Source organism: Neomegalonema sp., from assembly GCF_028688855.1.
Classification (GTDB): domain Bacteria; phylum Pseudomonadota; class Alphaproteobacteria; order Rhodobacterales; family Rhodobacteraceae; genus Neomegalonema.
Map to the genome: position 1 here is coordinate 55973 of NZ_JAQTXI010000008.1, position 56403 is coordinate 112375.

At 69.5% G+C, this 56403-nt stretch carries 46 protein-coding genes, 1 pseudogene and 1 riboswitch (2 of these 48 only partly in view); of the genes and pseudogenes, 24 read left to right on the top strand and 23 right to left on the bottom strand.

The annotated features are described in order from the left end of the window. The 4 genes from dnaA to plsY form a co-directional block, all read right to left on the bottom strand. Window positions 1–617 carry the 5' portion of a chromosomal replication initiator protein DnaA gene (gene dnaA, locus PHN62_RS07925; protein ID WP_300148744.1) on the bottom strand. The gene continues 928 nt to the left of window position 1, outside the view, so the window shows 617 of its 1545 coding nt (coding positions 1–617); it begins with the start codon at window positions 615–617; the stop codon falls past the left edge of the window. 352 nt (window positions 618–969) lie between these two features. Further along, window positions 970–1248, bottom strand: coding sequence for a 30S ribosomal protein S20 (rpsT, locus tag PHN62_RS07930; RefSeq protein WP_300148747.1), 279 nt, complete (start codon window positions 1246–1248; stop codon window positions 970–972). 106 nt (window positions 1249–1354) lie between these two features. Further along, complete coding sequence (dprA, locus tag PHN62_RS07935) at window positions 1355–2488, bottom strand: DNA-processing protein DprA (protein WP_300148750.1); 1134 nt, start codon at window positions 2486–2488, stop codon at window positions 1355–1357. A gap of 10 nt (window positions 2489–2498) precedes the next feature. Next, window positions 2499–3131 carry a glycerol-3-phosphate 1-O-acyltransferase PlsY gene (plsY, locus tag PHN62_RS07940; protein WP_300148980.1) on the bottom strand — a complete coding sequence of 211 codons (633 nt, stop codon included), beginning with the start codon at window positions 3129–3131 and terminating at the stop codon, window positions 2499–2501. Window positions 3132–3318: 187 nt separating this feature from the next. Between plsY and PHN62_RS07945 the strand changes: the two genes are divergently transcribed. From PHN62_RS07945 to pyrC, 3 genes are read left to right on the top strand one after another with little or no spacing between them, the layout of a single operon-like run. Beyond that, window positions 3319–4272 carry an aspartate carbamoyltransferase catalytic subunit gene (locus tag PHN62_RS07945; RefSeq protein ID WP_300148982.1) on the top strand — a complete coding sequence of 318 codons (954 nt, stop codon included), beginning with the start codon at window positions 3319–3321 and terminating at the stop codon, window positions 4270–4272. Continuing rightward, window positions 4269–4829, top strand: coding sequence for a hypothetical protein (locus PHN62_RS07950; protein WP_300148753.1), 561 nt, complete (start codon window positions 4269–4271; stop codon window positions 4827–4829). The genes PHN62_RS07945 and PHN62_RS07950 overlap by 4 nt, the downstream gene beginning before the upstream one ends. 16 nt (window positions 4830–4845) lie before the next feature. Continuing rightward, on the top strand, window positions 4846–6138 hold the full coding sequence (pyrC, locus tag PHN62_RS07955; protein ID WP_300148757.1) for a dihydroorotase: 1293 nt from the start codon (window positions 4846–4848) through the stop codon (window positions 6136–6138). 9 nt (window positions 6139–6147) lie between these two features. On the opposite strand, the gene PHN62_RS07960 is transcribed toward pyrC, so the two are convergent. After that, window positions 6148–7113, bottom strand: coding sequence for a sugar-binding transcriptional regulator (locus tag PHN62_RS07960; protein WP_300148760.1), 966 nt, complete (start codon window positions 7111–7113; stop codon window positions 6148–6150). 385 nt (window positions 7114–7498) lie between these two features. On the opposite strand from PHN62_RS07960, the gene PHN62_RS07965 reads away from it, so the two are divergent. The 9 genes and pseudogenes from PHN62_RS07965 to wecB all read left to right on the top strand — a co-directional run bounded on the left by PHN62_RS07965 (window position 7499) and on the right by wecB (window position 17099). Continuing rightward, the gene (locus PHN62_RS07965; RefSeq protein ID WP_300148984.1) at window positions 7499–8776 is read left to right on the top strand and encodes a sugar ABC transporter substrate-binding protein; all 1278 of its coding nucleotides are present in this window, start codon (window positions 7499–7501) and stop codon (window positions 8774–8776) included. Between the two features lie 74 nt (window positions 8777–8850). Further along, a complete protein-coding gene (locus PHN62_RS07970; protein WP_300148763.1) occupies window positions 8851–9723 on the top strand; it encodes a carbohydrate ABC transporter permease in 873 nt (290 codons plus the stop codon). Window positions 9724–9725: 2 nt separating this feature from the next. Next, window positions 9726–10556 carry a carbohydrate ABC transporter permease gene (locus PHN62_RS07975; RefSeq protein WP_300148766.1) on the top strand — a complete coding sequence of 277 codons (831 nt, stop codon included), beginning with the start codon at window positions 9726–9728 and terminating at the stop codon, window positions 10554–10556. Between the two features lie 17 nt (window positions 10557–10573). After that, window positions 10574–11581: an ABC transporter ATP-binding protein gene (locus PHN62_RS07980; RefSeq protein ID WP_300148769.1), complete on the top strand. Its 1008-nt coding sequence runs from the start codon at window positions 10574–10576 to the stop codon at window positions 11579–11581. Window positions 11582–11731: 150 nt separating this feature from the next. Further along, window positions 11732–13169 (top strand): annotated as a pseudogene (locus PHN62_RS07985) (mannitol dehydrogenase family protein). Next, entirely contained in the window at window positions 13166–13849 is a 684-nt protein-coding gene (locus PHN62_RS07990) for an HAD-IA family hydrolase (protein WP_300148772.1), read from the top strand. Before PHN62_RS07985 ends, PHN62_RS07990 begins: the two are co-directional and overlap by 4 nt. 70 nt (window positions 13850–13919) lie before the next feature. Further along, complete coding sequence (gene rarD, locus PHN62_RS07995; RefSeq protein ID WP_300148774.1) at window positions 13920–14864, top strand: EamA family transporter RarD; 945 nt, start codon at window positions 13920–13922, stop codon at window positions 14862–14864. A gap of 73 nt (window positions 14865–14937) precedes the next feature. Beyond that, the gene (locus tag PHN62_RS08000; protein WP_300148777.1) at window positions 14938–15612 is read left to right on the top strand and encodes a TetR/AcrR family transcriptional regulator; all 675 of its coding nucleotides are present in this window, start codon (window positions 14938–14940) and stop codon (window positions 15610–15612) included. A 185-nt stretch (window positions 15613–15797) separates the two neighbouring features. Beyond that, entirely contained in the window at window positions 15798–17099 is a 1302-nt protein-coding gene (gene wecB / locus PHN62_RS08005; RefSeq protein ID WP_367187009.1) for a non-hydrolyzing UDP-N-acetylglucosamine 2-epimerase, read from the top strand. Window positions 17100–17167: 68 nt separating this feature from the next. Here wecB and mnhG read toward each other — a convergent pair whose 3' ends face one another. The 9 genes from mnhG to mazG all read right to left on the bottom strand — a co-directional run bounded on the left by mnhG (window position 17168) and on the right by mazG (window position 25807). Further along, window positions 17168–17536, bottom strand: coding sequence for a monovalent cation/H(+) antiporter subunit G (gene mnhG / locus PHN62_RS08010; RefSeq protein ID WP_300148780.1), 369 nt, complete (start codon window positions 17534–17536; stop codon window positions 17168–17170). Further along, a complete protein-coding gene (locus tag PHN62_RS08015; protein ID WP_300148783.1) occupies window positions 17533–17814 on the bottom strand; it encodes a K+/H+ antiporter subunit F in 282 nt (93 codons plus the stop codon). Before PHN62_RS08015 ends, mnhG begins: the two co-directional genes overlap by 4 nt. Next, the gene (locus tag PHN62_RS08020) at window positions 17811–18299 is read right to left on the bottom strand and encodes a Na+/H+ antiporter subunit E (RefSeq protein WP_300148786.1); all 489 of its coding nucleotides are present in this window, start codon (window positions 18297–18299) and stop codon (window positions 17811–17813) included. The genes PHN62_RS08015 and PHN62_RS08020 overlap by 4 nt, the downstream gene beginning before the upstream one ends. After that, on the bottom strand, window positions 18296–20053 hold the full coding sequence (locus tag PHN62_RS08025) for a monovalent cation/H+ antiporter subunit D (protein WP_300148789.1): 1758 nt from the start codon (window positions 20051–20053) through the stop codon (window positions 18296–18298). The genes PHN62_RS08020 and PHN62_RS08025 overlap by 4 nt, the downstream gene beginning before the upstream one ends. Before the next feature lie 3 nt (window positions 20054–20056). Next, a complete protein-coding gene (locus PHN62_RS08030; protein WP_300148791.1) occupies window positions 20057–20395 on the bottom strand; it encodes a Na+/H+ antiporter subunit C in 339 nt (112 codons plus the stop codon). Further along, window positions 20395–23325, bottom strand: a complete 2931-nt coding sequence (locus PHN62_RS08035) for a monovalent cation/H+ antiporter subunit A (RefSeq protein ID WP_300148793.1) — start codon at window positions 23323–23325, stop codon at window positions 20395–20397. Before PHN62_RS08035 ends, PHN62_RS08030 begins: the two co-directional genes overlap by 1 nt. 398 nt (window positions 23326–23723) lie before the next feature. Then, window positions 23724–24197 carry a cytochrome c-550 PedF gene (gene pedF, locus PHN62_RS08040; RefSeq protein WP_367187010.1) on the bottom strand — a complete coding sequence of 158 codons (474 nt, stop codon included), beginning with the start codon at window positions 24195–24197 and terminating at the stop codon, window positions 23724–23726. Window positions 24198–24323: 126 nt separating this feature from the next. Continuing rightward, entirely contained in the window at window positions 24324–24857 is a 534-nt protein-coding gene (locus PHN62_RS08045) for a thermonuclease family protein (protein ID WP_300148796.1), read from the bottom strand. 113 nt (window positions 24858–24970) lie between these two features. Further along, window positions 24971–25807 carry a nucleoside triphosphate pyrophosphohydrolase gene (gene mazG, locus PHN62_RS08050; protein WP_300148800.1) on the bottom strand — a complete coding sequence of 279 codons (837 nt, stop codon included), beginning with the start codon at window positions 25805–25807 and terminating at the stop codon, window positions 24971–24973. Between the two features lie 207 nt (window positions 25808–26014). Beyond that, a riboswitch (cobalamin riboswitch) is annotated at window positions 26015–26153 on the top strand. Window positions 26154–26313: 160 nt separating this feature from the next. Here mazG and PHN62_RS08055 point away from each other — a divergent pair. From PHN62_RS08055 to PHN62_RS08065, 3 genes are read left to right on the top strand one after another with little or no spacing between them, the layout of a single operon-like run. Then, on the top strand, window positions 26314–28194 hold the full coding sequence (locus PHN62_RS08055; protein ID WP_300148803.1) for a TonB-dependent receptor: 1881 nt from the start codon (window positions 26314–26316) through the stop codon (window positions 28192–28194). A gap of 10 nt (window positions 28195–28204) precedes the next feature. Beyond that, entirely contained in the window at window positions 28205–29119 is a 915-nt protein-coding gene (locus PHN62_RS08060; RefSeq protein WP_300148806.1) for an ABC transporter substrate-binding protein, read from the top strand. Continuing rightward, window positions 29116–30105, top strand: coding sequence for an iron ABC transporter permease (locus PHN62_RS08065; protein WP_300148809.1), 990 nt, complete (start codon window positions 29116–29118; stop codon window positions 30103–30105). The genes PHN62_RS08060 and PHN62_RS08065 overlap by 4 nt, the downstream gene beginning before the upstream one ends. A 23-nt stretch (window positions 30106–30128) precedes the next feature. Here PHN62_RS08065 and PHN62_RS08070 read toward each other — a convergent pair whose 3' ends face one another. Further along, window positions 30129–31130, bottom strand: coding sequence for an NAD(P)H-dependent glycerol-3-phosphate dehydrogenase (locus PHN62_RS08070; RefSeq protein WP_300148812.1), 1002 nt, complete (start codon window positions 31128–31130; stop codon window positions 30129–30131). A 271-nt stretch (window positions 31131–31401) separates the two neighbouring features. Between PHN62_RS08070 and PHN62_RS08075 the strand changes: the two genes are divergently transcribed. From PHN62_RS08075 to PHN62_RS08085, 3 genes are all read left to right on the top strand, one after another. Further along, the gene (locus tag PHN62_RS08075; RefSeq protein ID WP_300148814.1) at window positions 31402–32520 is read left to right on the top strand and encodes a kynureninase; all 1119 of its coding nucleotides are present in this window, start codon (window positions 31402–31404) and stop codon (window positions 32518–32520) included. Next, window positions 32517–33335, top strand: a complete 819-nt coding sequence (locus PHN62_RS08080) for an alpha/beta hydrolase (protein WP_300148817.1) — start codon at window positions 32517–32519, stop codon at window positions 33333–33335. Before PHN62_RS08075 ends, PHN62_RS08080 begins: the two co-directional genes overlap by 4 nt. A 245-nt stretch (window positions 33336–33580) precedes the next feature. Further along, window positions 33581–37789, top strand: coding sequence for a two-component regulator propeller domain-containing protein (locus tag PHN62_RS08085; RefSeq protein ID WP_300148820.1), 4209 nt, complete (start codon window positions 33581–33583; stop codon window positions 37787–37789). A 635-nt stretch (window positions 37790–38424) separates the two neighbouring features. Here the strand turns inward: PHN62_RS08085 and PHN62_RS08090 are convergent. From PHN62_RS08090 to PHN62_RS08100, 3 genes are read right to left on the bottom strand one after another with little or no spacing between them, the layout of a single operon-like run. After that, the gene (locus PHN62_RS08090) at window positions 38425–38850 is read right to left on the bottom strand and encodes an OsmC family protein (protein WP_300148823.1); all 426 of its coding nucleotides are present in this window, start codon (window positions 38848–38850) and stop codon (window positions 38425–38427) included. A gap of 50 nt (window positions 38851–38900) precedes the next feature. Then, on the bottom strand, window positions 38901–41327 hold the full coding sequence (locus PHN62_RS08095) for a circularly permuted type 2 ATP-grasp protein (protein WP_300148826.1): 2427 nt from the start codon (window positions 41325–41327) through the stop codon (window positions 38901–38903). A gap of 3 nt (window positions 41328–41330) precedes the next feature. Next, entirely contained in the window at window positions 41331–44708 is a 3378-nt protein-coding gene (locus PHN62_RS08100; protein ID WP_300148829.1) for a DUF2126 domain-containing protein, read from the bottom strand. A gap of 259 nt (window positions 44709–44967) precedes the next feature. Here PHN62_RS08100 and PHN62_RS08105 point away from each other — a divergent pair, with 259 nt between their 5' ends. From PHN62_RS08105 to PHN62_RS08130, 6 genes are read left to right on the top strand one after another with little or no spacing between them, the layout of a single operon-like run. Further along, window positions 44968–46581 (top strand): ABC transporter substrate-binding protein, encoded by a 1614-nt coding sequence (locus tag PHN62_RS08105; RefSeq protein WP_300148831.1) that lies wholly within the window; start codon window positions 44968–44970, stop codon window positions 46579–46581. A 6-nt stretch (window positions 46582–46587) separates the two neighbouring features. Further along, window positions 46588–47691: an ABC transporter permease gene (locus tag PHN62_RS08110; RefSeq protein ID WP_300148834.1), complete on the top strand. Its 1104-nt coding sequence runs from the start codon at window positions 46588–46590 to the stop codon at window positions 47689–47691. Continuing rightward, window positions 47688–48626, top strand: coding sequence for an ABC transporter permease (locus PHN62_RS08115; RefSeq protein ID WP_300148837.1), 939 nt, complete (start codon window positions 47688–47690; stop codon window positions 48624–48626). Before PHN62_RS08110 ends, PHN62_RS08115 begins: the two co-directional genes overlap by 4 nt. Further along, window positions 48623–49456, top strand: coding sequence for an ABC transporter ATP-binding protein (locus PHN62_RS08120; RefSeq protein WP_300148840.1), 834 nt, complete (start codon window positions 48623–48625; stop codon window positions 49454–49456). The genes PHN62_RS08115 and PHN62_RS08120 overlap by 4 nt, the downstream gene beginning before the upstream one ends. Next, entirely contained in the window at window positions 49453–50202 is a 750-nt protein-coding gene (locus PHN62_RS08125) for an ABC transporter ATP-binding protein (protein WP_300148842.1), read from the top strand. The genes PHN62_RS08120 and PHN62_RS08125 overlap by 4 nt, the downstream gene beginning before the upstream one ends. Further along, entirely contained in the window at window positions 50199–51263 is a 1065-nt protein-coding gene (locus PHN62_RS08130; RefSeq protein WP_300148845.1) for a dipeptidase, read from the top strand. The genes PHN62_RS08125 and PHN62_RS08130 overlap by 4 nt, the downstream gene beginning before the upstream one ends. A gap of 65 nt (window positions 51264–51328) precedes the next feature. Here PHN62_RS08130 and PHN62_RS08135 read toward each other — a convergent pair whose 3' ends face one another. The 5 genes in view from PHN62_RS08135 to PHN62_RS08155 are tightly spaced (at most 2 nt apart) and all read right to left on the bottom strand, a layout consistent with a single transcriptional unit that may run on beyond the window. Next, window positions 51329–53296, bottom strand: coding sequence for a 3-hydroxyacyl-CoA dehydrogenase NAD-binding domain-containing protein (locus tag PHN62_RS08135; protein ID WP_300148848.1), 1968 nt, complete (start codon window positions 53294–53296; stop codon window positions 51329–51331). Window positions 53297–53298: 2 nt separating this feature from the next. Beyond that, window positions 53299–54000, bottom strand: a complete 702-nt coding sequence (locus tag PHN62_RS08140; RefSeq protein WP_300148850.1) for an ABC transporter ATP-binding protein — start codon at window positions 53998–54000, stop codon at window positions 53299–53301. Next, window positions 53993–54799, bottom strand: a complete 807-nt coding sequence (locus tag PHN62_RS08145; protein ID WP_300148852.1) for an ABC transporter ATP-binding protein — start codon at window positions 54797–54799, stop codon at window positions 53993–53995. Before PHN62_RS08145 ends, PHN62_RS08140 begins: the two co-directional genes overlap by 8 nt. Next, window positions 54796–55752 carry a branched-chain amino acid ABC transporter permease gene (locus tag PHN62_RS08150; protein ID WP_300148855.1) on the bottom strand — a complete coding sequence of 319 codons (957 nt, stop codon included), beginning with the start codon at window positions 55750–55752 and terminating at the stop codon, window positions 54796–54798. Before PHN62_RS08150 ends, PHN62_RS08145 begins: the two co-directional genes overlap by 4 nt. A 2-nt stretch (window positions 55753–55754) precedes the next feature. Then, on the bottom strand, window positions 55755–56403 hold the 3' portion of the coding sequence (locus tag PHN62_RS08155) for a branched-chain amino acid ABC transporter permease (RefSeq protein WP_300148858.1). The gene runs 224 nt beyond the window's last position; 649 of the gene's 873 nt are visible here — the last part of the coding sequence; the start codon falls outside the window, past its right edge; the stop codon is at window positions 55755–55757.

The following is a 56403-nucleotide window of genomic DNA, read 5'->3' on the forward strand; positions in this document are numbered from 1 at the left end:
GGCGCAGCGCCTTCGGCCTCCGCCACGCGGCGCGCGGCGGCGTGGGCCAGCTCGTTGGACTTGCCGACCACGAAATTGTCGAAGGTGAAGCGCCCGTCCAGCTTGGGCGAGAGGAAGCTCGGATCCTCCTCGCCCGCCGCCGCCGAGGCCGTCGCCGCCTCGAAGAGCGGGCCCACGTCGTCGGAGTTCGCCGGAACCACCCGGCGCTTGCCGCCCGCGGCCGCGGCCTTCGCGCCGAGGGCGCCGGATTTCGGAGGAGCCGCCGCAGCTCGGGCGGAGGGCGCAGGCTCCTCGGCGGGCGGTCGACGCAGGGCGGCGGCGGGCTGAGGGGAAAGCGACCACTCGACCCGGGCGGCGCCATGGCCGCGCCAGATCTCGCGCAGCAGATCGCCGTAGCGGGCTTCGGCGCCGTCGCGCAGGAACCGCGAGGGCGCGCCCAGACGAATCCAGCCTTCGCCCGACTCGGCGAGAATCAGGGGGTCGATCCAGCTCTTGAAGACGGCCTCGCCCAGATCCTCGCGCAGCGCGCGGCGGATCGAAGCCCAGACCTCATGAGCGGAGTCGCGGGCGGGCTCCCCGGAGCCTTCGTCGCCGGAATCGAATTTTCGCGCCGTCACGCTTCGCTCCCGCCTTCAAGACGCCAGGACCCTGCCCGACGCAGGGCCCGCATTCATGGGGACGGCGCGACCGCCCGGGGCGTGAAACGCCTTCGCGCGACCCCGAAGCCTCGGGAATCGCACGCGATCTCGCGTCTTCAGGGAAAACGCCGATCCGCGACGGCTGCGAAGCGATCCGGGCGCCGGACATGAAGGACGGGCGCGCGTCGCCTCCTCGCTGAAACGAGGGCCGAAGCATAGACGAACCCCACCCGGGAGGCAACAGGCTCACGCCCGCGCCAGGACCCGGCTCCCGGTCTGGATTCGCGATGTCAGGGGAGAAGAGGGGAGCGCTCTGGCGCTCCCGGAGCCGTCAGACCGCGGCGGGCGCGGAAAGGGCCTTCACGCGGCCGGCGAGGCGCGAAACCTTGCGGTTGGCGGTGTTCTTGTGCAGCACGCCCTTGGTCACGCCGCGCTGGATCTCGGGCTGGGCGGCGCGGAAGGCCTCCTGGGCGGCGGCGGCGTCGCCGGAGGCGAGCGCGGACTCGACCTTGCGCAGGAAGGTGCGGATGCGGCTCTTGCGGGCCGCGTTGACGGCGGTGCGGCGCTGGGTCTGACGGATGCGTTTGCGCGCGGAGGGCGTATTGGCCATGTTTCTTGAAACCGTTCGGCAAGGGCGTTGAAGAGTGAAGGCGCGATATACTCCACCGACTCCCCCCCGTCAACATGGGGAGGCGCAGGAGGGCGAGCCCGGGGACTCAGGGCGCGAGGGCCACCCGGTCGCCCGCCGAGCGCAGCAGCCGGCCCGCAAGCTCCAGCTCCAGAGCCGCCAGAGCCAGAACCCCCGGAGGAAGACCCGTGCGGCGGCGGATCTCGTCCATCTCCACGGGAACCGGCCCCAGAAGCCGCAGCACCGCCGAACGGGCGTCCTCGCCTTCGGGAGCGTCCTCGGGGGGCTGCTCCTCTCCGGGCTCCTCCATGAAGGAGGGGGACGCGGGGAGGGGGGAGGGGGCCTGAGGCCCGCCGATCCCCTCCAGGGCCTCCAGCACGTCGGCGGCGTGGCGGATGAGCGTCGCGCCTTCGCGAATCAGATGGTTGCAGCCCGCCGCCCGACCATCCAGAGGCGCCCCCGGCGCCGCCATGACCTCGCGGCCCTGCTCGGCGGCCAGACGCGCCGTGATCAGGGAGCCCGAACGCTCCGCCGCCTCGGTCACGATGGTCCCGAGGCAGATCCCCGAAACGATCCGGTTGCGGCGCGGGAAATCCTGAGCCCGGGCCCTGAAGCCGGGCGGCGCCTCGGAGAGCACCGCGCCCTGGTCGATCAGCTTCGCGTAGACGTCGGCGTTGCGGCGGGGATAGACGTCGTCCGGGCCGCCGCCGAGCACCGCCAGAGTCCCGCCTTCGAGGCCTCCGGCGTGGGCGGCGCGGTCGATTCCCTCGGCCATGCCCGAGACGATCACGAAGCCCGCCTCCGACAGCGCCCGCGCGAGCCCCTGCGTGAAGCGCATCCCCAGAGCCGAGGCGTTGCGCGTGCCCACCACCGCCAGAGCCCGGCGGCCCGGAAGCTCCGGACGGCCCCTCAGCCAGAGGAAGGGCGGCGGATCGGGGATATGGGCCAGAAGCGGCGGATAATCCGGCCCGCCCAGAGCCAGAGGCCGCGCGCCGAGCTTCGCGCCCGCTTCAAGCTCGGCCTCGGCGGCGCCGCGCGGCGCCAGGGAGATGCGTCTTCCGCCCCGCGCCGCCAGATGAGGCGCCGCCTCCAGAGCCGCCGCCGCCGAGCCGTAGCGCGCCAGAAGCCGCTGAAAGGCGACCGGCCCCACGTTCTGCGAGCGCGCCAGACGCAGCCAGTCGCGCCATTCCTCTTGCGTCTGCGGAGGCCGGGGAGCGCTCAAGAGGCCGCCCTCAGGACTTGCGCGCGCCGATGCGCGGCTCTTCGCCCTTCAGCAGGCGGCGGATGTTCTCGTGATGCCGGGCGATGACGATGACCGCCATGGCGGTCGTCGCCCAGAGCGCCGCCCGCGGCGCCTCCAGCAGCAGCGCCGCAAGGGGCGTCGCGCCCACCGCCGCCAGAGCCGACAGCGAGGAGATCCGCGTCAGCCCCGCCACGACCAGCCAGAGCCCGCAGGCCGCCAGACCCGCCCAGGGGACCAGCGCCAGCAGCCCTCCGAGGAAGGTGGCCACGCCCTTTCCGCCCCGGAACTTCAGCCAGACCGGCCAGCAATGCCCGACCAGGGCGCCGAAGGCGCCCAGAGCCGCCGCCTGAGGCCCCCAGAGGGCTCCGCAGATCCAGACCGCCGCCGCGCCCTTCAGGGCGTCGAGCAGCAGCGTCGCGGCGGCGGCGCCTCTGTGGCCGGTGCGCAGGACGTTGGTGGCGCCGATGTTGCCCGAGCCGATCTTGCGCAGATCCCCCAGCTTCAGCGCCCGCGTCAGCAGAACCCCGAAGGGAATCGAGCCGAGCAGACAGGCGAGCAGGAAAGCCGCTCCCGCCTGCGCCGCGCCGAGGGCCTCAGGGCCCGGATTCGCCGCCATCTCCATCGACACGCCCCTTTTCGCGCTTGCCGCTCCGGTCTAAGGGCGCGCGCCGCCGCCCGCCAGAGAAATTTCGGCGGGGCTCGCCCTGGGGGAGTCCGGCGGAGCTCGCCCCAGGGGCGGGGCGCTTGCCCTGGGGGGCGGGGCCCCCTATACAGGCGCGATTCTCCGCAAAGGCCGCCTCATGACCGACATTCCCTTTCCGCAGCGACATCTGCTCGGCGTCGAGGATCTCGCGCCCGAGGCGATCCTCCAGCTGCTCGACCGCGCCGACGGCTATGTCGAGATGAACCGCGAGGCCCGCAAGAAACGCGACATCCTCAAGGGGCTGACCCAGATCAACCTCTTCTTCGAAAGCTCCACCCGCACCCAGATGAGCTTCGAGCTCGCCGGAAAGCGGCTCGGGGCCGACGTCATGAACATGCCGGTGAAAAGCTCCTCGCTTTCCAAGGGCGAGACGCTCATCGACACCGCCATGACGCTCAACGCCATGCGGCCCGATCTGCTCGTGGTGCGCCACGCCGATTCCGGCGCGGTCAACCTGCTGGCGCAGAAGGTCAACTGCGCCGTGGTCAACGCCGGAGACGGACGCCGCGAGCATCCCACCCAGGCCCTGCTCGACGCCCTGACCATCCGTCGGCGCAAGGGGCGCCTGCACCGGCTGAACATCGCCATCTGCGGCGACATCCTGCACAGCCGCGTGGCGCGCTCGAACATGTGGCTGCTCGGCAAGATGGAGAACCGCATCCGGGTCATCGCCCCTCCGACGCTGCTCCCCACGGGAATCGAGCGCTTCGGCGTCGAGGTCTTCGAGGACATGGAGAAGGGCCTCGAAGGCTGCGACGTCGTCATGATGCTGCGCCTCCAGCTCGAACGCATGAGCGGCGCCTTCGTGCCTTCGGTGCGCGAATATTTCCACCGCTACGGCCTCAACGCCGAGAAGCTCGCCAGGGCGAAGGACGACGTCATCGTCATGCATCCCGGCCCGATGAACCGGGGCGTCGAGATCGATTCGGAGCTGGCCGACGACATCAACCGCTCCGTGATCCAGGAGCAGGTCGAGATGGGCGTGGCCGTGCGCATGGCCGTGCTGGAGACCCTCGCCGAGCGCCTGCCGAACTGGCGCGGGCTCGGGGCCGCCGCGTGACCCTGCCCGCCGACCGTCGTCTGAGGCCGCCGCCGCGTCATGGCGAGGAGGCGACGCTCTGGGCGCCGGTCCTCGCCTCGGGCGAGCGGCTGCTCTGGACCGGAAGGCCCGCGCGGGGGCTGAAATGGCGCGGTCAGGACTGGTTCCTCGTGCCTTTCGGCCTGATGTTCCTCGCCTTCGCTCTGGTCTGGACGGGCCTCGCCTGGTTCGGAGGGGCCTCCTTCCTGTCGCTCTGGGGCGTTCCCTTCATTCTGGTGGGCTTCCAGATGGCGGTCGGGCGCTTCTTCTCCGACGCCCGCAGGCGCGCCCGCACCCGCTACGCCCTGAGCGACCGCCGGGCCCTGATCCTGGAGGACGGGCGCCGTCCGCGCCTCGTCTCGATCCCCATCCTGCCCGCGACGGAGATCAAGGCGCAGCCCGGGCCCCTCACGACGATCGGGCTCCGCAGCGCCGCCGGAGAAGCGGACGGCGAAGGCGGCCAGGGTTTCGAATTCATCGAAGAGGGCGAGAGCGTCTATCGCCTGATCCTCGACATCCAGCAAGGACGCGCCCTCTAGTTTCTCCGAGGCCTTCATGAAGCCGCTGCACATCCACAACGCCCGCCTGATCGATCCCGCCGCCGATCTCGACGCCGGGGGCGGCCTGATCCTCGGCGAGGACGGCCGGATTCTGGATCGGGGGCCGCATCTGCGCGAGGCGGGGTCCGGGCCGGAAGGCGCCGCCCTGCGCGACGCGGGAGGCCATGCGCTCGCGCCGGGGCTGGTGGATCTGCGCGTCTACGTCGGAGAGCCCGGCGCGCGGCACAAGGAAAGCTATCGCAGCGTGGGCGAGGCCGCGGCGGCGGGCGGAATCACCACGCTCGTCGTGCAGCCCGACACCGATCCGCCGCTCGACGACCCGGCGCTGGTGGCCTTCGTGCGGCGGCGTGCGGCGGAGGTCTGCAAGGTGCGGGCGCATCCCATGGCCGCCATGACCAAGGGCCGCGCAGGCCGCGAGATGGCCGAATACAAGTTCCTCCTCGACGCGGGCGCCGTGGCGCTCACCGACGGAGATCGTCAGATCGCCGATCCGGTGGTCCTGCGTCGATGCCTGCAATACGCCCGTTCGGTGGGGGCTCTGACGGTCCATCACATCCAGGACGCCGCGCTTTCGGCTCAGGGCTGCGCGACGGAAAGCCTCTTCGCGGGCAAGCTCGGCCTGCCGGAGGTTCCGGCGGCGGCGGAGGTGGTGGCTCTGGAGCGCGACCTCCGGCTCGTGGAGCTGACCGGCGCGCGCTATCACGCCGGACAGATCTCCACGGCGGCGGCTCTGGAGGCCCTGCGGCGCGCCCGGGAGAAGGGCCTCCCGGTGAGCGCCTCGGCCAGCGCGCATCATTATTCGCTGAACGAATTCGACATCGGCGACTTCCGCAGCTTCTGCAAGGTCTCGCCGCCGCTGCGCGAGGAGGCCGACCGCGCCGCCCTCGAAGAGGCGGTGGCCGAGGGGCTGATCGACGCCCTGACCTCCTCCCATCGCCCCCAGGACGAGGAATCCAAGCGCCTTCCCTTCGCTCAGGCGGCGACGGGCTCGGTGGGTCTGGAGACCAGCCTCGCGGCGGCCCTGAACCTGCACCACAAGGGCATGATCGGGCTTCCGGCGCTCTGGCGGATGCTGGCGCAGCGCCCTGCGGAGCTGCTCGGCTTCGAGACGGGGCGTCTGACGCCCGGCGCCCCCGGCGACCTGATCCTCGTGGATCTCGGGGCGCCCTGGATCGTGGACCGCAAGGTCTTGCGCTCGAAGTCGAAGAACTCGGCCTTCCACGAACGCCGCATGCAGGGGCTCGTCAAGGCGACCTGGGTCGGCGGGGCGCTGGTCTTCGAGCGCTGAGGCGCCGGGTCAGCCGGGGGCCCAGGGGCCTTTCAGCAGGCCCTCGGCCATGGCCTCGTCGACGATCAGCCCGTTGAGCAGGCGGCCCTTCAGGGCTCCGCCCACGGCGGGCAGCTTGCGCGCGCCCATGGCGCAGCCGATCACCAGACGTCCGCCTTCGGGCCGGGGCGGCGGGGCTCCCGCCACCCGCGCGTTGGAGCCGCCTTCGATCCAGACGCCTTCCCGGTCGAAGGCCCAGCCGATCAGCTCGCCCACCGCTCCGGCGGCGCGCATGGAGTCGCGCTCCCCGGCGGAGATGAAGCGGTCCATGAACAGGGGCGCGCGCTCGTCGAATTCGCCCACGCCCAGAAAGGCGACGTCCAGGCGGGCGGCCATCTCCAGGGCGCTGCGGATGGTCGGCTGACGGTGCAGGAGGTCGCGCTCCTCCGCCGAGGAGGCCACCACCGGAACCGGCAGAGGATAGGCCGGCGCCGACAGCCGGTCCGCCAGGATGAAGATCACGTTGTAATAGGCCGCCGCGCCGTCGGGGCCTATGGCGCCGGTCAGCGAGACCACCTTGTGTTGCGGGCAGTCGATGCGCGGCAGAAGCTCGGCGGCGGCCTTGAGGGTGCGTCCCGTGCCGACGCCGATCAGGGTCGGCGTCTCGGCGCGCAGGCGCTTTTCGAGCTGGTCGGCGATGGGCTGCGCCACGCCCAGCGTGGTCGAATCGGAGAGCGGATCCGTCGGCGCCACCTCGCAGAAGCTCAGCCCGAAGCGGTCCGTCAGCGCCCTGGCGAGGTCCAGGCTGCGCGCCAGAGGATGTTCGATCCGCACCCGCACCAGGCCCGCGCTCACCGCCAGAGCCACCAGCCTCTGGGCCGAAGGGCGCGAGACGCCGAGAATCGCCGCGATGCGGTCCTGGTTCTCGCCCGCGACGTAATAGAGCCATCCGGCGCGCGCCGCCGCCTCCAGGCGGTCGTTCTTCTCCGAACTCATCGATCCTCCTCGCCGCGCGGGCGACGACCCCGGAGCCTCCGTCGATCACGGGGGATCGTCGGAAGGCTCCAGAGGCCCTTGTGCGGCCGCAGGCTCGCCGCGCGGAGCCGGTCCGGCTCCGCTGGAAAATGCTCTAAGCCCCCGTCCGGGGCTTGGAAACAGTTTTCGCGGGACATCTCCGCCCGCCGCGAGTCGCCCGGCGGAGGAATTCCCGATTGACAAAGAATGAAGACGGGCGAATATTTGCTCATCAACCAATCAAATGCTCGCCAACGGGCTTTCGTCAAGCGCTGCGGCGGGCGATCAAGAAAACCATCGATCCCCAGGGAGGATCTCCATGTCGCGCATGACCAGCCGCTTTGCGGCCTGTTCGGCTCTGGCCATCATGATGGGCGCCGGAGGCGCCTTCGCGCAGACCACCACCGTCACCATCGCCACCGTGAACAACGGCGACATGATCCGCATGCAGAAGCTGGCCGACGACTTCGCCGCGAAACATCCGGACATCAAGCTGGAATGGGTCACGCTGGAGGAGAACATGCTCCGTCAGCGCGTCACGACGGACATCGCCGCCAAGGGCGGACAATACGACGTCATGACCATCGGCACCTACGAGGCCCCCATCTGGGCCGAACGCGGATGGCTGCTCGCCCTCGACAAGCTCGGCGAGGATTACGACGCCGAAGACATCCTGCCCTCGATCCGCAGCAGCGTCTCGCGGGACGGAGTGCTCTACGCCGCGCCCTTCTACGGCGAAAGCTCCATGGTCATGTATCGCAAGGACCTCATGGAGAAGGCCGGGCTGACCATGCCCGAGGCGCCCACCTGGGAGTTCGTCGGCCAGGCCGCCCGCGCCATGACCGACAAGCCCAACGAGATCTACGGCATCTGCCTGCGCGGCAAGGCGGGCTGGGGCGAGAACATGGCCCTGCTCTCGGCCATGGCCAACAGCTTCGGCGGACGCTGGTTCGACATGGACTGGAAGCCCCAGTTCGACGCCAAGCCCTGGAAGGACACGCTGACCTTCTATCTCGACCTGATGAAGGACGCCGGGCCTCCTGGCGCCTCCTCCAACGGCTTCAACGAGAATCTCGCGCTCTTCCAGACCGGCAAATGCGGCATGTGGATCGACGCCACCGTGGCGGCCTCCTTCGTGACCAATCCGGCGGAGTCCAAAGTCGCCGATCAGGTGGGCTTCGCCCTCGCGCCGGACAACGGCCTCGGCAAGCGCGGAAACTGGCTCTGGGCGTGGAATCTGGCGGTTCCGGCGGGCTCGCAGAAATCCGAGGCGGCGCAGAAGTTCATCTCCTGGGCGACCTCGAAGGATTACCTGAACCTCGTCGCCGAACGCGACGGATGGGCCAACGTCCCGCCGGGCACCCGCGCCTCGCTCTACGAGAACCCCGCCTATCTGGAGGCGGCGCCCTTCGCGCAGATGACCCTCGACAGCATCAACGCCGCCGATCCCACCAATTCCGCCGTCGAGCCGACGCCCTACGTCGGCGTGCAGTTCGTGGCCATCCCCGAATTCCAGGCCATCGGCACCACGGTCGGGCAGCAGTTCGCGGCGGCTCTGGCGGGTCAGACCACGGCGGATCAGGCGCTCCAGAACGCCCAGCGCGCCGTCGAGCGCGAGATGCGCCGCGCGGGCTATCCGAAATAAGCCGAGACGCCGCCGCGCGCCCTGAGTCCGCTCGGGGCGCGCCCTGCTGATCCGACCGTTTTGGGGGGCGCGTCATGGCGACGACCCACACGAGGACGGCGGCCCGCTGGATGGCGGCGCCGAGCATCCTTCTGCTGTTCATGTGGATGATCGTCCCGCTGGGGATGACCGTCTATTTCTCCTTCCTGCATTACAACCTGCTCTCGCCCGGAGAAGAATCCTGGGCCGGGCTGATGAACTACGAGTTCTTCGTCACGGACCCCGCCTTCAAGGACGCGGTCTTCAACACGCTCTATCTGGTTCTGGGGGTGCTGCTCATCACCACGGTGGGCGGAACGCTGCTCGCGCTGCTGCTGGACCAGCCCTTCTGGGGACAGGGCGTCGCGCGGCTCATGGTGATCGCGCCCTTCTTCGTCATGCCGACGGTGTCGGCGCTGGTCTGGAAGAACATGCTGATGCATCCGGTGAACGGGCTCTTCGCCTGGATCGCCCGCACGCTCGGATTCCAGCCGGTGGACTGGCTCGGCGCCTATCCGCTGACCTCCATCACGATCATCGTGGCCTGGCAATGGCTGCCCTTCGCCACGCTCATCCTGCTGACGGCCCTGCAGTCGCTCGACCAGGAGCAGAAGGAGGCCGCCGAAATGGACGGCGCCGGCGCCTTCTCGATCTTCCGGCACATCACCTTGCCGCATCTCTCGCGAGCCCTGACGGTGGTGGTGCTGATCGAGACCATCTTCCTGCTCAACGTCTTCGCCGAGATCCTCGTCACCACCAACGGCGGCCCCGGCACCGCGAGCACCAACCTCGGCTTCCTGATCTACATGCAGGGCCTGCTGCAGTTCGACGCGGGCGGAGCCTCGGCGGGCGGCGTGATCGCGGTGATCCTGGCGAACGTCGTGGCTTTCTTCCTCATCCGCGCCATCGGCAAGAATCTGGAGGCCTGATCATGGCGAGAGCGACGACGACGCGCCGCAAGGCGCTCATGACGGCTCTGGGATGGGGGGTCGCCTTCGTGATCTTCTTCCCGATCCTCTGGACCTTCCTCACCAGCTTCAAGACCGAGGCCGAGGCGGTGACCACGCCGCCGAAGTTCCTCTTCTTCGACTGGACCCTGGCCAATTACCACGAAGTCAACTCCCGCTCGAACTACATGCGCTTCGCGATGAATTCGGTGATCATCGCCTTCGGCTCGACGCTGCTCGGGCTTCTGGTGGCGATCCCGGCGGCCTGGGCCATGGCCTTCTCGCCGACGAAGCGCACCAAGGATCTGCTCATGTGGATGCTCTCCACGAAGATGATGCCGGCGGTGGGCGTGCTCATCCCGATCTACATCCTCTTCCGGGACTTCCGCCTGCTCGACACCCATTTCGGGATGGTGCTGGTGATGACGCTGATCAATCTGCCGATCATCGTCTGGATGCTCTACACCTACTTCAAGGAGATCCCCGCGCCGATCCTCGAGGCGGCGCGCATGGACGGCGCGACGCTGCGTCAGGAGATCGTCGACGTGCTGGCGCCCATGGCGGTTCCGGGCATCGCCTCGACGGTGCTGCTCAACGTCATCCTCGCCTGGAACGAAGCCTTCTGGACGCTGAACCTCACCACCACGAAGGCCGCTCCCCTGACGGCCTTCATCGCCAGCTACTCCAGTCCGGAGGGCCTCTTCTGGGCCAAGCTCTCGGCGGCTTCGACCATGGCCATCGCGCCCATCGTGCTGCTCGGCTGGTTCTCGCAGAAACAACTCGTGCGCGGCCTCACCTTCGGCGCCGTGAAGTGAACAGGGAGGGGAAGCCCATGGGAAGCATCAATCTGCGGCAGGTCCGCAAATCCTTCGGCGCCGTGGACGTGATCCCCGGCGTGGATCTCGACATCAACGAGGGCGAGTTCGTGGTGTTCGTCGGGCCTTCGGGCTGCGGGAAGTCGACCCTGCTGCGGCTGATCGCCGGGCTGGAGGACGTCACCTCGGGGAGCATCTCCATCGACGGCCGCGACGTGACCCATGCGCCGCCCGCCAGACGGGGCCTGGCCATGGTCTTCCAGAGCTACGCGCTCTATCCGCACATGAGCGTGCGCAAGAACATCGCCTTTCCGCTGAAGATGGCGGGCATGGACGAGGCGAGCATCGAGAAGAAGGTCTCCGACGCCGCCCGCGCGCTGAACCTCGGCGACTACCTCGACCGCAAGCCGGGGCAGTTGTCGGGCGGCCAGCGTCAGCGCGTGGCCATCGGGCGGGCCATCGTGCGCCAGCCGACGGCCTTCCTCTTCGACGAGCCCCTGTCCAACCTCGACGCGGCCCTGCGCGTGAACATGCGCCTTGAAATCGGCGAGCTTCACCGCGAGCTCGGGGCGACGATGATCTACGTCACCCATGACCAGGTCGAGGCCATGACCATGGCCGACAAGATCGTCGTGCTCCAGAAGGGCCGCATCGAGCAGGTGGGCGCGCCGATGGATCTCTATCGCGCGCCGGCCAACCGCTTCGTGGCGGGCTTCATCGGCTCGCCCAAGATGAACTTCATCGAGGGGCACGAGGCCGCGCGGCTCGGCGCCCACGCGGTCGGCGTGCGGCCCGAGCACATGGCGGTGGTCGCGCCGCAGAACAGCGACTGGCGCGCGCGGGTCACGGCGGTGGAGCGCCTCGGCGCCGACACCTTCCTGCACCTGCGCTCCGATTCGCTCGGCGCCATGACGGCCCGCGCGGGCGGAGACGAGAGCTTCGAACTCGGCTCCGAAGTCGGCCTGAGGCCCGATCCGGCGCGTCTGCACCGCTTCGGGCCCTCGGGCGAGACGCTCGCCGCCTGACCTTCGCCCGACCTTCCGGGGGCGGCGCGCGCCGTCGCCCCTGCGCGCTCCTGCGTCAGCGCCTCCGGCCTCCGGCGCCGGAAGGCCCTTCGCCTCTCCGCTCATGGCCGCGTCCCGCCTCCCGGCGTCCGCGCGGCGAGGATCCGCATCATGGCATTGAAGCTCTCCGCCGCGACTCTCGACGCCGTCGCCCGGCTCGGCGTCGCCGTCCCCGCCCATGGCCGCGAGGCCCTGCGTCCGGGGATCCTGCATTTCGGTCCGGGCAATTTCCATCGCGCCCATCAGGCGGTCTATCTGGACCGGCTCTTCGGCATGGGCCGCGACCGGGACTGGGGGATCCTCCTGGCCGGCGTCACCCCCTTCGACGCGCCCGTCCGCGAGGCCCTGACGGGTCAGGACCTGCTCGGGACGGTGGTCGAGCAGGAGGCCGGAGGCTCCGTCGCGCGCGTGACCCGGGCCCACGCCGGATTCCTGCCCGTGGGCGACGCGGCGGCCATCGGCGCGGCGCTCGACGCCGAAGAGACGCGCATCGTCTCGCTGACCATCACCGAAGGCGGCTATGCGCTGGATCCGGCCTCGGGGCGCTTCGACCCCTCGCGGCCCGAGATCCAGGCCGACGCCCGCGCCCCCTGGGCGCCGGGCGGCGGGGCGGCGGGCCTTCACGGTCATGTCCTGCGACAACATCCCCCATAACGGCCTCGCGACCCGCGACGCGGTGGTGGGTCTGGCGGCGCTCTCGGACCCCTCGCTGGCGGAATGGATCCTGCGCGAGGCCGCCTTCCCCAACAGCATGGTGGACCGCATCACGCCCGCCACGGGCGCGCGCGAAAGGGCGCTGCTGGCCGCCGATTTCGGACTCGAGGACGCCTGGCCCGTCTTCTGCGAGGGCTTCGCGCAATGGGTGCTGGAGGACCGCTTCGCGGCGGGCCGCCCCGCTCTGGAGCAGGCGGGCGTCGAGATCGTCGCCGAGGCCGCGCCCTACGAGGCCATGAAGATCCGCATCCTCAACGGCGGACATGCGGTCATCGCCTATCCGGCGGGGATTCTCGGGATCGAGTTCGCGCATGAGGCCATGGCCGATCCCCAGATCTCCGCCTTCCTGGAGAAGATCGGGAAGACCGAGATCCTCCCCGTGGTGACGCCCCCTCCGGGCGTGGATCTGGAGGCCTATCGTCGGCGCGTGGCGGAGCGCTTCGCCAATCCCCGCATCGCCGACACCGTGCGCCGCCTCTGCCTCGACGGCTCGAACCGTCAGCCGAAGTTCATCGTGCCGACCATCGCGGATCATCTCGCCCGGGGACGCGCGCCGCGAGGTTTGGCTCTGGCGTCGGCGCTCTGGTGCCGCTATTGCTCCGGAGAGACCGAAACGGGCGCCGTCGTCGCCCCCAACGATCCGGACTGGAGCGCCCTCAAGGCCCGCGCCGGAGCCGCCAGGGAGAATCCGCAGATCTGGCTCGACATGGACAGCGTCTATGGCCCCGTGGGGCGCGATCCGGCCTTCGCGAAGCTCTTCGCGGAGGCGCTGGACGCGCTGTGGCGCGAGGGCGTCCGGGCGACGCTCGCGCGTCATCTCTCCGGGGCGTCGTGAAGGGGCCGCGCCTCCTGATCTTCGATTGCGACGGGGTGCTGGCCGACAGCGAACCCCTCGCGGTCGCGTCGCTGCGGGAGGCGCTCGCGGCGCAGGGCGCGCAGGTCTCCGAGGCCGGAATCTACCGCGACTGCCTCGGGCGCTCGCTGAAGGACGGCGCGAAGGCCCTGCGCGAGCTCCATGGCGTGGCGGAGCCCGAAGCCGCCATGGCCGCCATGATGGAGCGTCTGGCGCGGCGTCTGCCTCTGGAGCTGCGGGCCGTCTCCGGCGCCGCCGAGGCCGCCCGGGAGGCCCTGAGGCGCGGCGCGCGGATCTGCGTGGCCTCCTCCTCGCCGCCTGAGCGGCTGAGGCTCTCGCTGGAGGTCGCGGGGCTTCTGGAGATCTTCGCGCCCCATGTCTTCAGCGCGGCCCTTGTGCGGCGCGGCAAGCCTGCGCCGGACCTCTTCCTGCATGCGGCGGCGGCTCTGGAGGTTCCGCCCGAGCGCTGCCTCGTGATCGAGGACAGTCCGGCGGGCGTCGAGGCCGCCAGAGCGGCGGGGATGCGGGTGGCGGGCTTCCTCGGCGGCGGCCACGCCGAGGGCGCGGACCTGCGGCGGCGGCTCTCGGCGCTGGAGCCCGAGGCGCTGATCTCGCGGCTGTCCGAGGTTCCCGACCTGCTGGACCGCCTTCTGCCCGCCTGACGAGGCGGCTTGCCCTTCGGCTCCGGCGGGCGTATGGCTGGAGCGTCTCCTCATCCCGGCGGGTTTTCTCATGAGCGTCGACGCGACCGCGCCCAGGGCGCAGGAAGGCGATTCCGCGCGCGGTTTCGCCTTCGCCTTCGGGGCCTATTTCCTCTGGGGCTTCCTGCCTCTCTACATGAAGGCGGTGTCCCATATTCCTCCGACGGAGGTTCTGGCTCATCGCGTGATCTGGTCGGCGCCGGTGGCGGCGGCGCTTCTGCTGGCGCTCGGGCGGATGTCCGATCTCAAGTCCGCGCTGCGCGACCGGCGGATGCTCCTCATGGCGAGCCTCACCGCCGCGCTGATCGCGGTGAACTGGGGCATCTACATCTGGGCCATCGCGAACGACCGGGCGCTCGACGCCGCGCTGGGCTATTTCATCAATCCGCTGTTCAGCATCTTCCTGGGGGCGATCCTGCTGCGCGAGAAGCTTCAGCCCTTGCAGATCGCGGCGCTGGGCTTCGTCGTGGCGGGAGTGGGGCTGCTCACCTGGGAGGGGGGCGGACTGCCCTGGACGGCTCTGGCGCTGACCTTCAGCTGGGGCTTCTACGCCTTCTTCCGCAAGACGCTGCCCATCGGGCCCAATCAGGGCTTCCTGCTCGAAGTGCTGATCCTGCTGCCTCTGGCGACGGCCTGGGTCCTCTGGCTGGAGGCGACGGGCGGAGGGCATGTCGGGGGCGGAAGCTGGCGCGACGTCTGGCTGCTGATGGCCTCGGGGGTGGTGACCGCCGTGCCGCTGATCCTCTACGGCAACGGCGCCAAGCTGCTGCGGCTCTCGACCATCGGGATCATGCAGTACATCGCCCCGACGATGATCTTCCTGCTGGCGATCTTCGTCTTCAAGGAGCCCTTCAGCCGCGAAAGGCTCTACGCCTTCGCGCTGATCTGGGCGGCGCTGGTCCTCTATTCGCTGCCCATGCTCCAGGATCTCGCCCGACGGCGCGAGAAGCGTCCGCCGCCGCCCTCCTCGCCCTGAGGGGGGGAGGATCGCCTCCGCAGGGGCGGACTCCTGCGATGAGTCCGGTTCCGCCGCAGCCTCAGGATCCCCGATGGACCAGCCCGATCCGATTTCGCCCGCCGCCCCCCTCCGCCGCAAGGGGGGGCGTCCCACGCGCCGCTCCGCCGAGGAGATCGGGCGGCGGATCCTGGCGGCCTCGCGCAAGCTCTTCCTCGCGCATGGCTTCGCGGGGACCAGCATGGACGCCGTCGCCGCCGAGGCGAGGGTCTCCAAGGCGACGCTCTACGCCCGGCATCGCGACAAGGAGGCGCTCTTCCAGACTCTGGCCATCGACGTGCTGGAGACCCTGATGAAGCGCTCCGAGGCTCCCGAGATCATGGCGCCCGACCTGCCCTTGCGGCTGCGGCTGGAGGCCCTCGCCGAGCAGATCATCCAGACCCAGACCATGCCCGAGGTTCAGGCCCTGATCCGCGCCCTGCTGCTGGAGAGCGAGCGTTTCCCCTCGCTCGGCCAGCTGCTGCGCGAGGAGGGCGCGCGGCGCGGCGCGGAGCGCATCCGGGCGCTGATCGCCGCCGCTCCGGAGGCCGCAGGCCGCAGCGACGAAGATCTCTTGCGCGCCGCCGAGATCTTCATCCAGTTGTTCCGCCCGCCGCCTCCGACTCCGGCGATGGAGGAGCGTGATCATCTGGCGGCTCAGGCGCAGCTTCGGGCCGAAAAATCCCATCGGGTGGCCTTTTTTCTGCGGGGACTCGGCATGGAGCCATGAAGACGAACGGACGAATTCTTGAGCTTACGCGATTAAATTCAATGAATTTCCATCAGGATTTGAGCCTGACCTTGTAAATAAAAGAACGACTCCGGGAATTCCCGACCCGTCTTCACGCAAACGCAAGGCGGGTCCTGAACATCCTTTCTCCAGATCTGGCGGGCCGCTCGCGGAGGTTCTGGAGCATGACGGCGACATACGGGGCTTTCCCCTCTTCCTGGCCCGCGCGGCCGAAACCGGACGTCGGAGGGACGCGCGAAAGCGCGCCGATCAAGGTCCTGAGCGTCTTCGGCACGCGCCCCGAGGCCATCAAGATGGCCATGGTGGTGCGGGCTCTGGGCGCGGACGCGCAGATCGAAAGCCGCGTCTGCGTGACGGGCCAGCATCGCCAGATGCTCGACCAGGTGCTGGAGGCCTTCGCGCTGCGGCCCGACCACGACCTCGCGGTGATGACCGCCGGTCAGAGCCTGCCCACCATGACCCGCCGCCTGCTCGAAGGTCTGGAGCGCGTGGTGGCCGCCGAAAAGCCCGACTGGGTTCTGGTCCAGGGCGACACCACCACCGCCTTCGCCGGAGCGCTCTCGGCCTTCTACAACCGCGCCATGGTCGGACATGTCGAGGCGGGGCTGCGCACGGGCGATCTCTCCGCCCCCTGGCCCGAGGAGGGCAACCGTCGCCTGATCACGCCTCTGGCGCGGCTGCATTTCGCCCCCACCGAGCAGGCGCGGGCCAATCTCCTCGCCGAGAACGTTCCCCCCGCCCATATCCACGTCACCGGCAACACCGTCATCGACGCGCTCCAGCATGTCACGGGGCGGCTGGGGGAGGATTCCTCGAAGATGGCGGGAGAGATGGCCGCGCGCTTTCCCTTCCTCGATCCGGCGCGGCGTCTGATCCTCGTGACGGGGCATCGGCGCGAGAATTTCGACGGCGGCCTGGAGCGCGTCTGTCAGGGGCTGCGCCGTCTGGCCGAGCGTCCGGACGTCCAGATCGTCTATGCGGTGCATCTCAATCCGAAGGTGCGGGCGGCGGTGAGCCGGACGCTCGGAGACCTGCCTTCGGTCCATCTGATCGAGCCGCAGGATTATCTGCCCTTCGTCTATCTCATGAGCCGCGCCACGCTGATCGTGACCGATTCCGGAGGAATCCAGGAGGAGGCGCCTTCGATCAGGAAGCCGGTGCTCGTCACGCGCGAAGTCACCGAGCGCCCCGAGGCCGTGGCGGAAGGCGCCGTGCGGCTGGTCGGCACCTCCGCCGAGCGGGTCTTCTCGGAAGCCTCGCGCCTGCTCGACGATCCCGAGGCCTACGCCGCCATGACCCGCGCCCGCAATCCCTATGGCGACGGCCGCGCCGCCGAGCGCATCCTGACCGCGCTGAAGGAGGCCTCGGCCGGGCCGCGCGTCTTCCCGATCCCGGGCGCCCAGCCCGAGGCGACGCCCCTCGCCGCGCCCGCTTCGGGGGAGGAGGCCGCCCGCCGGATCTCCTGAGCCCATGAGACAAGCCGCCCTCCGGGTCTCCGGAAGGCGGCTTGCGCGGTTTGTCTGCGCCGGAGGCTTCAGCCGGTCTTGTCGATGGGGTCGGGGTTCTCGGAGAGCGGATCGCGGCCCTCCAGACGGTCGCGGTAAAGCGTCGTCTGGCTGAGGAGCAGCATCGTCACGGGCGTGGTCACCGTGACGAAGATCCCGATCAGCAGCTCGTAGACCACCGGGCGCGTCTGATGCGCCGAGAAGAACACCATCGAGCCGATCAGCACGCTCCAGAGCCCCAGCGTCGAGCCGAGGGTGGGGGCGTGCAGCCGTTCGTAGAAGGTCGAGAACTTGAGCAGCCCGATGCAGCCGATCAGCGCCAGCGTCGAGCCGAAGAGCACCAGAGCGGCGGTCAGCAGCGCGGCCCAGGCCGGAATGTCGACTTCGAGGACGGTCATTCGATCACCTCGCCGCGCAGCAGGAACTTCGCCAGCGCCACCGTCGAGACGAAGCCCAGCAGCCCGATGGCCAGGGCGATCTCGAAATAGAAGGCGTTGGCCGTCGAGATCCCGAAGACGATCAGCAGCAGCAGCCCGTTGAGATAGAAGGCGTCCATGGCGGCGACGCGATCCTGCGCGCGCGGCCCCGCGATCAGGCGGTATCCGGCGGCGGCCATGGCCAGCGCGAGGAAAAGCTTGCTCACCGTCAGACTGAGATTCAGGAGAGTCAGGATCATTCGAAAATCTCCATCAGCGGTTTCTCGTAGCGGGTCTTGATGCTGGCGGCCCAGTCGTCTTCGGCCATCAGGTCGAGGATGTGCAGCACCACCACGTTGTCCACCGGATCATAGCTGATCCAGGCCGTGCCCGGCGCGCCCGTGACGATGCAGGCCAGAGCCGCCAGACCATAAGGCGACCGCATCTCCAGCACGATCCGCACGAAGCCCGAAGGCGGCGGATGCGGCGAGGCGATGATCGTCTTCGCCACCCGCAGGTTGGATTGCGCGATGTCCTTCGCGAAGGTCCAGAGCACCCGGAGGATCATCAGGGGGCGGCGCATCCGGAAGGGCGGCGCGTCCAGCCGCACCAGAAGCCAGGGGCTCGTCACGCCGAAGAAGGTCGCGAGGATGAGCTGTCCCGGCGTGACGCTCTGGTTGAAGAGAAGCCAGGTCGCGAAGAACCCGACCGACAGGACCGGATAAGGGAAGATGCGTCGGATCATGGCGCGCCTCCTGCGGGCGGGAAGGCCGCCGGAGCCCCGGCCGGAGCCGCAGGAGCGGCGGGCGGCGCAGGCACCAGCAGCGGAGCCACGGCGGGGCCTTCCTGATGGAAGAGCCCTCCGAGCGGCGGCGGCTCGGCCAGAGCCTCGCGCATGCGGGGCGCGTTGCGCACGGCCTCGATGTAGGAGGAGGGGGCGCTCAGGCCCTCGGCGACGCCCCGCAGATAGGCCATCGCCGGACCCGCCTGAGCCGTCAGCGCCACGCAGCAGAGCAGCAGAAGCGCCACCGGCGCCGCCTCGATCACCCGCACCTTCGGCGGCGGACGCTCGGCGTCGGACCAGAAGAGCCGCATCCCGAGGCGCGTCATGGCGGCCAGGGTCGCGAAGCCCGAGAGCAGCAGCGCCGCCGTGACGATCCAGGCCCGACCCGTATGGCCGGTCTCGAACATGGCGCGCAGGATGGCGAACTTGGCGATGAAGCCCGAAAGCGGCGGCAGACCCGCCATCAGCAGCGTGCAGGCGAGGAACCCGATGCCGAGCACCGCCAGCACGGCGGGCACCGGAACGCCGACCTCCTCGTCCTGAGGCTCCTCCTCCTGAAGCCCGTAGGCTTCGAGCAGGGGCACGGCGAGCTCGGCCTGATCCTCCGCAGGCTTCCTTTCATCGAGGCCGCGCTCGGCCAGTTCGGCGAGGCAGAAGAGCGCCCCCGCCGCCAGAGTCGAGCTGACGAGATAATAGAGCGCCGCCGTGATCAGCGAGGGATCTCCGATGGAGACCACCGTCAGCAGCGTGCCCGAGGAGACCATGGTCAGGAAGGCCGCCACGCGCGGCGCCTCCCGCGAGGCCAGAGCCCCCAGAGAACCGAAGGCGATGGTCGCCAGACCGCCGATCATCAGCCACTGGGCGTTGAAGAAGTCCGGCGAGCGCTGGTCCGAGAGCAGCCAGCCGAAGCGCAGCAGCGCATAGACCCCCACCTTGGTCATGATGGCGAACATCGCCGCGATGGGCGCGGCGGCGGTGGAGTAGGCCGCAGGCAGCCAGAGCCCCAGAGGCCACATGGCCGCCTTCACCAGGAAGGCCACGCTGAGCGCCGCGCCGCCCATCTCCAGCAGGGTGCGGTTGCGCTCGTCGAGCAGCGGGGCGCGCATGGCGAGATCGGCCATGCCGAGCGTCCCGGCGGCGGCGTAGACCAGACTCGCGCCGATCAGCAGGATCAGCGAAGCCACGAGGTTCACGGCGATGTAATGCATCCCCGCCTTCACGCGCGCCTCGCCCGAGCCGTGCAGCGCAAGCCCGTAGGAGGCCGCCAGCATCACCTCGAAGAACACGAAGAGGTTGAAGATGTCGCCCGTCAGGAAGGCGCCGTTGACGCCCATCAGCAGGAACTGGAACAGCGGATGGAAATGCTGTCCCATCCGGTGCCAGCGCGCCAGCGAGAAGACCAGAGCCCCCACCGAGAGCGTCGCCGAGAGCGCCAGCATGGTCGCCGAGAGCCGGTCCAGCACCAGCACGATGCCGAAGCTCGAAGGCCAGTCGCCGAGCAGATAGACCCGCACGACCTGCGCGCCGTCGGCGAGCGAGCCGGGGCCGAGCGTCCGCCAGGCGAGCGTCCAGGCGATGGCCAGAAGCCCCAGCGTCGAGAGCAGGTTGACCGCCGCCGGACCATGGCGCACGCGCCCGTCCAGCAGGATCGCCAGAGCCCCCGCCGCCAGAGGCAGCAGGATCGGCAGGATGACGAGATGATCGCTCCAGGTCATCGCTCAGCGCTCCTCCCGTCCGTCGACGTGGTCTCCGCCGGTCAGGCCGCGCGAGGCCAGCAGCACCACCAGAAACAGCGCCGTGGTGGCGAAGCCGATCACGATGGCCGTCAGCACCAGCGCCTGAGGCACCGGATCGGCGTAGACGGTCAGATCCTTCTGAGCGGGATCCAGAAGCGGCGGAGACCCCACCTTGATCCCCCCCATGCTGAAGATGAACAGGTTGATCGCATAGGAGAGCAGCGACAGCCCGATGATCACCTGAAAGCTGCGCGGACGCAGGATCAGCCAGATCCCCGAAGCCGCCAGGATGCCTATGGCGATGGCGATGACGATCTCCATCAGCGGTCCTCCTCGAGCGCGATCTTCTCGCCTCTGCCGGTCATGCGCTGCCAGCGGACCGCCTGATGCGCCAGAGCCACGAGGATCAGCACCGTCGCGCCCGTCACCATGGTGAAGACGCCGTAGTCGAAGATCAGCGCGCTGGCCACCGGGATCTTTCCGACCACGGGCAGCTCCTTGTAGGAGAAATAGGTCGAGAGGAAGGGCAGATCCCAGATCCAGGCGCCCGCTCCCACCCCGAGCGCCGTCAGCAGCCCGAAGCCGATCCAGAGCGTCGGCAGGATGGTCAGGCGCTCCTCGACCCAGCGCGCTCCTCCGGCCATGTACTGCAGCAGGAAGGCCACCGCGAAGGTCAGTCCCGCCACGAAGCCGCCGCCCGGCAGGTCATGGCCGCGCAGGAACAGGAACATCGCCATCATCGCGATCAGCGGGAAGAGAAGCCGCATGATCAGGCCCGGAATCAGCAGGTAATGGGCGTCGATCTGGCGGTCGTTGGCGACGCGCTCGTGACGCAGGGAGTCGTACTTGTCCTGGAAGGTCTTCTGGGTGGGCGCCGCGACGCTCTCCAGCGCGGGGCGGAAGCGGCGCAGCAGCGCGTAGACGCTCAGCGCCACGATGCCCAGCACCGTGATCTCGCCCAGAGTGTCGAAGCCGCGGAAATCCACGAGGATGACGTTGACCACGTTGCGTCCGCCGCCCTCGGAATAGGCGTAGGTCAGCAGCCAGCGCGCGATTCCCTCGGGATTGGTCGGGGCGGTCATCACCGCATAGGAGAGCGCCGCAAGGCCGACCCCCCCGAGGCAGGCGATCACGGCGTCCGCCGCCCGACGGCGCTTGGCGCGCAGATCGGCGGCTTCGCGGATGTCCTCCTTGCGCTTGGGCAGCCAGCGCAGCCCCAGAAGCAGAAGCACCGTCGTCACCACCTCGACCAGCACCTGGGTCAGCGCCAGATCCGGCGCCGAAAGCCAGGCGAAGGTCACGCAGACCGCCAGACCCGCGCCGCCGGTCATGATCAGCGCGGCGAGGCGGTGGTATTTCGCCTGATAGGCCGCGCCTATGGCGCAGGCGCCGCCGATCAGCCAGACGAAGAGCAGGGCCGTGTCCGGCTGCTCGACGCCGCCGGGCTCGATGGTCCAGGTGCGGAAGAGGAAGGGCCAGGCGATGGTCAGGATCGCCACGCAGACGATCCAGCGCAACTGCGGCTGCAGATGCGAGAGCCCGAGCCAGACCTCGCTGCGCGCCCAGGCGCGGCCGAGGGCCGTCTGCGCCCGCTCGACGCGTTTGCGCAGGGCGAGGCGTCCGGGCATGCGCGCGCCCTCGAAATCGCCCGAGAGCCAGGTCCGCAGCGCCATGTAGGCGACCACGCCGCCGATCATGGCCAGCACGCTCATGATCAGCGCGGTGTTCACGCCATGCCAGATCGCGAGGCTGTAGTAGGGCGACTGGCCCAGCAGCACGCCGCGCACCGCCGTGTCGAGGAAATCGCCGATGATCAGGCCCGGGAAGAGCCCCACCAGCAGACAGATCAGCACCAGACAGCCCACCGGAAGCAGCATCCAGATCACCGGATCATGCGGCTTCTTCGGCAGATCGGTCGCCTTGGGGCCGAAGAAGACCTGGTCGATCAGGCGCAGCGAATAGGCCACGCTGAACAGCCCCGCCAGAGTCGCCACGTAAGGCAGCAGCGAGTCGAGGAAGGAGCCCTGGACGTGGGTCGCCACCGTCTCGGCGAAGAACATCTCCTTGGAGAGGAAGCCGTTCATCAGCGGCACGCCCGCCATGGCCGCCGCCGCCACCATCGCCAGAGCCGCCGTGATGGGCATGGCTCTGGCCAGACCTCCCAGCCTGCGGATGTCCCTCGTCCCGGCTTCATGGTCGATGATGCCCGCCGCCATGAAGAGCGAGGCCTTGAACAGCGCGTGGTTCAGGATGTGGAAGACCGCGGCCACGGCGGCGGTCTCGCTGTTGAGCGCCAGAAGCAGCGTGATCAGGCCCAGATGGCTGATGGTCGAATAGGCCAGAAGCCCCTTCAGATCCTGCTGGAACAGCGCCAGAGCCGCGCCCATCAGCAGCGTGATCGCGCCCACCGGCGCCAGGATGTAGAACCAGAGGTCATGGCCCGCCATGGCCGGCCAGAGCCGCGCCAGAAGGAAGACGCCCGCCTTCACCATGGTCGCCGAATGCAGATAGGCCGAAACGGGCGTCGGGGCGGACATGGCTCCGGGAAGCCAGAAATGAAACGGGAATTGCGCGCTCTTGGTCAGGGCGCCGAGCAGGATCAGGATCAGCGCCGCCGGATAGAGCGGGCTCTCGGCGATCCGGTCGCCCGAATGCAGCACCACGTCGAGGTCGTAGCTCCCGACGATCTGCCCCAGCACCAGCATCCCCGCGAAGAGGCAGAGCCCGCCCGCGCCGGTGGTCAGCAGGGCGCGCCGCGCGCCGGTCCGGGCGCTCTGGCTGTGGTGCCAGTAGCCGATGAGCAGGAAGGAGAAGAGGCTCGTCAGCTCCCAGAAGAACACGATCTGGATCAGGTTGCCCGAGATCACCACCCCGAGCATCGCCCCCATGAAGCCCAGCAGGAAGGAGAAGAACCGCGGCACCGGATCCTGAGGCGACATGTAATAGCGCGCGTAGATCGTCACCAGAAGCCCGATGCCCGAGATCAGGCAGACGAAGGCCCAGGCGAAGCCGTCGAGCCGCAGCACGAAGTCGAGCCCGAGCAGGGGAATCCAGGAGGCCTCCAGCCGCAGCACGCCGCCGTCGCGCACATGGGGCGTCAGGAAGATCGCGATCCCCAGATTGATCAGCGCGATGAAGCCCGCGAAGATCGCTTCGGAATTGCGCGCCGTCGCTGGCAGGAAGGCCGCGACGACGGAGCCCACGAAAGGCGAAACGATCAGAAGGATAAGCAGGGATTGCTCAAGGGCCACGGGCTCGGCTCCTTTGGGGCGGGCTTGAGAGGGGGCGGGCGGGCGGCGGGGGGTCTGGGCGCAGAGGCTTGATGTCGGCGGCAATATGTCCGACTTCCCCCGAAGAAGGCAACGCCTGCGAAAGAGAAAATTCGACGCGGAGCAGGCGCGTCCGTTCAGGGTTCCCGGAGATTCCCCGACCCTCGCCCCGACCGGGCCGCAGGCCCGACCTCGACGCCCTCGCCCGGAGGCGACGAAAAAGGCGCCGGATCGCAGGATCCGGCGCCGTCGAGTTCCGCCTTGAGATCAAGGCGTCGAGGAAACAGGGGCGACGAGGAAGCCGCCCCGGGGGGAGAAGAGAGTCGGGCCGTCCGGCCTGCGATGGACCTGAAAGCCGGGCTCCGGCTCCCTGATCGCGCTCAATCCTGCGGACGGGTCTCCAGATAGGTGCGGATGGCCCAGGCGGCCTCCTGATTCAGGATGTCCTCGAAGGGGGGCATCTTCACGCCGCCGTTCTGCGTGACGCCGTTGCGGATGCGGTCCAGATACCATTCGTCGCCATAGGCGTCGGCGTCGAGATAGCGCAGATCCGGCGCCATGCCGCCCGAAACGCCCTCCAGGCCGTGGCAGCGCGCGCAGTTCTGGCTGTAGCCCACCGTGCCGACCCGGACGGCGGCTTCATGCTGTTCGGTCTTCTTTTCGTCGGCCTCTTCGCCTTCGGGGATGCGATAGGGGTTTTCGGTCAGCCATTCCTCGCCGAGGGGATCGAGACCTTCCGTGTCCACAGCCTGAGGGGCCGTGTCGCCGTGACTGAAGCCGCGCGTGGCCGGAAAGGCCGCAAGAGACAGGGCCAGCCCCGTCAGGGCCAGTTTCGCGCTCAGTTTGATCTTCATGATGTCGTGTCCCGAGGCCGAATGAGTTGCGTCAAGGCTATCGGGGAGCAAATTAACAGTCGGGCCGGATGGCCTCCTATTGGCCTTTGGTCCTGATCCGGTTCGACCTTCGTCCATAGGCGCGGCTCAGGGACGGCGCGCGTTCCAGTGGTCGTGTTCGCGGCGCCGGCTGCCGACGGCGAGCCCCGCGCGGATCATCTCGGCGCCGTAGTCGCGGCCGTCGGGCAGGCGGATCACCGCCAGAGGACGCCCGTAGCGCTCGCGTTCGCCGGTCGGCAGCAGCACCGACCCCCGGGTCAGCAGCCGGCGCCCGTGGAGCAGGGCCTTCGCGCCCCATTCGGCCTCGCGCTCGGTGACGGGCACGCCGTCGCGGCCGCGGGATCCGGCGCGGGTCTCGGGAGCGTTGAAGGGGCCGTCGCGCCCGGTCAGACGATAGCTCTCGCCGCCGAGGCGCAGGCTGTCGCCGTCGGTGAGGTGGATCCCCTCGACGTGGAAGCCGCCTCGCGGCGGCGGACGCGCCTCCAGCCAGAAGGCCCGGCCCAGAGCCATGAGCGCCAGAAGGATGACCGCTCCCGCCAGGATCCGGGCGAGCTCCGGATCCGCGGCCAGAGCCGTCAGCCAGTCCGGAGCCCACCCCGATCCGTTGTCCTGGAATTCCATGCGGCCTCCTTCTGCCTGGCTTCCGCCTCTGCGCCCGACTCGCGCGGAGGGGCTTTCCATAGATGTTCCGCCAAGAGATGAACGACTTGCGAAGACGGCCGCCGCAAGGAGGGTCAGGCCTTCTCGGCGCGCTTGGCCTCGCGCCACCAGCCTTCGAGGACGTCGATGCGCTGGCCCTTCATCCCGGCGCCCTGCGCGGCGGCGATGGCCTCGACGCGGCGGAAGCGGGCCTCGAACTTCCGCGTCGCCGCGCGGAGCGCCTCCTCCGGATCCACGCCGAGCATGCGGCTCCAGTTCACCGCCGAGAAGAGCAGGTCGCCCATCTCGTCGACGAGGGCCGCGGAGGGCGCGCCGGGAGAGGCCCCGGGCGCGATCTCGGCGCGGACCTCCTCGATCTCCTCCATCATCTTTTCGCGGGCGCCTTCGGGGTCGGGCCAGTCGAAGCCGACGCGGGCGGCGCGCTTCTGGATCTTCTCGGCGCGGGCGAGGGCGGGCAGGGCCAGAGGCACGTCGTCGAGCGTTCCGGTCTGGGCGCGGGCGGCGCGCTCCTGCGCCTTCTGCGCCTCCCAGAGGGCGGTCTGTTCTCCGGCGGAGCGGGCGGCGGCCTCGCCGAAGACATGCGGATGGCGCGAGATCATCTTCTCGTTGATGGCGCGGGCGGCGTCTGCGAAGGCGAAATGGCCCTGCTCCTCGGCCATGCGGCTGTGATAGGCGACCTGAAGCAGCAAGTCTCCCAGCTCCGACTTCAGCCCGGGCATGTCCGCGCGGGCGACGGCGTCCGCGACTTCATAGGCTTCTTCTATGGTGTAGGGGGCGATGCTGGCGAAATCCTGTTCGCGGTCCCAGGGGCATCCGGTCTCGGGATCGCGCAGGCGCGCCATGATCGCGATCAGGCGTTCGAGCTCCCGCGCGGCTTCGGAGGGGGCGGCTTCTGGAGAGGATGAGGTCATGTCGGGAGGCTCCGGCTTGAAGCTCCGCCCCGGCGGCGGGCCGTTCCGGGCTTCATAAAGCCCGCCTTCGCCTCTGGAAACCGCTTTTCGCGGCGAAAGGCCGCCGCCGAGGCGGTCCGACTCCATCTTGACTCCGGGCCGCGTCAGCCCCAAGAGACGGGGGCTCCGGATTTCGGCGGCGCAGCATTCCAGCGACGCCGGATTTCAGGGAACGTCGGTGAGGCCCTCCCCAGGGCCGATTCCGCGGCTGCCCCCGCAACTGTAAGCGGCGAGCTTCGGCCCTCAAAGCCACTGGAGGCGACTCCGGGAAGGCGGACCGAAGCCCTGACCCGCAAGCCAGGAGACCGCCCGGAGCGCTCACCCATTCCGGGCGCGGGGCGCGACCGGAAGCGGAATTTCCGCAGCGGTGAAGATCACGCCGCCTGCTGGAGGGAATCCTTCTCAGGTTTTTCGGGCTCAGGCCTTTCGGGAATCGCGGGGCGCAAGCCTGCGAGAGAGGGACGACGATGATTCGACAAGCCAGCGCCACGGCCATAGCCGTCGGCTGCGCCGCCCTGTGGACGGGCGCCGCCTTCAGCCAGCAGACCGCCCTTCGGCTCGACCCCATCATCCTCTCGGGCGGCCTGACTCCCGCCGAGGCCGCGACCTACGCCCGCGCCCATACGGTGATCACCGGCGAGGAGATCGCCGCGCGGGGAATCACCACCGTTCAGGACGCCCTGCGCAGCGTCCCCGGCGTGGCGGTGAGCGGCTCGGGCCGCGACTTCACCCAGATCCGCATCCGCGGCGGCGAGGCCAACCACACCCTCCTCCTGATCGACGGCGTTCCGGCGGGCGCGGGAGACGGCGAATATCTCTTCTCCGGGCTGGAGACCGCCAACATCGAGCGCATCGAGGTGCTGCGCGGCCCGCAATCGACCTTCTACGGCTCCAACGCCTCTTCGGGCGTGATCAACATCATCACGAAGAAGGGGACCACGCCGGGCGTCCGCTACGGCGGCGAGGTCGAGGTCGGCAACGGCTTCGCCGGAGGCCTGCACGGCTCGGCGCGCACGGAGCGCGGCGGCCTGAGCTTCAATTTCAGCGGCCGCGACGACCGGGGTCATGACTACTCCGGCGACGGCGGCGAAAAGGACGGAATCGAGCGCGCGACCATCGGACTCGCGGGCGACTGGCGCGCGACCGAAGACCTCAAGCTCGGCTTCACCTTGCGCGGGGCGCGGGAGCGCTCGGATTACGACGCCACGAGCTGGGCCGCCGTCGACGCCGCGGGCTATGTGGTGGACGACCCGAATCTCCGCGCCGACCGTCGCGAGCTGACCGGCGAGCTTTATGGCGAATACGCCATGCTGGACGGGCGTCTGAATCACCGCCTGGCCTGGACCCACAGCGAATTCGACCGCCGGAGCGGCGGCTCCGCCTGGACCGACCAGCAGACCGACGCCTTCAAATATCGCGCGAGCTACGGGCTGGACGGGCTTCCGGCGGAGCAGGCGCGGCATCTGGTGAACTTCCTGGCCGAGCATCGCCGGGACTCCAGCAGCGCCAATCCCGATTACGACCGCGACGCCACCTCTCTGGCGCTGGAGTATCGGGGGTCGCTGAGCTTCGGCCTCGACGTGCAGGCGGGCCTGCGCCATGACTTCAACAGCGTCTTCAAGGACGCCGCCACCTGGACGCTCGGCCTTTCCTATCCGGTGGCGAACACGCCTTTCCGCCTGCATGGCTCGGCGGGGACGGGCTCGGTCAACCCGACCTATTACGAGCTCTACGCCGATGATCTGTACACCGTCGGCAACCCGGGCCTGAAGCCCGAGCGCAACCGCAGCTTCGATTTCGGCGTGGAGTCCAGCTTCCTCGACGGGCGCGGCGTGGTCGACGTCACCTATTTCAACGAGCGGCTGAAGAACGAGATCGCCTATGTCAACGGGGTCGGCGGGGCGCGCAGCAGCTACCGCAACCGCGACGGCGACAGCCCGCGTCAGGGCGTCGAGGTCTCGGGCTCCCTCGCGCTGACGCCGGACACCGATCTGCGCCTCTCCTACACCTGGCTGGACGCCTCCGAGCCGGACGGCCGCGTCGAGGTGCGACGCCCGAAACATGAGCTGAGCCTCGGCGCGACCCAGCGCTTCCTCGACGGGCGGGCTTCGGTTTCGGCGGACCTGCGCTATGTGGCCGACAACTACGACGATCAGTTCTGGGGCTCCTATCCGCGCGCCAAACTGCCGAACTACGCGGTGGTCGATCTCGCCGGAACCTACGACCTGACCGAAAACCTCCAGGTTTTCGGCCGCGTGGACAATCTCTTCGACAAGGATCATTCCGACGTCTGGGGCTACGCCGCGCAGGGAGTCACGGGCGCCGTCGGCCTCCGGGCCGAGTGGTGAGGATGCGCGGATGAAGAAGCGAGGCGCGTTTCGTCGGGGGGAAGGCTTCTCCGGCCCGCCGCGTCGCGCCGCGCTTCTCTGCGCGCTGACGGCTCTGACCATGAGCGCGGCTCCGGCGCGCGCTCTGGAGGGGCCCGCTCCCGATGCGGCGCCGCGTCGGGTGGTTTCGGTCAATCTCTGCGCGGATCAGCTCGCCCTGATGCTGGCCGCGCCGGGACAACTGCTCTCGGTCTCGATGCTGGCGCAGGATCCGCGTTCTTCGGTCATGGCGGAGGCGGCGCAGGCCCTGCGGGTCAATCACGGGTTGGCCGAGGAGATCTTCCTGATGGATCCCGACCTCGTGCTGGCGGGCAGCTTCACCAGCGCGGCCACGGTCGGGATGCTGGAGCGGCTCGGGCTGCGCGTGGAGCGGCTCGCGCCCGCCTACGCCCTGGAGGAGATCGCCGGGCTGATCCGTCAGACGGGCGGGCTGCTCGGGCGCGAGGCCGAAGCCGAGGCCATGGCCGCGCGCTTCGAGGCCGATCTGGCGGCCTTGCGGGCTTCGGCGGCGGAGTCGACCCATCCGCGCGCGGCGCTCTACGAGGCCAACGGCTATGCGCCCGGCGAGAAGAGCCTTGCGGCGGATCTCCTGCGGGTTTCGGGCTTCGCTTCGGTGGCTGCGGAGTTCGGGCTCGATCACGGCGGCTTCGTGCCTCTGGAGCTTCTGGTCCTGGCTGAGCCCGACATGGTGGTGGCGGGTCGTCCGCGCGACGAGGGCGCGGCGCGGGGCGAGGAGATTCTCGTCCATCCGGCGCTCGAGGCTCTGCGGGGGCGCAGCGGCGTGGGGGTGCTGCCGGATCGCGACTGGGTTTGCGGATTGCCCGCGACCTTGCGCGCGGCGGAGCGTCTGGGCGCGGCGCGGCGGGACCTGGAGGCCAAGAAATGAGTTATGGCGCGCTGATGGCGGTTCTGGCCTTTCTGACGGCGGCGTTGTTCTGCGCCTCTTTGCTGATCGGGCCGGGCGCCATCGGCCTCGCCGACAGCCTCGACGCCCTGCTGCGCGGACGCGGCGAGGCCGTGACCCTGGTCATGCGCGAGATCCGCCTCCCGAGGGCCCTGCTCGGAGTCATGGTGGGGGCGGCGCTCGGAGCCTCGGGGGCGGCGCTGCAGGGATTCCTGCGCAATCCCCTCGCCGAGCCCGGATTGATCGGCGTCTCGGCCATGGCGAGCCTCGGGGCGGTGATCTCGCTCCAGACGGGACTCGCGGCGGCTTTCGCTCTGGCCCTGCCTCTGGCGGCTCTGGCGGGAGCTCTGGCGGGGGCGCTGCTGATTCTCGTCATGGCGGGGCCGCGCGGCGCGGCCCTGACGCTGATTCTCGGCGGCGTGGCGATTTCGGCTCTGGGCGGCGCCGCGAGCGCCCTGGTCCTGAGCCTCTCGCCCAATCCCTTCGCCGCCGCCGAGATCGTCTTCTGGACCATGGGCTCTCTGGCCGACCGCTCGATGGTCCATGTGGGGTTGATGGCGCCCTTCTTCCTGATCGGACTGGCGCTTCTGGCCCCGCTCGGGCGGGGGCTGGACGCGCTCACCCTCGGCGAGGACGCCGCCGAGGCCATGGGCGTCGGCCTGAGGCGTCTGCGTCTGACGCTCGTGGCGGCGACGGCGGCTCTGGTGGGCTCCGCGACGGCGGTGGCGGGCGGAATCGGATTCGTGGGGCTGGCGGCGCCGCATCTGCTCCGGAGGGCGGTGGGCGGGGCGCCCTCGCGGCTGATTCCGGCGGCGGCGCTCGGAGGGGCGATCCTCGTGCTGGCCGCCGACGTCGCGGTCCGGGTGATCGCGCCGGACCGGGACCTCAAGCTCGGGGTGATGACGGCTCTGGTGGGGGCGCCCTTCTTCCTGCATCTGATCGCGCGGGCCCGCCGCGACGGAGCGTGACGCCCCCGCTTGCGCCGCGCGCTTCAGTCCTCGCGCCGCAGGGGCCGCGAGAGCAGGCTCTCGACCGCCTCGCCGATGGAGAGCTCTCCCTTGAGCAGCGCCGAAACCATGTGGGTCACGGGGAGATCCTCCTCCGCCGAGGCCTCGGAGACGGCGTGGGCGGTCATCACGCCTTCGACGGTGGCCTTCTCCTCCGGGGGCTTTCCCGCGCCGAAGGCGAGCCCATGCCGGTAATTGCGCGACTGGGTTGATGTGCAGGTGAGCACGAGGTCTCCGAAGCCCGAAAGGCCGAAGAGCGTTTCGCGGCGGGCCTTCCGCAGGGCGGCGTAACGGACCATCTCGGCGAATCCGCGGGTCATGAGGGCCGAGCGGGCGCTTTCGCCGAAATCTCCGCCGATGGCCATGCCCGCGCCGATGGCCACCACGTTCTTGAGCGCCCCGCCCAGCTGCGCCCCCACGGGATCGTCGCTCAGATAGAGCCGCAGCGTCGCCAGCGAGAGGGCCGCCTGAAGCGATTCGCCTTCCGGATCGCGCGTGGCGAGGGTCAGGGCGGTGGGCTTTCCGGCGGCGATGTCGGCGGCGAAGCTGGGGCCGGTGAGGACCGCCGTCCGGGCGCCGGGGATCTCGCTCTCGACCACCTCCGTCGGCAGGAGCCCCGTTCCGCGCTCGACTCCCTTGCAGCAGACCACGAGCGCATGTCCCGCGAGCGCCTCGCGATGGGTCCGCAGGAGGCTCCGCAGCGCCTGGGTCGGGACCGCCAGAAGCGCGATTCCCCGGCCCGCGCCCCCCTCGCCGAGGGCCTCGCCGATCTCCGCGGAGATCCGCAGCTTCCCGGGCAGGCGTCGGCCCGGCAGATGGGCGGCGTTCTCCCGCGAGATCCGCAGGGCCTCCATGCGCTCCGCATCGCGGCCCCAGAGGGCGGCGGAGCCTGCGCCCTCGGCGAGGACGACGGCCAGCGCCGTGCCGAAGGCGCCTGCGCCCAGCACGGCGACGGGAGCGGGAGGCTGCATGCGGAGAGCTTTCATGAAAAGGCGTCGCCTGACGGGCCGGGGCGAAGCTTCGCCTCCGGCGGAGAGGGGCGGAGAGGGGCGGAGAGGGCGGCCTCCGGGATGGACGCCCGCACCTGCGCCTGATCCTGCGGCGAAGTCAAGGGGGCCCGCGCGCCGCGCGGAAGGCCGCCGACAGCCCCTCCATGAGGCGTTTTGACGTAGGCGGAAAGATCCTCTAGCCTCAGGCGAGCGGACATGCGGTCCGCTCGCCTCTCGGGAGGCGTCTCCGCAGAAAGGGGGGAGCCGCATGAAGACGGATTTCTCGGCCACGCGCGCCCTGTTCGATCAGCCGGAAGGCCTGATCCATCTCGACGGCGGCTCTCTCGGGCCTCCGCCCAGGGCCGCGCAGACCCGCCTTGCGGAGGCCGTCGGGCGGGAATGGGGCGACATGCTCCGCGGCGGCCCGGCCCGCGCAGCCGCGCTGGAGAGGCCCCGACGCCTCGGCGACAGGATCGCCCGGCTGATCGGGGCCGAACCCGGATCGGTGGTCGTCGGCGATTCCTTCGCGGTCAAGCTCCATCAGGCGCTGATCTCGGCCCTGCGGATGAACGCCGGACGCCGGGCCATCCTCGCGGTCTCCGGGAGCTTCCCCCCGGATCTCCATGCGGCGCAGGATCTCGTCCGGAGCCTCGGCCCCGAGCACGAGCTGCGGGTGGTCGAGCCCGAGGGAATCGCGAAGGCGCTGGATGAGGACGTCGCCGCCCTGATCGCCCCCGACCTCGACCACCGCACGGGACGCAGGCATGACATGGCGGCCCTGACCACCCGCGCCCATGCGGCGGGGGCTCTGGCGATCCGGGATCTGTCGCGGTCGGCGGGCGCTTCGCCGCTGCGTCTGGCGCAGGAGCGGGCGGATTTCGCCGTGGGCCGCACCTGCGGACATCTCAACTCCGGCCCCGGCGGCCCGGCCTTCATCTACGTCGCGCCGCGCCACGCCGCGACGGCGCATCCGGGGCTTTCCGGCCCGCCGCCGCTGCTTCAGACGGCGGCTCTGGAGGCCGCGCTGGAGGTCTGGGATCAGGTGGAGATGAAGGATCTGCGCGCCCGCGCCCTGGAGCTGGCCGACCGCTTCATCGCGGGCGTCGAGGCGGCCTGTCCGGATCTGGTCCTCGTCACGCCCCGCGCCCATGAGGAGCGGGGGAGCCAGCTCAACTTCCGCCATCCCGAGGGCCGCGCGATCCTGGAGGCGCTGGAGGCGGAGGGCGTGACCGGCGGCCTCTCCGCCCCCGATCTCCTGCGCTTCAGCTTCGCGCCGCTCCACCTCGGGCCCGAGGAGGTGGACCGCGCCGTGGAGATCCTCGCGCGGATCATGGCCGGAAAGCTCGGGGAGAGCCCCGAAGCCGGGGCCGGGACGCTCGCCCCATGACCCCCGACTGGGACGACGCCTTTGCGAACATGGCCCATGTCCCCGGCTCGGCGGCTCTGCCGGGGTTCTGGGCGGCGCGGGCGGCGGACTATCGCGCGCGGCTCGGGGAGTCCCTGCGGGAGATCTCCTATGGCGCGGGCGAAAGGCGTCGGCTCGACCTGATCCTCCCGGAGGGGCGGCCCGAGGGTCTGGCGGTCTTCATCCACGGAGGATTCTGGCTGGCCTTCGGGAAATCCGACTGGACCCATCTGGCGGAGGGCGCGCGGGCGCGCGGCTGGGCCGTGGCGCTGCCGGGCTACACCTTGGCGCCGGAGGCCTCCGTCTCGATCATGACGCGCGAGATCGGCGAGGCTCTGGGCGCGGCGGCCGCTCTGGTGGAGGGCCCGCTCCGGCTGGCGGGGCATTCGGCGGGCGGACATCTGGCGACCCGCATGATCTGCGACGACAGCCCCCTCTCCGCCGACGTGCTGGCGCGGGTGGAGAAGGTCGTCTCGATCAGCGGCCTGCATGATCTGCGGCCCCTGCGCCGCACGAAGATGAACGAGAGGCTGCGTCTGACGCCCGAGGAGGCGGCTTCCGAAAGCCCCGTCCTGCGCAGGCCGCTCGGCTCGCCGCGTCTGACCTGCTGGGTCGGGGCGGCGGAGCGTCCGGAGTTCCTGCGCCAGTCGCGTCTGATGGCGATGATCTGGGCGGGGCTCGACGCCCGGACCGATCTGGTCGAGGAGCCGGAGCGCAATCATTTCAACATCCTGGAGGGTCTGGAACATCCGGATTCGCCGCTTCTGCGCGCGCTCTTCGAGTCTCTTCCGGCCTGAATCTCCGGCGGGCGGAGGCCGCAAGGGATGGATTCCAGGGTGAAAGAGAATCCGTGACATATCCTGACAGGAGAGTCGACAGGGCGAGGCCTCCGTCAACGCGCGAAAGCTCTTGCGCCTCCGCGCCCTGACGTAGAGGATGCCTCCCCGGCAGCTGGAGACGCTCCGCACAGGGGGCGGAAGGGGGAGAAGATGCGGCGCAGCGAGAGGGGCGGAGGCCCTGCGGATCGGCTCGGGCGGTCGCGATGAGGCGGCTCGGGCGGCTGGCGGCGGCGCTTCTGCTGCTCGCGGTCTTCGCGGTCTTCGGGGCGACGCTCCGGAGTCCGTCCGCGCAGGCCGAGACTCCCAAGCGGGCCTTGCGGTTCGGAATCGAGGAAGGGCTCTCGCAAAGCACCGTCGGCGGCATGATCCAGACGGAGGACGGGCGGATCTGGATCGCCACCGGCGAAGGCGTGACCATCCATGGCGGCGGCGCGCCGCAATATCTCTTCCGGGGCGACGACGTCGCGACGGGTCTGCGCAGCGATTACCTCTACGCCATCTTCCTCGACCGCGACGGCGAGATCTGGATCGGAACCTCGACCGGCGGCGCCTCGCTCTATTCCGACGAGCCGCGGTTTCTCGGGCACGCCCCCGGCGAGGGCCTGGCCTCGCTCGACGTCCAGGCCTTCGCGCAGGATGCTCGGGGGCGCGTCTGGATCGGCTCCTCGCAGGGCGTCTTCGTGGTCCGCAAGGAGGACGGCGCCCTCGTCTCCGACGAGGAGGCCCGGGCGCCGGCTCTGGCCGCCCTGAAGGGCGATACGATCTTCTCCCTGCTGCCTCTGGAGGGCGGCGCCTTCCTGATCGGCGCCGCGAAGCGCGGCCTCTTCCTCTACGAGCCGGGCGAGCCCGAGCTCCTCGCCCTGAGTTCGGCGAGCGAATCGGCGCCCGAAGGTCTGGGCGAGGAGGCGCGGGCGCTCTTCCGGGATCGCGAGGGGCGCATCTGGGCGGGCTTCAGCTCCAGCCGGAATCTTCCGGGCGGGCTGATGGCCTATGATCCGCAGCGCAGGAGGCTGGTCCAGCCGCCGGTCGCCTTCCCCGAGACGATCCGGGGCGTCATGTCCATGGCGCAGGGCGACGACGGCCGGTTGTGGTTCGGCACGCGCCGGATGGGCATCTTCGTCGCCGACGTCGATTTCGCCGAGCCCATGGAGAATTACCAGGCTCACGACTGGGAGCCCCATCGTCTGGGCAATCCCGACGTGCGCGTCCTCATGCCCGACCGGACGGGACGCATGTGGGCGGGCGCCTGGAACGGCGGCGCCAGCAGCTTCTCGATGCTGCCGGACGTCTTCGAAACCTATTATCCCGCCCCGACCAACGGCAGCCGCAGCATCCCGGCCATGACCTGGGCTCTGGAGGAGGAGGACGGGGCGCTCTGGATCGGCGGACAGGGCGGCCTCGGGCGTCTGGATCTGCACGAGAAGCGCATCGAGGAGCTGGAGCTCCATCCGGAGATCTGGGGCAAGACGATCTGGTCGGTCGTCAGCCATGGCGGCCGCCTGCTGCTGGGCCCGAACGCGGGGCTCGGCGTCTTCTTCTACGACCCGCGGACCAAGGAGAGCGGGCCGGTCCCGGGAGAGAACGGCGAGACGCTGCTCAAGGACGCGACGGTGCGGGTCTTCATGACCGACGCCGAAGGGAGCCTCTGGGTCGGAACCAATGAGGACGGCCTCTACAAGCTTTCGGCGGATCTGCGGATCCTCGCCCATCACACGCGCCTTCCGCCCGGCGTCGAGGGGATTTCGGTCCTGCCGGGCGCGCAGATCCGCGGCCTCTCCCAGCGCAGGGACGGGCGCATCTGGATCGGCACGGACGCCGGGCTGGTCCTGCATGACCCGAAGACCGGCGCCTTCGAGACCATCGCCGGGGCCGACCGTCTGCCCGACGACAATGTGCGGGCCGTCCACGAGACGGAGGACGGACGCCTCTTCGTCGCCACCGGCGGCGGACTGGGCATCCTCTCGGCGGAGGATCTGCGCCCGATCCGGTTCATCCGCCAGTCCAAGGCCTTCCAGAGCAAGATGCTCTACAGCATGGTTCCCGATTCGCTCGGACATCTCTGGATCTCGACCAACAACGGCCTCGTGCGCCACCGCCTCTCCGACGGCGAGGAGCGCGCCTTCCGCACCAGCGACGGCCTGCAGAGCCGGGAGTTCAACTTCAACGCCTTCAAGACCCTGAGCGACGGAAGGATCGCCCTGGGCGGGGTCCGGGGGCTCACGCTCTTTCATCCGGACGGTCTGTCGCCCGAGGAGGGGCGTCCGCCGGTCCTCTCGCTGAAGCTGCTCGAGCGCCCCCCGATGACGGGCGAGGGGCCGCAGGATCTCGGCGTGGAGCCGCAGAGCCTCAGGTTCCTGATCGGCGTGCGGCATTTCGACGATCCTCCGGCCAACATGCTCCAGATGCGCCTCGAACCCATCGACGCGGATTTCGTGGATCATCAGGGCTCCTCCCACGAGCTGCACCGCGACAACCTCCCTGCGGGGGAATACAGGCTGAGCTATCGCGGGGTGGGGGCCTCGGGGCTGCTCACGGAGACGCGCGTCCAGAGCTTCGTCGTGCGTCCCGGCATGCAGGGCTGGTACAGGGCCGTCGTCTACGCCCTGCTGGGCGCGCTGGCTCTGGCGGGTCTGGCGCTGCTGCGGGCGCGTCAGATCCGCCTGCGCAACGCCGAGCTGGAGGGGATCGTCGTCGAGAAGACCCGCGAATTGCTCGACAGCAATCAGGCGCTCCAGGAGAGCGCCGCCGAACGCGAACGCTTCTACGCCCGCGCCGCCCACGAGATCCGCACGCCTCTGGCGCTGATCCGGGCGCCGCTGCGCAAGCTGCTCGGCGAGCGCCTGGGGGACGAGGAGCGGCGGACTCTGGCGCAGGTGGTGCAGAGGGCCTCCGACCGCCTGACCCAGCTCAGCGACGAGATGACCGCCGTGGCTCAGGCGGGTGCGCCCATGGCCTCGGGGCGGGTCTCGGTGGATCTGCGCGCCTTCCTGGAGCCGATCTGCGCCCTCTACGCCGATTCCGCGCGCGCCAGGGGGCTGGAGCTCTCCTGCGAGATCCGCGGGCCTCAGGCCGCGACCTTCGACCCCGAAGCGGCGGAGACGATCCTCCACAACCTGCTCTCGAACATGGTGAAGCATCGCGCGCCGCCGGTGCGGCTGCGCCTCGAAACGGATCTGCGGGCGGGGCGTCTGGAGATCCGCGTCTCGGACGACGGCCCGCCCCTGCCCGAGGAGGCGCTCCGGCGGCTGGAGGATTTCCGCAACGCGCCGCCCGATTCGCCGCCGCACCGGGGCGTGGAGATCATCGCCGCCACCCTGCGCAGGACGGGAGGAGATCTCGCGATCGACCGCGCCCGCAACGAGATCGCGGTCTTCCTGCCCGCCCACGCCCGGGGCGAGCCCCGCGCCGCCGAGCCGGAGGCCTCCTCCGAGGCGGAGCCGGGAGCGGAGGCGGGAAGCGCCTCCGAAGCGGAGCGGGCGCGCATTCTGGTCGTCGAGGACGACCGGGATCTGCGCAGCTATCTGGCCTCTCTGGTGGGCGGGCGCTTCGGGCCCGTCCGGACGGCGGGCTCTCTGGCGGCGGCCCGGAGCGCGCTGGAGGAATCGCCGGTCGATCTCGTGCTCTGCGACGTGATGCTGCCCGACGGATCGGGCCTCGACTTCGCGCGCCACATGAAGACCCATGAGGATTTCTCCCATACGCCCGTGATCTTCCTGACCGCCCTGCAGGATGACGACTCCTATCAGAGCGCCATGGAGGTCTGGGCGGACGACTACCTCACCAAACCCTTCGATCCGGACGAGCTGCTGGCGAAGATCGACATCCGCCTGAGGGCTCAGGCGGCGATGCGCGCCTGGATGCTCCGGCAGCTCGGGGCGATGAAGCCCGAAGCCCGCGAGCCTGAAGCCCATGAGCCCGAGGCCCGGGAGGAGCCGGGGCCGGGGGAGACGCAGGAGCCGGGGCCCGAAGCGCAGGAGGAGGCCCGGGAGGAGGAGTCCGCCGCCCCCGCCGAAGCCGCAACAGAAGAAGCCGGAGGGGAGGAGCCGAGTCTGACCCCCCAGGAGGAGCGCCTGAAGCGGGCCTTCGAGGATTTCCTCGAACGGAGCCTCTCCGATCCCCGCGCGGACCTGGCTCAGGCGGCTGCGGCCTGCCTCACCAGCGACCGCAGCCTGCAACGCAAGCTGAACGCGCTCTACGGGAAAAGCTTCTCCGCCCTGCTGACCTTCGCGCGGATGGAGCGGGCCCGGCGCCTCCTGACGGAGGGGCGCGGCGTGGGCGAGGTCGCCGAAGCCTGCGGCTACGAGACCGCCACAGGCTTCTCCCGACAGTTCAAGAGCCTCAACGGAGTCTCTCCGAGCGAGTTCTCGCAAGGGTCGCGGCCCGAGGGAAACGGCTCTTCCTGCGGGAAATAATCTTGAGACCGCAGAGAGATAGGACATGACGGCGGAGAATCATCCGCAAGGTCGATCAGGGCCGGAATTCGAGGTCGGCCCCTTTTTTCGGTCTGCGTCATCATGCGCCGCGCGCCAAAACCACGCGCGAGGCGCCAATTCGACGGCCCGGAAAAGCCGGGGGCGTTTCATGGCTTGCCAGAAGGCTCGCGTCGATTTCTCAATGGGCGGGAGGCCCCGGGGGCTTCCGCGCAGGTCCCTGCGGAAGCCCGGACGAAAGCGGCGGACGGACATGCGTCGTCGCCCGTCCCGAACCCGGACCAGCCTCGCGCCCGAAGCGGGCGGCCCCCGGGCGGCGTTCGCGCGTCGCCCGCGAGGCCCTGAAATCTGCGGATCGCGCCTCTCCCCGGCGCGCTCCGGGGCGGCGAGGCCGAAGAAGGCCGACGTCGCCGCATCCATCCGTCGGGAGTTCTCCCGATGTGATCTCTCCCCCGGGCGGTCCGGCGCTCGGGGGGGATGTCGCTCCGCAGGGACGACCCCCGGACGCCTCGCGTCGAGGGCCGCCTCCCCTGCGGAGGACATGCGCCGCCGGAAGGCTCCGGCGCCGCGCCGGGTTCGGCCGTCTCCTGTCCGGAGGAGGCGGCCGCTCCCGGATCTCAGACGAGCTGCGCGTCGAGCGTGACCGTGATCGCGCCCAGCGCCTTCGAGACGGGGCAGTTCTCCTTGGCCTTCGTCGCCAGCTCCTGGAACTTCGCGTCGTCGAGTCCGGGGACCTTCGCCCTCAGGACGAGCGCGCTCCCCGTGATTCCGGTTCCGGGGATCAGCGTCACCACGGCCCTGGCGTCGAGGTTTTCGGCGGGGGTGCCGTTCTCGGCGAGGAAATGCGAGAGCTGCATGGCGAAGCAGCCCGCATGAGCCGCGGCGATCAGCTCTTCGGGGTTGGTTCCGGATCTTCCTTCGGCGTCTTCGAATCGCGTCTTGAAGGAATAGGGCAGGCCGGAGAGGGCTCCGCTCTGCGTGGCGATGACGCCGGCCCCTCCCTTGAGATCTCCCTTCCAGACTGCGGTCGCGTGGCGGTCCATGGCGTTTCCTTCCCTGTGGCGTCGCACGGCTTCGCCCTCGGCGGGCCGCGTCAGCGGAGATAAGCCGACGCGATCAATCCGAACAACCCCCCGATGCGTGCGGAGAGCTCCGCGAGTCGTTCGGCGGTCAGCTCCTCGGGGGCGGCGGTGGCCACTTCGGCGTGCAGCCGGACCACGGCGCGCTCAAGAGGCGTCTGGGGCGCCTCCGGTCTCGCGCCGGGCAACGCAGCCACATGCTCGCGCAATTGCGAGAGTTCGTAAAGCACCGATCTCGGGTTGAGGGGGTCCAGAGCCAACAAATCCAGCGCCGATTCCCGCGTGGCGCCCATCGAGAAGCGCATCCGGTGGGTGATGGAGCTGTCGCCCACCTCGATCAGCAGGTCGAGGGCTCCTTCCGGAGCCTCCGCCGCGCCGAACCAGGCGAGGGATTCGACCATGGAGAGCGCCCGCTCCAGAGATCGCCCGGCCCTCAGGAAGCGCCATCCGTGATTGTGATGCATGTTTTCATGCACCAGTCCGGAGAATCCGGTCAGCTTGCGCAGCAGGATGCTGAGGGCGTGGGCGGCGTCGGCGCCGGCCTCGACCTTGGCGGCCAGACGCCGGGCGCTCTTCTGGAGATCGGACAGCGCCATCCAGCCGTCCGAGGAGAAGCGTTCGCGCACATGCCCCGCGCTGCTCAGCGCCGCGGAGAGCGCCGAGATCAGGCCTTCGGGGATAGGCTTGTCCACTTCGGCGCCGCGCTCCTTGAGGAGGCTGGCGGCGTAGGCGAGGAGGGGGCCCTCCCGGTCGTCCGTCTCGGCGAGGCGGATGTGCCAGGAGCGCAGCAGCCGGATGAGGTCTTCGGCCCGCTCGACGTAGCGCCCGAGCCAGAAGAAGTTGTCCGCCGCCCGCGCGGAGAGCATGGGCGTCTCGCGCTTGAGGCCCTGGGCGGGGGCGTAGAGCGTCTGGATGTCGGGGGCGCCCCGCGCCACCACCCAGAGATCCGCCACCGCGCCCCCCTGACGCAGCGCCAGGGCGCCGGGATCCGGAGAGCCACCCACCCGCAGGAATCCGCCCTGCATGGCGCGCCAGCCCTCGGGGGTGCGGATGAGGAAGATGCGCAGGCTGATGGGGCGCGGCTTCAGCACGCCCTCGACGAAGGCGGGCGCCGTGGAGAGCGTCACCGCCTCCTGACCCACCAGCCTGGAGCCCTCGGCCTCGATCCAGTCCGTGAGCGGGGTCTTCGCGGTTCTGGCGAAGTCGCCGCGGAATTCGCCGCCGACCGCCGCCGTGTCCATGAGGTCGAAGGGCAGGCTCGTCGAGAGCGCCCGGCTGATCGCCATGCGTTCGAGATGGGTCTTGACGTAATCGCGTTCGGCGGCGTGTCCGCACCACCAGGTCGCGATGTTGGGCATGCGCAGGGTCTCGCCGCGCAGGGCCCGGCAGATGCGCGGCAGGAAGGCCAGAAGCGCGCGGGTCTCCAGCACCCCCGAGCCGAGGGCGTTGACCATGGTCAGGCCCTCTTCGCGCAGGGCGCCGACCATGCCCGCCGCCCCCAGCCGCGAGGCCGGGTTCAGCTCCAGCGGATCGGCCCATCCGGAGTCCATCCGCCGCCAGAGCACCGACACCGGCTCCAGCCCCGAGATGGTCCGCACCATGACCTTTCCGTGGCGCACCACGAGATCCTCGCCCTCGACCAGCAGCAGGCCGAGATAGCGCGCGATATAGGCGTGTTCGAAGTGGTTTTCGTTCATGCCGCCGGGAGTCAGGATGGCGATGCGCCCGTTCTCCGGCCCGCGCAGGGCCTGGAGGCTCTCGCGGACGGCCCGGTAGAAGCCCGCCAGACGATGCACCCGCGCCTGATTGTAGACGTCGGAGAAGGCGCGGGTGGTGGCGATGCGGGTCTCCAGCGCGAAGCCCGAGCCCGAAGGCGCCTGGGTGCGGTCTCCGAGGACCCACCATGCGCCGTCCGGCCCGCGCCCGACGTCGAAGGCCACGTAATGCAGGTAATGGCCCGAGCGCGGCTTGACGCCCACCATGGGCCTCAGCCATTCGGGGTTCTCGGCCACGAGCTGCGGCGGCAGCCAGCCTTCCGCCACGAGGCGGTTGGGGCCGTAGAGATCGGCCATCACCTCTTCGAGCAGATCGGCCCGCTGCATCAGCGCGGTGGAGATCTCGCGCCACTCGGCCTCGTCCATGAGCATGGGCATGTGGCTGAGCGGCCAGTCGCGTTCGACGGCCTCGGGGCCGTACTGGCGCTGGTACATGCCCGTATCGCGCAGATACTGGTCGGCGCGCGCCTTGCGCTCCTCCAGATCGGCGGGGCTCATGTCGGCGATGCGCCGCATGAAGGGCCGCCAGAGCGGGCGGATGTCTCCGCGCCGGTCCAGAAGCTCGTCGGGCACGCCGGGCAGGGGCTTGTATTCCCTCAGCAGGGCGTCCAGACGATCGAGGGCCGAACCGCCCATGGCTCCTCCCTCCAGCTTGGGCTCGGTCATGGCTCAGATTCCCGGCGCGCGGCGCAGATCGAGCGTCAGCGGGAATTCGCGGCTCGGACGTTCGGGGGGCGGCTCGTAGAGGCCGGGCGTATGGCCGCTGGGCTCGAAGCGCGCGAGGCGGCGCGCTTCGGCCTCGTTGGCGTTGACGGGGAAGGTCTCGTAATTGCGGCCGCCCGGATGGGCCGCGTGATAGACGCAGCCTCCCAGAGCCCGCCCGGACCAGGTGTCATAGACGTCGAAGGTCAGGGGCGCGTTCACCGGAAGGACCGGATGCAGCGATTCGGCGGGACGCCAGGCCTTGTAGCGCACGCCCGCCACCCGGACCCCCGGCGAAACCTCGGTCAGAGGCGTCCGGCGGCCGTTGCAGGTCACGAGGTGGCGGCCCGGATCGGCGGCGGTCAGCTTGACCTGCAGCCGCTCGACGGAGCTGTCCGCGAACCGCACCGTGCCGCCGATGGCCCCCGTCTCGCCGAGCACCGGCCAGGGCTCCAGAGCCTGGCGGATCTCCAGCTTCGCGCCCTCGTATTCGACTTCGCCGCAGAAGGGGAAGCGGAACTCGGCCTGAGCCTCGTACCATTCGGGGCGCAGGTCGAAGCCGTGGTCCTTGAGGTCGCGCAGGACGTCCATGAAGTCGGCCCAGACGAATTCGCGCAGCATGAAGCGGTCATGCAGCGTGGTCCCCCAGCGCGTGAGCTCGCCCTTGATCGGCGAGGCCCAGTAACGCGCGATCAGGGCGCGGATCAGCACCTGTTGCGCCAGACTCATGCGGGCGTCGGGGGGCATCTCGAAGCCGCGGAACTCCACCAGGCCCAGACGCCCCGTCGGGCCGTCGGGGGAATAGAGCTTGTCGATGCAGATTTCCGCGCGATGGGTGTTGCCGGTCACGTCCACGAGGAAATTCCTCAGCAGACGATCCGTCAGCCAGGGCAGGGGCGGCGGGCCCTCGCCGGGATTCGGGATCTGCGCGAAGGCGGTCTCCATCTCGTAGAGCGCGTCATGGCGGGCCTCGTCGAAGCGCGGCGCCTGGGAGGTCGGGCCGATGAAGAGCCCCGAGAAGAGATAGGACATCGACGGATGGCGCTGCCAGTGCAGGATGAGGCTGCGCAGCACGTCCGGACGACGCAGGAAGGGGCTGTCCAGAGTGGTGGCGCCTCCGACCACCACATGATTGCCGCCGCCGGTGCCCGCATGCTTGCCGTCGAGCATGAACTTGTCCGCCCCGAGCCGCGAGAGCCGCGCCTCTTCATAGACGGCTTCGGTGATGGCGACGCAATCGCCCCAGCTATGGGCGGGGTGGATGTTGACCTCGATCACGCCGGGATCGGGCGCCACGCGGATGACGTTGAGCCGCGAATCCTGCGGCGGGGCGTAGCCTTCGATATGCGCCGGAGTCCCGAGTCCGGCGGCGGCCTCCTCCACGGCGGCGACGAGTTCGAGATAATCCTCCGCGCGCTCGACGGGCGGCAGGAAGACGCAGAGCCTGCCCTCGCGCGGCTCGACGCTCAGGGCGGTGCGGACCTCTCCGTCGATCTCGGAGATCTGCTGCTCGATCCGGGTTTGCCCCGGCTCGGCGGCGGCGAAGCTGGCGACAGGCTGGGCGAGGCCGTCGGCCCCGAGCGCAGGAGCCGCCTCCGGCGCGGCTTCCGGAGCCCCGGGCTCCGGCCGGAAGACCGGCAGGGGCGCGCGCGGCGCGGTGGGGTCGGCGGGGTTGATGTAGGGGTAGTTCGAGGCGGAGATGTGCCGCAGCGAGCCGAGCGGCAGACGATAGCCCACGGGGCTGTCTCCGGGGGCGAGGAAGAGCTTGCCGCGCCGGGTGCGCCATTTCTCGGAGATCCAGCGCCCCGAGCCGCGCGCGGCCTGAGCCTGCCAGCGCTGGACCGGCAGCACGTAGCCGGTCGGATTGGTCAGCCCGCGCCCGAAGACCTGCGCGAGCCTCAGGCGCTCTTCGGGATCCTTGAGCTTCGAATTCTCGGGCGTGACGTTGTCGGGCAGCTTGCCTTCCTTGAGGATCCATTCGGCGGGATCCTCATAGGCGGGGGCGACGTATTCCGTCCCGAGGCCCAGGTTCTCCGCGACGGCCTCCAGAAGCCGCCGCGCGGATTCGGGCGTGGCCTGAGGCGCGCCGGGTCCGGGCTTCTCGCGGGCGATGAGGTCGGCGTTCCGCCAGATGGGCTGGCCGTCGCCGCGCCAGTAGAGCGAGAAGGTCCAGCGCGGCAGGCTCTCGCCGGGATACCACTTGCCCTGGCCGTAATGGAGGAAGCCGCCCGGCGCGAAGCGGTCGCGCAGACGGCGGATCAGCACGTCGGCGAGGGCGCGCTTCTGCGGACCCACGGCGGCGGCGTTCCATTCGGGGCTCTCGAAATCGTCGATGGAGACGAAGGTGGGCTCTCCGCCCATGGTGAGCCGCACGTCTCCGGCTTCGAGGGCCTCGTCCACCTTGCGCCCGAGGGCGTCCAGCGCCTTCCAGGACTCCTCCGAGAAGGGCTTGCTGATGCGCGGATGCTCCGCCACGCGCGAGACCTGCATGTCGAAGTCGAACTTCACTTCGGCGTAGGAGGCCAGACCCGCGATGGGGGCGGCGTTGCGGTAATGGGGCGTCGCGGCGAGGGGGATGTGGCTCTCGCCCGCCAGAAGCCCGGAGGTTGGGTCGAACCCGATCCAGCCCGCGCCGGGGAGATAGGCCTCGACCCAGGCGTGCAGGTCGGTGAAGTCGTGATCCGTGCCGGAGGGCCCGTCCAGCGCCTGACGATCCGGCTTGAGCTGGATCAGATAGCCCGAGACGAAACGCGCCGCGATCCCGAGCCGCCGCAGCAGATTCACCAGAAGCCAGCTCGAATCCCGGCAGGAGCCGGAGCCGATCTCACAGGTCTGTTCGGGCGTCTGGACGCCGGGCTCCATGCGGATGACGTAGGACACCTTGCCGGAGACGATCCGGTTCAGCCCGACGAGCATGTCTATGGTGCGCTGGCGGTCCCTGGGCAGGCTTTCGAGGAGGGCTTCGAAGAGCGGCCCGCCCTCCTCCGGCTGGAGATAGGCCGCCAGATCGGGCGCGATGTCTTCGGAATACTGGAAGGGCCAGAACTCGCCGGATTCCTCGACGAAGAAGTCGAAGGGATTGTAGACGGTCATGTCCGCGACGAGGTCGACCGTGATCTTGAACTCGCGGACCGTCTCCGGGAAGACGAAGCGCGCCAGCCAGTTGCCGTAGACGTCCTGCTGGTGGTTCACGAAATGCGGCTGAGGCTCCACCTTGAGGCTGTGCGAGATCACGCGCGTGCGGCTGTGCGGCGCCGGACGCAGCCGGATGATCTGCGGTCCGAGCGTGACCGGGCGGTCGTAAGCGTAATGCGTGACGTGACGGATGGCGGCTTTGATCGACATGCGGGCTCTCCGGCGCTGGGGCGGATTCGTTATTTTTTTCACAGTTCCGTTCGCGGCGCCACAGTCTCCGCCGGGTTTTTTGCGATGCGGCGCCCGATCCGCCCGCGCGTCCCTCCCGAGCGGCGGTCCGCCTCGCCTTCCGCGCGCCGGGGCGGGCTCGGGAACGGTCTTGACTTCGAGGTCCCGGCGTCCGCTAATCCATGACGAAGAGATGAACGCCGACGTCGGAACGACGCGGGGAGAACGGGAGAGGTTCGGCATGTTGCATTCCGGAAAACGCGGCAAGGCCTGGATCGCGGCTGCGGCTCTGGCGGCCTTCGCCTGGAGCGCCTCGCCTTCGGCGCTTCTGGCGGCCACTCCGCCCGACACGCTGGTGGCCGCCTGGTCCATCGACGACGTGCTGACCCTCGATCCGGGCGAGGTCTTCGAATTCACCTCCTCGGAGATCATCGGCAACACCTACGAGACGCTGATCGGCTACGAGCTGGACGACGTCTCGAAGATCTTCGGCCGCGCCGCCGAAAGCTGGACCGTCTCCGGGGACGGCAAGACCTTCACCTTCAAGATGCGCGAGGACCGCGTCTTCGCCTCCGGGAATCCGATGACCGCCGAAGATGCGGTCTATTCGCTGGTGCGGGCGGTGAAGCTCGACAAGTCCCCGGCCTTCATCATCGGGCAGCTCGGATTCAATGCGGAGAACGTCGAGGCGAAGATCCGCCAGACCGGGGACTACACCTTCGAATTCGAGACCGACAAGCCCTACGCCCCGACTCTGGTGCTCTATTGCCTGACCGCCACCGTGGCGGCGGTGGTGGACAAGAAGCTCGTCGAGGAGCACGCCGCCGACGGCGATTACGGCTACGGCTGGCTCAAGACGAACTACGCGGGCTCCGGCCCCTTCTCGATCCGCGAATGGCGCCCGAACGAGGCGATCATCCTGGAGCGCAATCCCCATTACGCGGGCGCGGCGCCCGCCATGGCCCGGGCCATCTACCGGCATATCCCCGAGCCCGCCGCCCAGCGCCTGCTGCTGGAGGCCGGCGACGTGGACATCGCCCGCAACCTCGGGCCCGAGGAGATGGCGGCCCTCGCCTCCAATCCGGACATCCGGATGCAGGAGGGCGTGAAGGGCACGGTCTATTATCTCGGCCTGAACCAGAAGAACCCGAACCTCGCGAAGCCCGAGGTGCGTCAGGCGCTGAAGCATCTCGTGGATTACAGCGCCATCGCCGACACCATCATGAAGGGCCGCGCGCGGGTGCATCAGGCCTTCCTGCCGGACGGCTTCCTCGGCGCGCTGGACGAAACCCCCTTCGCGCTGGATGTGGAGAAGGCGAAGGCCCTGCTCGCGGAGGCGGGGCTTCCGGAGGGCTTCACCGTCACGATGGACACCCGCAACACCAACGACGTCACCAGCATGGCGACCGCCATCCAGCAGACCTTCGCGCTCGGCGGGGTGAAGCTGGAGATCATCCCCGGCGACGGCGGCCAGACCCTGACCAAATATCGCGCCCGCACCCATGACATCTACATCGGCCAGTGGGGCGCCGATTATCAGGATCCTCACACCAACGCCGACACCTTCGCCCGCAACGCCGACAACTCCGACGGCGCCGCCGCCAAGCCCCTCGCCTGGCGCAACGCCTGGGACATCCCCGAGATGACCGCGCAAACCGACGCCGCCATGCTGGAATCCGACGCCGCCAGACGCGCGGAGATGTATCTGAGCCTCCAGCGCGAGCATCAGCAGGTCTCGCCCTTCGTGATCATGTTCCAGCAGATCGAGACCGCCGCCACGCGCGCCAACGTGCATGGCTTCGTGATCGGGCCGTCGTTCAACGACAACTCCATCGCCGGCGTGACGAAGGACTGACGCGCCATGCAGGCGCGACAGGAGGCCCCGGCGTCCGCAGAGGCGCCGGAGAGGCCGGAGTCTGAAGCGGAGAGCGTCCGGACGCGCGTGCTCCGGTTTCTCCGGGGCGTGGGCGGGCTGGCCTTTTCTCTGGCCGTGACGCTGCTGGGACTTCTGGTGGTGACCTTCCTCATCGGGCGGGTGGTGCCGGTGGATCCGGTGCTCTCGATCATCGGCGACCGGGCGCCCGCCTCGACCTATGACCGGGTCTATCGGGAGCTGGGGCTCGACCGGCCCATGGTCGAACAGTTCTGGATCTATCTGAAGAAGGTCCTTTCCGGAGATTTCGGCGAAAGCTTCCTGACCAAGCGTCCGATCCTGGACGACCTGCGGCGGGTCTTTCCGGCCACCTTCGAACTGGCGACCCTGGGGCTGATCCTCGGGGTGGCGATCGGGGCGCCGATGGGCGTCGCGGCGGCGGCCTGGAAGGGAAGCTGGGTCGACCAGATCATCCGGGTGCTGTGCCTCGTGGGCTATTCCGCGCCGATCTTCTGGCTCGGCCTGATGGGGCTTCTGATCTTCTATGCGAATCTGGGCTGGGTCTCGGGGCCGGGACGCATCGGCATCGCCCATGAGTTCAGCTTCCAGCCCCGCACGGGAATCCTGCTGCTCGACAGCGCCCTGCAGGGGCGCTGGGACGTCTTCCGCAACGTCTTCTCGCACATCATCCTTCCGGCCTGCATCCTGGGCTATTTCTCGATGGCCTACATCTGCCGCATGACGCGCAGCTTCATGCTGCACGAGCTGTCTCAGGAATATGTGACGGCGGCGCGGGTCAAGGGAATCTCCGAGACGCGGATCATCTGGCGTCATGCGCTGCGCAACGCCGCCGTGCCGATGATCACGGTGGTCGGCCTCTCCTACATCAACCTGCTGGAGGGCTCCGTGCTGACCGAGACGATCTTCGCCTGGCCGGGGCTCGGGCAATATCTCACGAATTCGCTCCAGAACGCGGACATGAACGCGGTCCTCGGCTCGACCTTGGTGATCGGCGTGGTCTTCGTGCTCATCAACCTGGTTTCGGACCTGCTCTATCGTCTGCTGGACCCGCGCGTGAGGAGGGGCTCATGACGGCGCCTTTCGAGCCGCAACCCTTCACCTGGTCGGGCCGCCGCGCCTGGCTGCTCTCCGAGGAGCCCGGATCGCGCCGACAGGCCCGGCTCGGCTCCTTCTACCGGGGCTGGCTGGCGCTGAGGGAGAATCCTCTGGCGATGGTCGGTCTGGCGGTGGTGGTCGGGCTGGCGCTGGTCGCGGCCCTCGCCGACGTGATCGCGCCGGGGAATCCGCTCATCGGCGGCCCCCTGCGGACGGAACGGCTTCTGCCGCCCTCGGCGGCGCACTGGATGGGCACCGACGATCAGGCGCGCGACATCTTCACCCGCGTGATCCACGGCGCGCGCCTGACGCTTCAGGTGGTGGCGCTCGTGGTGGTGACGGCCACGCCCATCGGACTTCTGGTCGGAACCACGGCGGGTTACTTCGGCGGCTGGGTCGACGCCGTGCTGATGCGGATCACCGACATCTTTCTGGCCTTCCCGCGGCTGATTCTGGCTCTGGCCTTCGTGGCGGCTCTGGGGCCGGGGATCGAGAACGCGGTGATCGCGATCGCTCTGACCTCATGGCCGCAATACGCCCGGCTCGCCCGCGCCGAGACCATGACCATCCGGCACAGCGACTTCATCAGCGCCGCGCGGCTTCAGGGCGCGAGTTCGGCGCGGATTCTCTGGGGCCATGTGGCGCCGCTCTGTCTGCCTTCGGTGGTGATCCGCGTGACGCTCGACATGGCGGGCATCATCCTGACGGCGGCGGGACTCGGCTTCCTCGGGCTCGGCGCCCAGCCCCCCGAGCCCGAATGGGGCGCGATGGTCGCCACGGGACGCCGCTTCATCGTCGATCAATGGTGGGTGGCGGCCATGCCGGGCCTGGCGATCTTCGTGGTGTCGCTCGGGTTCAACCTGCTCGGCGACGGGCTGCGCGACGCGCTCGACCCCAAGGCCGCGAGATGACGGAGCTTCTGAAGGTCGAGGATCTGCGGATCACCTTCCCCACGCGCCAGGGCCCCCGCGAGGCGGTGCGCGGCGTGAGCTTCACCCTCGGCCGCGAGCGTCTGGGGGTTGTGGGGGAATCGGGCTCGGGGAAGTCCCAGACGGGCAGGGCGCTCATGGGCCTGACGCCGCCGCCGGGCGTCGCGACGGCCAGAACCCTGAGCTTCGACGGTCAGGATCTGCGCGGCGCGGGGAAGCGCCAGTGGCGGGCTCTGCGCGGCAGGCGCATCGCCATGGTGATGCAGGACCCGAAATATTCGCTCAATCCGGTGATGACCGTGGGCCGCCAGATCTCCGAGGCCCTCGGGCGGGTGGGGGGGCTGAGCAGTCGCGAAAAGCGCGCGAAGGCGCTGGCCATGCTGGAGGCGGTGATGATCCGCGATCCGGAGCGGGTTTACGATTCCTACCCCCATGAGCTTTCGGGCGGCATGGGCCAGCGCGCGATGATCGCCATGATGCTGGCGCCGGACCCGGATCTGCTCATCGCCGACGAACCCACCTCCGCGCTGGACGTGACCGTGCGCATCGAGGTGCTGCGCATCATGGACCGCCTCGTCTCCGAGCGCGGGATGGGCCTGATCTTCATCAGCCATGATCTGAAGCTCGTCTCGCAATTCTGCGACCGGGTGCTGGTGATGTATGCGGGGCGGGTGGTCGAGGAGCTGGCCGCCGCGGATCTGGCTTCGGCGCAACATCCCTATACCCGGGGGCTGATGCGCTGCACGCCGGATCTCGACCATGACCTGCGCCCCCTCCCGACCCTCCGGCGCGACGCGGAGTGGGCGAAATGATCGAAGTCGAGGATCTGGAGGTCGCCTTCGGGCGGGTGAAGGCGGTGCGGGGCGTCTCGCTGAGCGTGCCCGAGGGCGAGAGCTTCGGGATCGTCGGGGAATCGGGCTCGGGGAAATCCACCGTGCTGCGGGCGATCTGCGGTCTGGCGCCGATTTCGGGCGGACGCGTCCGGGTGGCGGGCGAGGAGCTGCGCAAGACCGCCCGTTCGGCGGGATTCCATCGCAGCGTCCAGATGGTCTTTCAGGACCCCTACGGCTCGCTGCATCCGCGCCATACGGTCGACCGCGTGCTCTCGGAGCCTCTGGCCATCCATCGCTTCGACGACCGCGAAGGGCGCATCCGCCGGGTTCTGGAGGCGGTGGGGCTCGGGCCGGGCTTCCGCTTCCGCTATCCGCATCAGCTTTCGGGCGGACAGCGTCAGCGCGTGGCCATCGCGCGGGCGTTGATCCTGGAGCCGAAGATCCTGCTGCTCGACGAACCCACCTCCGCGCTCGACGCCTCGATTCAGGCCGAGGTGCTGAATCTGCTCGACGATCTGCGCGCCCGGCGCGGGCTGACCTATCTGATGGTCAGCCATGACCTTGCTGTGGTGGCGCATATGTGCGACCGGCTTCTGGTGATGAGCCAGGGGCTCGAGGTCGAGACCCTGACCCGCGAGGCCCTCCGGCGCCGCGCCGCGACGCAGGATTACACGCGGCGGCTTCTGGCCGCCTCCGAAGGCTATCCCGCGCAGGAGACTCCATGACGCCCCCTCTTCCCCAGACCTTCGACGGCCATAACGACTTTCTCCTGAGGCTCTTCCGCGCGCCCCATCTGCGGGAGCGCATCTGGCGCGAGGGCGAAGGCCATGGCCAGCTCGATCTTCCGCGCATGAGGGCGGGGGGCTTCGTCGGGGGCTTCTTCGCCATCTACATGCCTTCGCCCGAGGCCTTCGACGACGAAGCCTTTCAGCGCATGATGCGCAATCCGCCCTATCAGGTGCCCTTGCCCGCGCCCCTGCCTCTGGAGGCGGCGCAGCCCATGGCTCTGGCGATGATGGGACATCTGCTCTGGCTGGAGCGCACGGGGGATCTGCAGATCTGCCGCAGCCTGGCGGAGATCCGCGCGGCCATGGCCGCCGGACGCATCGCCGCCGTCGCCCATATGGAGGGCGCCGAGGCCATCGGCCCCGATCTCGACGCGCTTTACGTCTGGCATGAAGCGGGCCTGCGCTCTCTGGGGCCGGTCTGGTCGCGCCCGACGGCCTTCGGCCATGGCGTTCCCTTCGCCTTTCCCTCCTCGCCCGACACCGGGCCGGGGCTGACTCCGGCGGGTCGGGATCTGGCGCGGCTCTGCGACGAGCTGAAGATCATGATCGACCTCTCGCACATCAACGAGAAGGGGTTCGACGACGTCGCCCGCCTGACCTCCGGGCCTCTGGTGGCGACGCATTCCAACGCCCATGCGGTCACGCCCTCGAGCCGGAATCTGACCGACCGCCAATTGCGCCAGATCGCCGAGCGCGACGGCATGGTGGGTCTGAATTTCGCGGTGGCCTTCCTGCGCGCCGACGGGCGGCAGGACGCCGACACGCCGCTGGAGGACATGCTCCGCCATCTGGATCATCTGATCGGGATTCTGGGCGAGGATCGCGTGGGGCTCGGCTCGGATTTCGACGGCGCCGAGATTCCGGCCGAGATCCGCGACGTCTCGGGTCTGCCGAAGCTCTGGGAGGCCTGCCGTCGCCATGGCTATGGCGAGGAGCTGATCGACAAGCTGGCTTCGCGCAACTGGCTGGCGCTGCTCGGACGGGTCTGGGGCGACTGAGGCCGAAAAGGGCGACTCCCCTGCGGGAATCGCCCCTCTCCTCCGCCCGGCCCGGACTGCGGGCGTCAGGAAGAGCGGCGGCCCGTGGCGAACATGGGGCCGCCGCGCCAGCGGGGGAAGCCGTAGCCGTGGATCTCGACCAGATCCACGTCCGAGGGCTGAAGCGCCACGCCTTCCGCAAGGATGGCCTCGCCCTCCGCCGCCATTTCGCCGACGAGCCTTTCCGCGATGGCCTTGCGGTCCAGCGGCGCACCCGGCGCGATCCGCGGCGCGAGAAGCTCCGCCGTCGCCGCCGAAGCCTGAGGCTTGCGCTCGCCGGGCGCGTAGTCATACCAGCCGCCGCCGGTTTTCTGACCCTTGCGGCCCGCCCTGACGAGGAGATCGCCGAGGGTTTCCGGGACGTCATGTCCCGCCGCCCTTGCGCCTTCGCGTTGCAGGAAGGCGATGTCCAGCCCGCCGAGATCCTGCGCCTCGAAAGGCCCCATGGCGAAGCCGTGATCCCGCATGGCGGCGTCCACCTCCGCGATGGGGACGCCCTGACGCACGAGGCCTTCGGCGGCGGCGCGATAGCGCTTGAGAATCCGGTTGCCGATGAAGCCCTCGCAGATTCCGGCCTGAACCGGGATCTTGCCCAGAGCCCGCGCCAGAGCGAAGCCGGTCGCCAGGGTTTCCGGCGAGGTCTCGGGGACCGGCACGATCTCCAGAAGCTTCATGACGTTGGCCGGGCTGAAGAAATGCAGCCCGATGAAGCGTTCCGGATGAGGCAGGCCCTCGGCGATGGCGCGCGGATCGAGATAAGAGGTGTTGGTGGCGAGGATCGCCTCGGGGCGGCAATGACGCGTCAGCTCCGCGAAGACGGCGCGTTTGACGCCGATCTCCTCGAAGACCGCCTCGACGACGAGATCCGCCTCCGCGAGAGCGGCGTAATCCGTCGAGAAGCTCGCGCCTGCCATGCGCGCCTCGGCCTGGGCCTCGGTGAGCTTGCCGCGCTTGACGCCGCCCGCGAAGATCCCGCGCAGATTGGCTTCGCCCCGCGCCAGAGCCTCGGCGTCGCGCTCGATCAGCATGACGGAGAATCCGGCGTCGCGGAGCGCGGCGGCGATGCCCGCGCCCATGGTGCCGCCGCCGATCACCCCGACCCGCTTCAGCGCCTTCGGCTCGACGCCCTTCAGATGGGCCGGACGCGGCGCCGCGCGCTCGGCGAAGAAGACCGCCCGCAAGGCCGCCGCCTGCTCCGAGCCGCGCAGATCAAGGAAGGTCGCGCGCTCGAAGGCCATGGCCTCGGCGAAGGAGGCCTCCGCCGCCTTGCGCAGGCTGGCCAGAGCCCGCAAGGGCGCGGCCTCGCCTTTGGCGCGCTTGCCCACGGCGGATTCCTGCTCGGCCCAGAAGCCCGGCTCCGGGGCGATCACGGGGCGCTCCGAAGTCTTGGGCGGCAGGGGCCGGGTCAGGGCCTCGCGGGCGAAGGCGAGGGCTCCCGCGCGCAGATCCTCGCCCGGATCCTCGCCCGATATCACGGCGTCGATCAGCCCGGCGGCTTTGGCCCTGGCGGCCTTCAGAGGCCTCCCGCTGGTGATTAACTCCGCCGCCGCCGCGACTCCGGCCAGACGCGGCGTGCGCACCGTGCCCGAAGCGCCGGGGATGATCCCCAAAGTCACCTCGGGCAGCCCGACGGAAGCGCTTTCAAGCGCCACGCGGAAGCGGCAGCCCAGAGCCACCTCGAAGCCGCCGCCCAGAGCCGAGCCGTGAATCGCGGCGATCCAGGGTTTCGCCGCGCGCTCGATGCGGTCCACGAGGTCCGGGAGATGCGGCTCCATGGGCGGCTTGCCGAATTCGGAGACGTCCGCTCCGGCGATGAAGGTGCGGCCCGCGCAGAGCAGGACCACGGCCTTGACCTCCGGATCGGCGTCGAGATGATCCGCCGCCGTCCAGAGCCCCTGACGCAAACCTTGGGACAGGGCGTTGACCGGCGGGTTATCCACGACGACGACGCCGATCTCGCCCTCGCGCCCGATGCTGACGACGCTCATGCTCATGTTCAGATCCCCAGATAGGCTTCGCGGATGCGCGGATCGGCGATGAGTTCGGCGGCGGCGCCCTGCATGGCGATCCTGCCGTTCTCCATGACGTAGCCCCGGTCCGCGATGCGCAGGGCGCCGAAGGCGTTCTGCTCGACGAGCAGCACCGTGACGCCCCGCCCCCTGAGGCTCTCCACCACGTCGAAGATCTGCTGCACGATGATCGGCGCGAGCCCCATCGAGGGCTCGTCGAGCAGCAGGCAGGCCGGACGCCCCATCAGCGCGCGGGCCATGGCGAGCATCTGCTGTTGTCCGCCCGAGAGCCCGCCCGCCGCGAGATTGCGCTTTTCGCGGAGGATGGGGAACATCTGGAAGGCGTCCTCCATGTCCTTCCCGACGCGCTCGTCCTTGAAGTTCCAGGCGCCGAGCCGGAGATTCTCCTCGACGGTCAGATTGCCGAAGATCTGCCGTCCCTCCGGCGATTGGGTCAGACCTCTGGCCGGGCGTTTCCAGGCGGGGACTCCAGTCAGGGGCTGGCCCTGAAAGGAGATCCTCCCGCCCGAGACCGGCTGAACGCCCGACAGACAGCGCAGGAGCGTGGTCTTGCCTGCGCCGTTGGCGCCGACCACCGTGACGATCTCGCCTTGCGAGACCTTCAGATCGACGCCGTGCAGAACCTCGATGCGCCCGTAACGGGAGCGCAGGCCTTCGACTTCAAGCATGATCCCCTCCCGTCCGGGCTTCCGCGCCGAGATAGGCCGCGATCACCGCCGGATCGCGGCTGACCGTCGCCGGATCGCCCTCGGCGATCTTCTCGCCATGATCCAGCACCACGATGTGGTTGGAGATGCGCATGACCATCTTCATGTCATGCTCCACCAGCAGGATCGCCACGCCCGAGGCCGCGATCTCGGCGATGAGATGGTCGATCTCCTCGGTTTCCACGGCGTTGCATCCGGCGGCGGGCTCGTCGAGCAGCAGGATCTTCGGTTGCGAGGCCATGGCCCGCGCGATCTCCAGCCGCTTCAGCGAGCCATAGGAGAGATTCCCGGCCTCGCGGTCGGCCTCCTCCTCCAGACGCACCCGCGCCAGAAGCTTGCGCGCGCCTTCCTCGGCGGCTCCGGCCCTCCTGCGCGAGGCGGGCAGGCCGAGCAGATCCGCCAGGACCGACCCGCGCTCCTGAAGATGAAAGCCTGATATGGCGTTCTCCAGAACGGTCATGCTCTGGAAGATCTGGAGGTTCTGGAAGGTCCGGCTCATGCCGCGCCGCGCGAGGAGATGGGGCTCCATGCCGGTCACCTCCTCGCCGTTCAGGGAGATGCGGCCCGCGCCGGGCTGATAGACGCCCGAGATCATGTTGAAGAGCGTGGTCTTGCCCGCGCCGTTCGGCCCGATCACCGAGACGATTTCTCCGGGCTTCACGGCGAAGCTCACGTCGTTCACGGCCTTGAGTCCGCCGAAGGAGATGCCCAGGCCCTCGACGGAGAGCAGGGTCGTGCGGTCGTCGCGCGATGCGGTCATTCGCCCTTCCTCCTCAGCTTGCGCAGGATCGAGGGCAGAAGCCCTTCGCGCAGGAAGATCATCACCAGCATCATCACGAGGCCGAGCACGAGCTGTTCGTATTCCGCGAAGATGGTCAGCACCTGCGGCAGCAGCGTCAGGATGGCCGCGCCGAAGATCGCGCCCAGCACCGAGCCCACTCCGCCGAGGACGGCCATGGTCACCATCTCGATGGAATGCATGAAGCCCGCGACGTCCGGCGTGATGAACTTGTTCTGCAGCGCCAGCAGCGAGCCCGAAACCGAGGCGTAGACCGCCGAGATGACGAAGGCCTGGAGCTTCATGCGCGCGACGTCCACGCCCACCGTGCGCGCCGCGATCTCCGAGCCGTGGAGCGCCCGCAGGGCTCGCCCCGAAGGGCTGTCGTGCAGGTTCAGCGCCAGCCAGGCCCCGAGGATCATGCAGAGCCCGCAGAAATAATACCAGAACTGGCCGTTGGTCAGATCCAGCCCCCAGCCTTTCAGCAGGGCGCGCATGCCGAGTTCGGGGACGTCGATTCCATCGGGTCCGCGCGTGAGCTGGCGCTCGTTGTTGAGCATCATCGAAATGAGGATGCCGAGCCCCAGCGTGGCCACACCGAGATAATAGCCCTTGAGGCGCAGGATGGGGCGTCCGACCAGCCAGGCCAGAAGCCCCGAGATCGCTGCGCCGAGCACCACCGCCAGAGCCGGATGAATGCCGAAATGCGCCGGCGCCAGAGCGCAGGCGTAGGCGCCGATTCCGGCGAATCCGGCGTGTCCGAGGCTGATCTGTCCGGCGTATCCGGTGAGGATCACGATTCCCGTCACCGCGATGGCGTTGACGAAGATCAGCGAGCCGACGCGGTAATAGAAGTTGGAGGGAAACAGGAAGGGCGCGAGCAGCACCAGAGCGCCCAGAACGAGCAGGGTGGCGAGTTTCGGGGTCATCTTCATGGTCACACCCGATCCGTCGACTTGCGTCCGAAGAGGCCCTGAGGCCGCACGAACAGCACCAGCAGAATGACCACGAAGGCCGCCGCATCCTTGTATTGCGAGGAGAGATAGCCCGCCGTCAGGGCCTCGATGAGGCCGATGAGGAAGCCGCCCACCAGAGCGCCCTTCGGATTGCCCATCCCCCCGAGCATGGCGCCCGCGAAGCCCTTGAGCGCGAAGGCGATGCCGACGTTGTAGGCCGTCAGGGTGATGGGAGTCGCCAGCACGCCCGCCAGAGCCCCGATCCCCGCCGACAGCGCGAAGGAGAGGGTCATGACGAAATTGGTGTTGATCCCCACCAATTGCGCCGCGAGCCGATTATTGGAGGTCGCCAGCACCGCCCGCCCGAGCAGCGTGCGGGTGAAGAAGATCCAGAGCCCCACGAAGACCGCCAGGGCGCCGCCGATCACCCAGAGGCTCTGCGGCAGGATGGTCGCGCCGCCGACGCGGATCGGCGCGTCTCCCGAGAAGGCCGGGAAATCATGGATCTGCTTGTCGAAGACGAGCTGCGCCGCGCCCTGAAGGAAGATCGAGGCGCCGATGGTGATGATGATCAGAGAGACGATGGGCGCGCCTCTGGCGGGCTCGATGGCCAGCTTGTTCATCGCCACG

What these genes read in the sequence shown, in the direction of transcription:
- rpsT (WP_300148747.1), bottom strand. Translation starts at nt 1,248, where the DNA reads ATGGCCAATACGCCCTCCGCGCGCAAACGCATCCGTCAGACCCAGCGC.
- plsY (WP_300148980.1), bottom strand. Translation starts at nt 3,131, where the DNA reads ATGGAGATGGCGGCGAATCCGGGCCCTGAGGCCCTCGGCGCGGCGCAG.
- pyrC (WP_300148757.1), top strand. Translation starts at nt 4,846, where the DNA reads ATGAAGCCGCTGCACATCCACAACGCCCGCCTGATCGATCCCGCCGCC.
- PHN62_RS07960 (WP_300148760.1), bottom strand. Translation starts at nt 7,113, where the DNA reads ATGAGTTCGGAGAAGAACGACCGCCTGGAGGCGGCGGCGCGCGCCGGA.
- PHN62_RS07965 (WP_300148984.1), top strand. Translation starts at nt 7,499, where the DNA reads ATGATGGGCGCCGGAGGCGCCTTCGCGCAGACCACCACCGTCACCATC.
- PHN62_RS07970 (WP_300148763.1), top strand. Translation starts at nt 8,851, where the DNA reads ATGGCGACGACCCACACGAGGACGGCGGCCCGCTGGATGGCGGCGCCG.
- PHN62_RS07975 (WP_300148766.1), top strand. Translation starts at nt 9,726, where the DNA reads ATGGCGAGAGCGACGACGACGCGCCGCAAGGCGCTCATGACGGCTCTG.
- PHN62_RS07980 (WP_300148769.1), top strand. Translation starts at nt 10,574, where the DNA reads ATGGGAAGCATCAATCTGCGGCAGGTCCGCAAATCCTTCGGCGCCGTG.
- rarD (WP_300148774.1), top strand. Translation starts at nt 13,920, where the DNA reads ATGAGCGTCGACGCGACCGCGCCCAGGGCGCAGGAAGGCGATTCCGCG.
- PHN62_RS08000 (WP_300148777.1), top strand. Translation starts at nt 14,938, where the DNA reads ATGGACCAGCCCGATCCGATTTCGCCCGCCGCCCCCCTCCGCCGCAAG.
- wecB (WP_367187009.1), top strand. Translation starts at nt 15,798, where the DNA reads ATGACGGCGACATACGGGGCTTTCCCCTCTTCCTGGCCCGCGCGGCCG.
- mnhG (WP_300148780.1), bottom strand. Translation starts at nt 17,536, where the DNA reads ATGACCGTCCTCGAAGTCGACATTCCGGCCTGGGCCGCGCTGCTGACC.
- PHN62_RS08015 (WP_300148783.1), bottom strand. Translation starts at nt 17,814, where the DNA reads ATGATCCTGACTCTCCTGAATCTCAGTCTGACGGTGAGCAAGCTTTTC.
- PHN62_RS08020 (WP_300148786.1), bottom strand. Translation starts at nt 18,299, where the DNA reads ATGATCCGACGCATCTTCCCTTATCCGGTCCTGTCGGTCGGGTTCTTC.
- PHN62_RS08025 (WP_300148789.1), bottom strand. Translation starts at nt 20,053, where the DNA reads ATGACCTGGAGCGATCATCTCGTCATCCTGCCGATCCTGCTGCCTCTG.
- PHN62_RS08030 (WP_300148791.1), bottom strand. Translation starts at nt 20,395, where the DNA reads ATGGAGATCGTCATCGCCATCGCCATAGGCATCCTGGCGGCTTCGGGG.
- pedF (WP_367187010.1), bottom strand. Translation starts at nt 24,197, where the DNA reads ATGAAGATCAAACTGAGCGCGAAACTGGCCCTGACGGGGCTGGCCCTG.
- PHN62_RS08045 (WP_300148796.1), bottom strand. Translation starts at nt 24,857, where the DNA reads ATGGAATTCCAGGACAACGGATCGGGGTGGGCTCCGGACTGGCTGACG.
- mazG (WP_300148800.1), bottom strand. Translation starts at nt 25,807, where the DNA reads ATGACCTCATCCTCTCCAGAAGCCGCCCCCTCCGAAGCCGCGCGGGAG.
- PHN62_RS08055 (WP_300148803.1), top strand. Translation starts at nt 26,314, where the DNA reads ATGATTCGACAAGCCAGCGCCACGGCCATAGCCGTCGGCTGCGCCGCC.
- PHN62_RS08060 (WP_300148806.1), top strand. Translation starts at nt 28,205, where the DNA reads ATGAAGAAGCGAGGCGCGTTTCGTCGGGGGGAAGGCTTCTCCGGCCCG.
- PHN62_RS08065 (WP_300148809.1), top strand. Translation starts at nt 29,116, where the DNA reads ATGAGTTATGGCGCGCTGATGGCGGTTCTGGCCTTTCTGACGGCGGCG.
- PHN62_RS08070 (WP_300148812.1), bottom strand. Translation starts at nt 31,130, where the DNA reads ATGAAAGCTCTCCGCATGCAGCCTCCCGCTCCCGTCGCCGTGCTGGGC.
- PHN62_RS08075 (WP_300148814.1), top strand. Translation starts at nt 31,402, where the DNA reads ATGAAGACGGATTTCTCGGCCACGCGCGCCCTGTTCGATCAGCCGGAA.
- PHN62_RS08080 (WP_300148817.1), top strand. Translation starts at nt 32,517, where the DNA reads ATGACCCCCGACTGGGACGACGCCTTTGCGAACATGGCCCATGTCCCC.
- PHN62_RS08085 (WP_300148820.1), top strand. Translation starts at nt 33,581, where the DNA reads ATGAGGCGGCTCGGGCGGCTGGCGGCGGCGCTTCTGCTGCTCGCGGTC.
- PHN62_RS08090 (WP_300148823.1), bottom strand. Translation starts at nt 38,850, where the DNA reads ATGGACCGCCACGCGACCGCAGTCTGGAAGGGAGATCTCAAGGGAGGG.
- PHN62_RS08095 (WP_300148826.1), bottom strand. Translation starts at nt 41,327, where the DNA reads ATGACCGAGCCCAAGCTGGAGGGAGGAGCCATGGGCGGTTCGGCCCTC.
- PHN62_RS08100 (WP_300148829.1), bottom strand. Translation starts at nt 44,708, where the DNA reads ATGTCGATCAAAGCCGCCATCCGTCACGTCACGCATTACGCTTACGAC.
- PHN62_RS08105 (WP_300148831.1), top strand. Translation starts at nt 44,968, where the DNA reads ATGTTGCATTCCGGAAAACGCGGCAAGGCCTGGATCGCGGCTGCGGCT.
- PHN62_RS08110 (WP_300148834.1), top strand. Translation starts at nt 46,588, where the DNA reads ATGCAGGCGCGACAGGAGGCCCCGGCGTCCGCAGAGGCGCCGGAGAGG.
- PHN62_RS08115 (WP_300148837.1), top strand. Translation starts at nt 47,688, where the DNA reads ATGACGGCGCCTTTCGAGCCGCAACCCTTCACCTGGTCGGGCCGCCGC.
- PHN62_RS08120 (WP_300148840.1), top strand. Translation starts at nt 48,623, where the DNA reads ATGACGGAGCTTCTGAAGGTCGAGGATCTGCGGATCACCTTCCCCACG.
- PHN62_RS08125 (WP_300148842.1), top strand. Translation starts at nt 49,453, where the DNA reads ATGATCGAAGTCGAGGATCTGGAGGTCGCCTTCGGGCGGGTGAAGGCG.
- PHN62_RS08130 (WP_300148845.1), top strand. Translation starts at nt 50,199, where the DNA reads ATGACGCCCCCTCTTCCCCAGACCTTCGACGGCCATAACGACTTTCTC.
- PHN62_RS08135 (WP_300148848.1), bottom strand. Translation starts at nt 53,296, where the DNA reads ATGAGCATGAGCGTCGTCAGCATCGGGCGCGAGGGCGAGATCGGCGTC.
- PHN62_RS08140 (WP_300148850.1), bottom strand. Translation starts at nt 54,000, where the DNA reads ATGCTTGAAGTCGAAGGCCTGCGCTCCCGTTACGGGCGCATCGAGGTT.
- PHN62_RS08145 (WP_300148852.1), bottom strand. Translation starts at nt 54,799, where the DNA reads ATGACCGCATCGCGCGACGACCGCACGACCCTGCTCTCCGTCGAGGGC.
- PHN62_RS08150 (WP_300148855.1), bottom strand. Translation starts at nt 55,752, where the DNA reads ATGAAGATGACCCCGAAACTCGCCACCCTGCTCGTTCTGGGCGCTCTG.